Source organism: Pseudomonas sp. UBA4194, assembly GCF_002379585.1.
In the GTDB taxonomy this organism is placed as follows: Bacteria; Pseudomonadota; Gammaproteobacteria; order Pseudomonadales; family Pseudomonadaceae; genus Aquipseudomonas.
In genome coordinates this window covers 105951-162059 of the sequence record NZ_DFUE01000084.1, presented here as the reverse complement: position 1 = coordinate 162059, position 56109 = coordinate 105951, and the positions used below count along the sequence as shown (strand labels likewise).

Genomic DNA, 56109 nt, shown 5'->3' with positions numbered 1-56109 from the left:
TCATCGCCAGCAGTGGCGTCACCACCCTGATCACCGAACACTGGCTGCAACGCTGCCCTCGGCCCACCTGCTTGCCCGCCTACACCGCGCCCTTCGTGCTGCTGGGCTGGGGCGTGTATCAACTGGCCGGCGTGCCGGACGCCGCAATGCCGCAGAACCTGCCCTGGTACCATGCCATCGCCACGGGCATGGGACAGATCTTCGTGCTGGACAACCCAGGCAGCGGCGCACTGATCGTCATCGGCCTATGGCTGTGCAACCCTCGCGCGGCCTTGTTCGCCCTGGCCGGTTGCTGCGCCGGCGTCGCTTTTGCCAGCGCCCAGGGTGCCGGCGTGAGCGGCCTTCACGGCTTCAACCCGGCGCTGGCGGCCCTCGCTTTCAGCCACAAGGCCTGGCAGGCCCTGCTGGCCCTGACCCTGGCAATCATTCTGGAGCCAGGCTTCACCAGCCTGGCATTGCCAGGCCTCACCGCCCCCTTTGTGCTTGCCTGTTGGTTGGTCAAGGCAGGCACTCGGCTGACACACCAGGCCGCTGAAGATTGCGCACCCTTGCGCAACACCGGCCAAAGCTCCTAGGCTGGGCGCCTCTCTGCCAAGTAGACCTCCCATGAACAGCCCCCATCAGGCCTGGCGCGAACGCCTGTACGTCGTCGTGTTCCAGAGTGACACCCCCGCCGGCCGCCGCTTCGACAAGACCTTGCTGCTGATCATCCTGGCCAGCCTGCTGGTGGTGATCATCGACAGCGTGGAAACCGTGCACAGCCAGTACGCCGATCTGTTCGCCTGGATCGAGTGGGGCTTCACCTTCATCTTTGCCGTGGAGTACCTGCTGCGCCTGTACTGCTCGCCCAAACCCCTGCGCTATGCGTTCAGTTTCTACGGGTTGATCGATCTGCTGGCCATCGTGCCGGGCATACTGGCGATCTACTACAGCGATGCCCAGTACCTGATGATCGTGCGGGTGGTGCGCATGCTGCGCATCTTCCGTGTGCTCAAGCTGAGCCATTACCTCAAGCAGGCCAACTACCTGCTGGCGGCATTGCGCGGCAGCAAGCAGAAAATCATCGTGTTTCTGGTCAGCGTCTGCACCCTGGTTACCGTGTTCGGTACCTTGATGTACGTGGTCGAAGGCCCGGAGCATGGTTTCACCAACATCCCCACGGGCATCTACTGGGCCATCGTCACGCTGACCACGGTGGGCTTCGGCGACATTGTGCCGAAAACGCCGATCGGCCAGATTCTGTCGTCGATGGTGATGATCACCGGTTACTCGATCATCGCGGTACCTACCGGGATTTTCACGGCAGAGTTGGCCAACGCCATGCGCAGCGAGCAACTGAACCATGACTGCCCGGTGTGCAGTAAAAAACAGCATGAGCCTAATGCTGCCTACTGCTCGCGCTGCGGCAATGCGCTGTTCGAGAAACGCTCATAAGCACAGCACACAATGGTCTAAGCGCCGTGATAACGCTGCTGGCACGGCCGCTGGCATAATGCCCAAAACTGCTGGAACACACACAAAAGGGAACTTCAGTGAAGAACATCATCGGCGCCTCGCTCCTGGCCGCAGGCTTGACCCTGGGCAGCATCGCCCAGGCCGCTCCTACTCTGCTCAACGTCTCCTACGACGTGATGCGCGACTTCTACAAGGACTACAACAGCGCCTTCCAGAAGCACTGGCAAGCCGAGCACAACGAGGCCATCACTCTGCAGATGTCTTTCGGCGGCTCCAGCAAGCAAGCGCGCTCGGTGATCGACGGCCTGCCCGCCGATGTCATCACCATGAACATGGCCACTGACATCAACGCCCTGGCCGACAATGGCCAGTTGGTGCCCAATGACTGGGTCACCCGTCTGCCGAACAACAGCGCGCCGTTCACCTCGGCCACCGTGTTCATCGTCCGCAAGGGTAACCCCAAGGCGTTGAAAGACTGGCCGGACCTGCTCAAGGAGGGCGTGCAGGTGATCGTGCCCAACCCCAAGACTTCGGGTAATGGCCGCTATACCTATTTGTCGGCGTGGGGCTATGTGCTCAAGAACGGTGGCGACGAAAGCAAGGCCAAGGACTTCGTCGGCAAGCTGTTCAAGCAGGCCCCGGTGCTGGACACCGGCGGTCGCGGCGCCACCACCACGTTCATGACCAACCAGATTGGCGACGTATTGGTGACCTTCGAGAACGAGGCTGAAATGATCGCCCGGGAATTCGGCCGTGATCAGTTCGAAGTGGTCTACCCAAGCGTTTCCGCCGAAGCCGAGCCGCCTGTCAGCGTGGTTGACAAGGTCGTGGACAAGAAAGGCACTCGCGCGGTGGCTGATGAGTACCTGAAGTATCTGTGGTCGCCTGAAGGCCAGGAGATCGCCGCCAATAACTTCCTGCGCCCAAGGGACCCTGCGGTACTGGCCAAGTACACCGATCGCTTCCCGAAGGTCGAGTTTCTCTCGGTAGAGAAAACCTTCGGCGACTGGAGAACCGTGCAAAAGACTCACTTCAACGACGGCGGTATCTTCGACCAGATCTACACCACCAAATAACCCTGTAGCAGCGGCGTAAGCCGCGTCCGCCCGCCCCGCTAATCTACCTCACACACCGCACCGCCCCCGGACCCGGCTTACGCCGGTGCTACACCGACAGCACGCCGGCCCCCCTTACACCGGTGTCACGACCAATCCTGTAGCAGCGGCGTAAGCCGCGTCCACCCACCTCGCCAATCTACCTGACACACCGCACCGCCCCCGACCCGGCTTACGCCGGTGCTACACCGACAGCACGCCGGACCCCACTTACACCGGTGTTACGACCAATCCCGTAGCAGCGGCGTAAGCCGCGTCCGGCCACTCCGCCAATCTACCTGACACACCGCACCACCCCCCGACCCGGCTTACGCCGGTGCTACACCGACAGCACGCCGGACTCGCTTACACCGGTGTTACGAACGATCCTGTAGCAGCGGCGTAAGCCGCGTCCGGCCACTCCGCCGATATACCTGACACACCGCACTGCCCCCGGACCCGGCTTACGCCGGTGCTACACCGACAGCACGCCGGACCCGGCTTACGCCGGTGCTACGCGACGTATGGGGTGGACAGGCTTATGGCCATGATGTAGAAATCTGGCTGCGGCATTCCATGTTTTGTCCCCTCTCCTGTTCTGCACATTCAAACGTCCGGCGGTAGCCTGCCCGGTGGTTTTCCATCGTGCGCGTCCAGCCTGGTCGAATCCCCAGCGTAACCCCATCCGCGAGGCCCTCGGCATGAGTGCGTCCCACGTTCACTATCGTCCGGAAATCGATGGCCTGCGTTCTCTCGCCGTGCTGCCGGTGATCCTCTTCCATGCCGGGTTTCCATTGTTCTCCGGGGGCTTTGTCGGGGTCGATGTGTTTTTCGTGATTTCCGGCTATCTGATCACCTCGATCATCCTGGCGGAAATGGCCAAGGGCGAATTCTCCTTGGTGCGCTTCTACGAACGTCGCGCCCGGCGGATTCTTCCCGCGTTGTTCGTGATGATGCTGGTGTGCCTGCCACTGGCCTGGATGTGGCTTGATCCGTTGGACCTCAAGGCCTTCAGCAAAAGCCTGGCCGCAGTGCCGATGTTTTCCTCGAACGTGCTGTTCTGGCGGGAAAGTGGCTACTTCGACGCAGCCGCAGAGATGAAACCGCTGCTGCACACCTGGACCCTGGCCGTCGAAGAACAGTACTACGTGCTGTTTCCGCTGCTACTGATGGCCACCTGGCGACTGGGCCAGCGCTGGATCGTCACACTGCTGGCCGTGATCGCGCTGGCGAGCCTGGCACTGGCGCAACGAGGCGCCCAGGCAGAGTCTGCAGCGGCCTTCTATCTGTTGCACGCGCGGGCCTGGGAGTTATTGATGGGCTCGTTCATCGCCTTTTATTTTGCCGGGCGACCTCGGATCGCGGCGCCGGCTGCCCTGGCGCAATCAGGCAGCCTGGCGGGCGTGGCGTTGATCGGCTATGGGGTGCTGAGCTTCGATCACGCCACTCCCTTCCCGGGGCTCAATGCCCTGGTGCCGACCGTAGGCGCCGCCTTGGTCATCCTCTACGCCAACCCCACCAACCTGGTGGGCCGACTGCTGGCCAGCCGGCCGCTGGTTGCGGTGGGACTGATCAGCTACAGCGCCTACCTGTGGCATCAACCGCTGTTCGCCTTCGCTCGCAACAACACCTTGCTACCGCCCGCGCCCACCACCATGTTGGGCTTGAGCGCGCTGTCGCTGCTGGTGGCGTGGCTGAGCTGGCGCTTTGTGGAACAGCCTTTCAGGGACCGCCAGGCCTTCACCCGACCGCAGGTGTTTCGCTATGGCGCCCTGGCCTCGGGGCTGTTCGTCGCGCTGGGCACTGCCGGCTTTCTCAACAATGGCTTCAGCCAGCGGTTCAATGTCGACCCGCAGCTGATGAGCGCCTTCAACGACCCACAGATTCGTGATGCCTGCGACGTGAACTATGACGGCAAGGGCTGGGGAATCGATTTCTGCTTTTTCGGCGCCGCGCAACAGCACGGCCGACCGGACGTGGCGGTGTTTGGCGACAGCCACTCCGAGGCCCTGCTGCCGGCTTTCGACGAGGCCGGTAAAAAGCTCGGCAAAAGCATTGCCCATATCGGCATTGGTGGCTGCCCGCCGTTGCTGGGAGTGGACGTGGCCGTGGGCAACTACGAACCCGGTGTTTGCGCAAGCCTGGCCAAGCGTGAGTACGACTACGTGAAGAACAACCAGATCAAGAAGGTGGTGCTGGTATCACGCTGGACCTTGTACACCGACGGCGACTACGACCAGCAACGCATGAGTGGCTACTTCCTGGTGGACCCCGCCAGCCAGGAGCGAAGCCGCGAAGCCTCCAGAGCGGTGTTCAGGACGGCGTTGGACAACACCATCGATGCCTACCGAGCACTGGGCGCCGAGGTGTACATCGTGGCGCAGGTGCCGCAGCAGCGGATCAACCCGAAGACCTTGTATTACCGGCTGGCGCGGGAAGCCGACGAAAGCGAGGCGCAGAAGCAAAAGACCATCGATGAATTATCGGTGTCGTACCGCGAACACCTGCGGCTGCAACAGTACACCCGGGGTGTGTTCGAAACTGACAGTGCCCAGCAGCGGATACGCCTGGTGAGCCTGGACGCGGCGTTTTGCCAAGGGCAGACCTGCCTGATTGGGGATGGTGGGTCCTGGTACAAGGATCAGGACCATTTGAGTGCGCGGGGGGTGGAATTGGTGGTGGGGGAGATTGCGGGGATTGTGGGGAGGTGAATGGGGGATTTGGTTGGGTTGGGTTTGGTGGTGAATGGTCCCCTCACCCCAGCCCTCTCCCTGGGGGAGAGGGGGCCGTACGGTGGTGTTGCGACTATCCGCGATCTGCTTTTAGCTCCCTCTCCCCCAGGGAGAGGGCTGGGGTGAGGGGACCATTCACCGCAGACCTCAAACCACCCACACCCCTCAAGGATGCTTACGCCCCAACCCCGCCGGCACGCCGGTGGTATCCGTCGCTTCCCAGGGCCCCTTCGGACTGGTTGCCCAGCTCCAGCCATCATTCCAGCGATAGTAGGTGCGCTGACGGTAATAGGTATCGGGCTGATCTTCCAGCACATACACCCCCAACCCTGGATCCCAGTGGCTCGCCCCGCCCGGTGGCGGCGCGAAGCTGGCCGAAGTGCGCGGCATGGGCTTGGGTGCCGGTTTTTGTGGCGTGCTCGGCGGTGTGGGTTGGGTCGCAGGCCCCACCGGCGGCAAGGTCTGTACCGGCGGCACGGGGGTCGGTTCCACCGGGCGTTGCACCGCACAGGCACTGAGCCCCATGGCCAAGCCGACAACGGCAATGCGCGCAAAACTGTTCATGTTGCCTCTCTACTGGTCCGGGCTGTCGATGGTCAACTGCTGGAGCGCCGTGGCCTTGCTGGACACCGGCACCCCTCGGGCTACCCATTCGCCTTGAGTGGGCTGGCCCGCCCGGGAAACCCGGGCCATCAGTTGGACTTCGGCGAAGTTCGACAGTTTCAGCTGGGGCATCATGGCATCGGCGTCGGTCAGCTCGACTTCCACCGGCAACTCGGCCACCGTCATGCGCTTGACCGCCAAGGGCATCGGCGGGCCGGAAACGGCGCGAGCGAAAACAAACACGCTATCACCCGGCTGCACCTTGGCCTGAACCTGTGGCGCCAGGCTGACCTTGACCTTCAAGGCGCCAACGGTAACCTTGGCGGCCTCGCTCACCACCGGCGCCGCACCCAAGCGTTCACGGGCTCGATCGATACCGCCTTGCAGCGCGCTCCGCGAGGCATCCTGTTCCGGCAACAGTGCCAACAGGCGCTGCCAGTAGTCGATGGCTTGCTGATAGCGCTGCCCTTCGAACGCGGCAATGCCGAGCAAGCCCAGGCTGGTAGCTTCCTTGGGATCGCCGATCAACGCCTCGTCGGTCAGCGCCTGGATCTGCGCCGACCACTGCTTGTCGTTGGCAAAATACAGCGCCTGAGCCCACTGCCCGAGCAGCTCCGGCTGGCGCCCACTCAGGCCAATGGCGCGTTCGAACAGCTTGGCCGCATCCGCCGGCCGGTTCTGTGCCATGTAGGTACGGCCAAGAAAATACAACCCTTCCACCGAATCCGGCTGCACTTCGACCGCGCGCTCCAGGCGTGCAGTCATCTGCGCCATGGACGTCGGCGGCACGGAGAATTCGCGGGTCAGCTCGACCTTGTCGCTGGCGCCGTAATGCAGATACAGGCCCAGGCCCAGCACCGGTACCAACAATGCCGCCACCAAGGGCAACGCCTTGCCCAGCGGGGAAGCCCTGACGCTGTCTGCGCCATCGGTATCGGCCAGCAGCTCGCGCGCCGCTTCCGCCTGGCCATTCTCCAGCTGCGCCGAGGTCAGTACCCCCTCCTCCTGCTGGGCCTTGAGCTCAGCCACGCGTTCCTGATACAGCGCCACGTTCAACGCCGTGCGGTCCTCTTCAGGTTGGGCGCGGCGAACGCGCAGGACAGGAATCAGCAGAACACTCGACGCCACCAGCAGCAACAGGCCAGCAGCCAACCAGAAATCGATCATGGGTGGTTTTTATCCAACGGTTTTTGGTCGAGCAACGCCGCCAGGCGCGCGCGTTCGGCAGCAGAAAGATCGCGCGGGCTTGAGGCCGGTTGCCGGCGACGACGGCGTACCATCACCCCGATCACCACCAAGCCCCCCAGCAACAGCCCGGCCGGGCCGAACCACAACAGCCAGGTACGCGCCGTGAGCGCCGGCTTGTAGCGCACGAACTCACCATAGCGATCGACCATGAAGTCGATGATCTGGGCATTGTCCTTGCCCTCGCCGAGCATGCGGAAGATTTCCCGTCGCAGGTCGGCAGCGATCGGCGCATTGGAGTCGGCGATGTCCTGATTCTGGCATTTGGGACAGCGCAGCTCCTGAGTCAGCTCGCGAAAGCGCTGACGTTGCGCGTCGTCGGCGAACTGGTAGGTATCGATGGCCGCGTGAACCACGCCACTCAGACCCAAGGCCAGCGCCAGCACAGCGAACCAACGCCTCATGGCCGGGCCTCGTCGACCAGTCCCTGATACAGCGGCGCCAGTTGTTCGCGCCACACGGTGTCATCGATCACCCCTACCCACTTGTGCCGAATGATGCCCTTGGCATCGATCAGGAACGTCTCGGGCGCGCCGTACACACCCAGATCCAGGCCGAGGGTGCCCTCCTTGTCGCTGATGTCCAGGGCGTAGGGGTTGTGATAATCGGCCAGCCATTTCTGCGCAGCGGCGTTGTCATCCTTGTAGTTGATGCCGTAGATCAGCACGCCCTGCCCGGCCAGCTTGTTGAGCACCGGGTGTTCGACCCGGCAGGCGATGCACCAGGTGCCCCAGACGTTGACCAGCGCCGGCTTGCCGAGCAGGTCGGCGCGGCTCAGGGTCTTGTCGCCCTGGGTCGTGGGCAGGGAAAACTCGGGGAACGGCTTGCCGATCAGCGCCGAGGGCAGCTCGGCGGGGTCCAGGTACAGGCCCCGGTAGAGAAACACGGCCACTATCAGGAACGCCGCCAGCGGCACCACTAGAATCCACCGCCTCATGCCGCTGCTCCCATGCCCAATACATCCCGTACGCGCGCCTTGACCTTGACCCGGTAGCGCTTGTCCAGTGCGGCCAGGAATCCGCCCAGGCCGGTGAGCAAGCCACCGAACCAGATCCAGCGCACGAACGGCTTGACGTGGATACGCACCGCCCACGCACCGTTTTCCAGGGGCTCGCCCAACGCCACGTAGATGTCCCGGGTGAAGCCGGCGTCGATACCGGCCTCGGTCATCATCGATTGCTGAACCGTGTACAGCCGTTTCTCCGGATGCAACAGCGTCACCTGCACGCCGTTGCGCAGCACTTGCACGCTGCCCCGGTCGGAGGTGAAGTTCGGCCCCTGATAATGCTGGGCGCCGTTGAAGATGAATTGGTAGCCGGCCAGTTCCATGCTATCGCCCGGTGCCATGCGCAAGTCGCGCTCGGCGCTGTTGTTGCTCGACAGCACCACGCCCAGCGCACACACAGCAATGCCCAGATGCGCCAAATGCATGCCCCAGTAGCTGCGTGGCAGGCTGGCGATGCCCCGGCGCAGCCCTTTGTGGCGAGTCTTGTCATGCAGATCACGCAGACCGGCCAACAGAATCCACGCCGCCAGGGCGAAGGTGGTCAACACCGGCCAATCGAAGTCGCCCAGCAGCCAGGAGGCCACTGGCGCCAGCACCGCGCTGCCGATCAGTACCGGCACCAGCATGCCGCGCAGCCACGCCACCGGCGTACTCTTCCAGCGCACCAGTACGCCCACTGCCATCACCAGCATCAGCAGGCCCATGAGCGGCACGAAGAGCGCATTGAAATACGGCGGCCCCACCGACAGCTTGGCCCCGGTCAGGGCATCGAGCACCAGCGGATACAGGGTGCCGAGCAAGATCATGGACGCGGCGACCACCAGCACCAGGTTGTTGCCCAGCAACAGCGTTTCTCGCGACCACAGGGTGAAGCCGACCTGGCTCTTCACCACCGGCGCGCGCAGGGCGAACAAGGTCAACGAGCCGCCCACCACGAACAACAGGAAGATCAGGATGAACACGCCACGGGTGGGATCGGAGGCAAACGCATGCACTGACGTCAGCACCCCGGAGCGGACCAGGAAAGTCCCCAGCAGGCTCAGTGAAAATGCCGCGATGGCCAGCAGTACGGTCCAGCTTTTGAACACCCCGCGTTTCTCGGTGACCGCCAATGAATGGATCAGCGCCGTGCCCACCAGCCAAGGCATGAATGAGGCGTTCTCTACCGGGTCCCAGAACCACCAGCCACCCCAGCCCAATTCGTAGTAGGCCCACCAGGAGCCCAGGGTGATGCCGATGCCCAGAAAACTCCAGGCAACGATGGTCCAGGGCCGCGACCAGCGCGCCCAGGCGGCGTCCAGCTTGCCCCCCAGCAACGCGGCAATGGCGAAGGCAAACGCCACCGAGAAGCCGACGTAGCCCATGTACAGCATCGGCGGGTGCACGATCAGGCCAATGTCCTGCAACAGTGGGTTGAGATCACGGCCGTTGCCGGGTATCTGCGGCAGCACACGGGTAAACGGGTTGGAGGTGAGGATCAGGAACAGCAGGAAGCCGATGCTGATCATGCCCATGATCGCCAGCACCCGCGCCAGCATGACCTGGGGCAGTTGCCGGGAAAAGATCGACACGGCGAACGTCCAGCCACCCAGGATCAGCGCCCAGAGCAGCAGCGAGCCTTCGTGGGCACCCCACACGGCGCTGAACTTGTAATACCAGGGCAAGGCGCTGTTGGAGTTTTCGGCCACGTAGCGCACCGAGAAATCATCAGCCATGAAGCTGTAGGTCAGGCAGCCGAAGGCAAAGGCCAGAAAGGCGAATTGCCCCCAGGCCGCAGGCTGCGCCAGGCTCATCCACAGGCGGTCGCCGCGCCAGGCGCCCATCAACGGCACGCTGGCCTGCACCACGGCGAAACACAACGCCAGGATCATCGCCAGATGGCCCAGTTCCGGAATCAGCAGCGGCGCGATCATGGTGTGTTCCCCGCCTGACCATTTTCCTTGAGCGCCTTGGTGACCTCCGGCGGCATGTACTTCTCGTCGTGCTTGGCCAGCACCTCATCCGCCACCACCACACCCTCGCCATTGAGCTTGCCCAGGGCGACGATGCCCTGCCCCTCGCGAAACAGGTCCGGAAGGATGCCACGGTAGGTGATGGTCACGTTCCTGTTGAAGTCGGTGACCACGAAGCGCACGTCCAGGGAGTCGGCCGAGCGCTGCAGCGAGCCTTTCTCCACCATGCCGCCGGCACGGATGCGAGTGTCCACGGGGGCTTCACCGTTGGCGATCTGGGTGGGGGTATAGAACAGGTTGATATTCTGTTGCAGCGCGCTGAGGGCCAGGCCCACGGCGGCGCCCACCCCCACCAGCAGGCCGAGGATGATCAACAGACGTTTCTTGCGCTGCGGCTTCACTTGCCCTTCTCCCGGCGCAGACGGCGCGCCTCTTCTTGCAGATAACGACGTCGAGCCAGCAATGGGCCAGCAACGTTGATGGCCAGTACGGCCAGGCAGAGGCCATAGGCCGACCAGACGTACAGGCCATGATGGCCCATGGCTAGAAAATCGCCGAATGAAGCAAAACTCATCGTGCCCCCTCCTGACCGAGGTGCTGCACCAACTGTTCCCTGACCCAGCTGCTGCGCGCTTCGCGCTTGAGCACCTCCAGACGCATGCGGGCCAGCAGCACGGCGCCGAAGAAGCAGTAGAAGCCCAGCGCGGTCAGCAGCAGGGGCAGCCACATCTCGGCCGGCATGGCCGGCTTTTCGGTGAGGGTGAAGGTCGCGCCTTGATGCAGGGTGTTCCACCATTCGACCGAGTACTTGATGATCGGAATGTTGATCACCCCGACGATGGCCAGCACCGCGCAGGCCTTGGCGGCGCTCTCGCGATTGCTGATGGCCTGGCCCAGGGCGATCAGGCCGAAATACAGGAACAGCAGAATCAGCATGGAAGTCAGGCGTGCGTCCCACACCCACCAGCTGCCCCAGGTCGGCTTGCCCCAGATGGCGCCCGTGGCCAGCGCCAGGGCGGTCATCCAGGCGCCGATGGGCGCAGCGCACTGCAGGGCGACGTCGGCGATCTTCATTTTCCACACCAGGCCGACCACACCGGCCACCGCCATCATCACGTAGCAGGACTGGGCCAACATCGCCGCCGGCACGTGGATGTAGATGATCCGAAAGCTGTTGCCCTGCTGGTAATCCGGCGGCGCGAACGCCAACCCCCAGACCACGCCGATGCCGATCAGCAACGCTGCCGCCACGGCAAGCCAGGGCAGCAGCCTGGCGCTGATGCCATAGAACCATTTGGGCGAGCCCAGCTTGTGAAACCATGTCCAGCTCATCACGCTGTTCTTCATCACGGTGTATCCAAAGGCGTTGGCTGGCCGTGCATGCGGCCAGGTCTCATTATTCGCCGACGCTGATCTTCAGGCCAGCGGCGATGGCAAAGGGTGTCAGGGTGACCGCCAGAACGGTCAGGCTGGCCAGCCACAACAGGTAACCGGCCACCGGCATGCCTTGCAGAGCGGCTTGCAGCGCGCCGCTGCCCAGGATCAACACCGGGATGTACAACGGCAGGATCAGCAGCGCCAGCAGCAGGCCGCCGCGCTTGAGACCCACGGTAAGTGCCGCGCCCACCGCACCCAGCAGGCTCAGCACCGGGGTGCCCAGCAGCAGCGACAGCAGCAGAACCGGCAGGCAGGCCGCCGGCAGGCCCAGCATCAGCGCCAGCAGCGGTGACAGCAGCACCAGCGCCAGGCCAGAGAACGTCCAGTGTGCCAGAACCTTGGCCAGCACCAACAGCGGCAGCGGATGAGGCGACAGCACCCACTGCTCCAGCGAGCCGTCTTCGAAGTCGCTGCGAAACAGGCCGTCCAGCGACAACAGCACGGCGAGCAGCGCCGCCACCCACACCAGACCCGGCGACAAGGTTTGCAGCAACTGCATTTGCGGACCTACGGCCAGGGGAAACAGCGCGATGACGATGGCGAAGAATACCAGCGGGTTGGCCAGTTCCGCCGGTCGGCGACACAGCAGGCGGGCTTCGCGCTTGAGCAACAGGCCGAATACGCTCATGGCGCGTACCTGCCCAGGTCCAGTTCGCGGTAGCTGGCCGGCTGGCGTGTCAGGCTGTGGTGAGTGGTCAGCACCACCGTGCCACCGCGCTCGCAGTGGCGTGCCAGGTGTAGTTCCAACTGGACCACCCCCTGTTTGTCGAGCGCGGTGAAGGGCTCGTCGAGAATCCACAATGGCGGGCCCGGCAAATGCAGCCGCGCCAGGGCGACGCGGCGTTGCTGGCCTGCGGACAGGGTATGGCAAGGCACGTCTTCATAACCACGCAAGCCCACCGCCTCCAGCGCAACGCCGATCTGCCGGTGATTGGCGGGGGTATGCAGGGCGCAGAGCCAGGCGAGATTTTCCTCGGCGCTGAGCAGGTCCTTGATCCCCGCGGCATGGCCGATCCACAGCAGATTGTGCCCCGCTTCGCTGCGTTGCTCGGCCAATGGCTTGCCGTTCAGCAGCACCTGGCCGGCAGTGGGCAGCATCAGCCCGGCGAGCAGACGCAACAGGCTGGTTTTGCCGCTGCCATTGGGGCCGCTGACCTGCAGCATGTCGCCAGCGTGCAGGGGCAACTGCAGATGCTCGAAAAGCATCCGCCCGTCGCGCTCGCAGGCAAGGTCGGTAGCATGCAGGTGTGGGATCAAGACTCGGCCTTAACATCGGGTGGAAGCGGGTTGCAATCGCTGCCGGCATTCAAGTTTGCTGGGCGGCTGCCGTTATACTGCCATAGCAGTGTATACAAGGCTTGGGCCAGATTGGCTCGGCATTATACATGCGTCGCCCGGCCACAAGGGCGCAATCGACACAGGTTTCATGCGCATGCCCGACTTGATCAACAACGTCGCCGCCCCCCTTCCCGCCACCGGCACCGCGCGGCCAGGCGCGTCGGCGGCGGAGCTGGTGAAAATCACCCAGCCGCTGAACAGCCTGCTGGCGGTGGGCGAAAGCGTGGACGCCGAAGTGGTCGCCGTGAAGCCCGGCAGCCAGAACTTCGAACTGCTGCTGCGCCTGAGCCTGGCAGGTGGCGGCGTGGCCACCATCACCGCGAGCAGTCAACAGCCGGTGACCCAGGGCACCCAGTTGCTGGTGTCGAACCTGGCGGGCAATGCGCCGCTGGTCACCCTGCAGCAGGCGCAGAGCGCCAACGTGGCCACCCTGACACGGATCGATACACAGAAACTGCCGGTGGGCACCCTGCTGCAAGGCCAGGTCACCAGCAGCCAGTTGTTGCCCCAAGCCGCTGGACAGCCCGCGGTCTATCGGGCCATGGTCACCCTGCTCAATACCGCCCTGGCCGGTAACATCCTGGCTTTGGACAGCCCGCAACCCTTGCGCCAGGGCAGCCTGCTCAGTGCCCAGGTCCAGGGCAGCCAGGCCTTGAACTTCGTGCCACTGAGCGGACGCATGGATCAATTGGCGGTGTCCCAGCAGTTGGCCACCCAGCAGACCCGCCAAGGCTCGCTCGATGGCCTGCTGGCCGCCTTGCAGAACCTGCAGCAGAGCGCGCAGGTGCCACAGCAGGCACGCGACGGCGTCGAACGCCTGTTGGCAACGCTGCCGGATTTCCAGCAGATGACCGACCCGAAAACCGTCGCCCAGGCCATGCTCGGCAGCGGCGCTTTCCTGGAGGCCAACCTGTTGAACGGTCAGCCGGCGCCCGATCTGAAATCGGCGTTGCTGCGCCTGGTGGCACAACTCACCCCTGGGCAAACCGCCACTACCGCTCTCAATCCCATGCTGGCCGCGACGGTACTGACGCAAGCCATGCCCGGTCGTGTGCGCAACGCCTTGAACGCCTGGGGTCAGGTCAGCGAGAAACCGCAAGTGGTGAGTTTCCCCCTGCCCGCGCGCACGACGCCCAAGGGCGAAGGCGATGATGATCTGGAACACCTGCTACGCCTGGCCGGCGCCGCCGTGGCGCGCTTGCAGAGCCATCAGTTGGCGGGGCTGGAGCAAAGCGGACGAAGCGCCGACGGTGGTTTGCAAACCACGTGGCAACTGGAAATCCCGATGCGCCACCTGAATGAATTCATCCCGCTGCAGGTCAAGGTACAGCGCGAGGATGGCAAGGACGAGCAGGCGCCGAACGATGCCAATGAACCGCGCCCCAACAAGGAAAAAATCTGGCGCGTGGACCTCGCCTTCGATCTGGAGCCCTTGGGGCCCCTGCAGGTGCAAGCGCAATTGGCCCATGGCAGCCTGTCGAGCCAGCTCTGGGCCGAACGCCCAGGCACCGCTCAGTTGATCGAGCACCAACTGGACAACCTGCGCGAACGGCTACAGGCCAGCGGCCTGACCGTTGCCGACCTGCAATGCCACCAAGGCACACCTCCACAAGGCCCGCGCACGCGGTTGGAACAACGTTGGGTGGACGAAACCGCATGACCGACAAGACACCCCGCCAGGCCATTGCCCTGCGCTATGACGGGCATCAGGCCCCGACCTTGACGGCCAAGGGTGATGATGACCTGGCCGAGGCGATTCTGGCCATGGCGCGGGAATACGAAGTGCCGATCTATGAGAATGCCGAGCTGGTGAAGATGCTGGCGCGTATGGAGTTGGGGGACAGTATTCCGGAGGAGTTGTATCGCACGATTGCTGAGATCATTGCGTTTGCGTGGCATTTGCAGGGGAAGTTTCCGGCGGGGTTCGTTCGGTCGCCGGTGGAGCGAGATATCACCCCTTAAACGGCGTTTTGATCGCCTTGCTGGCTTTGGGATTTGGGTACATATCCGTTTGCGCGGGGGCGCTGGTTTTGGTTTCGCGCCTTACGCGCGACTTACTTTTTCAGACGCCAAAAAGTAAGCAAAACGCTGCGCCCTCCATACGGCCCTGCGCTGCGCTACGGGTTCCCTCACTCCGGCGATGCTCCGGGGGCCGGCTTTTACGGCCGTCCCTGGCCTAAAAGCCTGACTCGGCTCCTGCCTCGTCTCCCCCTACACATCGCCTGCGTTCGGCCGGGCTGGGACGGGCGTGAGGTCAAGATCACAAGCGAGATCAAAAGCGGATCAAAGGCGGGGGGTTGGTTTGGGTTTGGCTTGGGTTTGGGTTTGGGTTTGGGTTTGGGTTTGGGTTGGCTTAGGTTTGGGTGTGGCTTGGTTTGGTTTGGTTTGGTTTGGCTTGGTTTGGGTTGGTTTACCTTGGCTTGGGTTTGGTTTGGCTTGGCTTCACTTGGCTTGGCTTTGGCTTTAGCTCTTGATCTTGATCTTGATCTTGCTCCAACGCCCCTTTCCAGCCCGGCCGAACGCAGGTGGTGTGTAGGGGGAGACGAGGCAGGAGCCGAGTCAGGCTTTTAGGCCAGGGACGGCCGTAAAAGCCGGCCCCCGGAACGCCACCGGAGTGAGGGGACCCGTAGCGCAGCGAAGGGCCGTATGGGGGGCGTAGCGTTTTGCTTACTTTTAGGCGCTTGTAAAAGTAAGTCGCGCGTAAGGCGCGAAACCAAAAGAAGCGCCCCCACGCAACCGGATATGTACCCCATCCCACCGCCATCGCGGGCAGAGCCCGCTCCCACAGGGGTGCTGCGGCAACCCGAGCGATCAGCCGCGGTGCAGCTTGCTCATCAGTTCAGCCTCCGCCTGCGTCAACCCACACGCCTGCGTCAGCTCATCCACCGATGCCCCCATCCCCACCAGCTTGGCTGCCTGCGCGAACGACAAACTCCCCGGGTCACGCTGCTCGATCTGCGCCAGCTTGTCCGGCAAAGGCCCCACCACCGCCCGCAGCTCGTGCAGCGCATCGCCCATGCGCACATTCAGATTCTGATAATCGTCCAGCCGCTTGGCCAGATCACGCAGCCGCTGATCGCGCACGGCATCGCCCGCGGCCTGTTCGGCAGCCATCAGGCGCTGGCTTTTCTGATAGCTCAGGAACATCGCAACGGTCCCGACCCACAGCACCGCCAGCAGTACGACAGCAACCTCGAAAATCAATCAGATGTTCTCCAGATCGGACCACTCTTCTTCGGACATCATCTTGTCCAGTTCCACCAGGATCAGCAACTCGCCGTTCTTGTTGCAGACACCCTGGATGAACTTGGCGGATTCTTCGTTACCCACGTTCGGCGCGGTTTCCACTTCAGACTGGCGCAGATAGACCACTTCGGCCACGCTGTCGACCAGAATCCCGACCACCTGCTTGTCGGCTTCGATGATCACGATGCGGGTGTTGTCGCTGACATCGGTGGGCGCCAGGCCGAAGCGCTGGCGGGTGTCGATCACCGTCACCACGTTGCCGCGCAGGTTGATGATGCCCAACACATAGCTCGGCGCGCCTGGCACCGGAGCGATCTCGGTGTAGCGCAACACTTCCTGCACCTGCATCACGTTGATGCCGTAGGTTTCATTGTCCAGGCGGAAGGTGACCCACTGCAGGATCGGATCTTCGGAACCTTGTGCGGACGACTTCTTCATACCCCTAACCTCTCAAATACCGTGTCTACGGCGTGTTCGTTCATGGCTTCGGCTTGGCGCTGGCCTTGGCCGGTGATTTGGCGACGTGCATCAGATGTTTGGCGCCGCCGCTGGCGATCAATTCGGCCAGTTCGGCGACATCCAGCAGCGCGCACATGTGTTCGATGACGGTACCGGCCAGCCAGGGCCTTTGGCCGCGCTGGCTGCGCCATTTGATTTCGCTGGGGTCCAGGCGCAACGAGCGGCTGACCTGATGCACTGCCAGCCCCCATTCGTAGCCCTGCACCGAGATCACGTATTGCAGCCCTTGCTGGAAATCGTCGCGGTAGCGGTCGGGCATGACCCAGCGCGCGGTGTCGAGAACTTTCAGGTTCCCGCTGTTGCTGGGCAGAATGCCGAGAAACCAGTTGGGCTGCCCGAACAGCGGGGTGAGTTCCTGACCCGCCAGGGAGTAGATCGACCCCAGGCACACCAGCGGCACCGCCAGGGTCAACCCGGCGACGTCGAACAACAGGCATTCGAACGGTTCTGCTGCCCAGCTGGGGCGGCCATCCTCGAGGGTGGGCGTCTTGGTACCGCCCGGGGCCGGCAAGTGCACGTCCACCACTGGCGCCACCGGCGTCGGCGTGGCCGGCAGCACAGGCGCCACCACCGGCGCCAGGCGAACCGGCTCAAGGGCGACGGGCTGCACGGCGGCCGGCGCGGCTTCGACCACCCGACTGACCCGCGCATCCCGGGCCTGCTCTTCGAGCACCGCAGCCTGGAACTCATCGAGTACGTCCAGGCGGGTCTCGAACTCTTCGAAGGCTTCGGTGGCGTCCTGCAACAGCCCATCCAGATAGGACTGCAGGGCGACTTGCGGACGCTGGGCGATATCGACCGGACGGTTCATCAGGCTACCTGCGTGACGAGCTGCTGCGACAGCAAGTGCTTGAGCAGGGCGCGATAAGCGACCACGCCGCGGCTCTTGCCGTCGAACTGCGAAGGGGTTTGCCCGGCACGACTGGCATCGCGCAGGCGTGTGTCCACGGGAATGTAGCCGGGCCAGATGTTCTGGGTGTAGTCGTCGCGCAACGCGCGCAGCGTGCTCAGCGAAGCCTGGGTACGGCGGTCGAACAAGGTCGGTACGATGCTGAACGGCAGCGGCTGCTTGCGCGAACGGTTGATCATCGCCAGGGTACTGACCATGCGTTCAAGGCCTTTGACCGCCAGGTACTCGGTCTGCACCGGGATCACCAACTGCTGGCTGGCCGCCAGGGCGTTGACCATCAGCACGCCCAGCAGCGGGGGACTGTCGATCAGGGCGTAGTCGAAGTCCTGCCACAGTTGCGCCAGGCTTTTGGCAATGACCAGTCCCAGGCCGCTCTGCCCCGGTTGCTGGCGTTCAAGCGTCGCCAGTGCGGTACTGGAGGGCAACAGGGAGATGTTCGGGTCGCTGGTGGGCAGCAGCAGTTGCCCGGGCAACCCCTGGGGCACGCTGCCCTTGTGCAGGAACAGATCGAAGCAGCTGTGCTCTAGCTCGTCTGGATTGTGGCCAAAATAGCTGGTCATGGAACCATGGGGGTCCAGGTCGACCACGACCACACGCTTGCCGGCCTCGGCCAGCAGGCCAGCCAGGGCGATCGAGGTGGTGGTCTTGCCGACCCCGCCTTTTTGATTGGCTACTGCCCAGACTCTCATCGTGGTGGTTTCTCCTCGGCACCGCTGCCCACTACCGAGATAGTGAAGGTTCTAAGTTATTGGCCTGATGACGGACTTTTGACAGGCGTCGGCGCTGTTACCGGCGACGGTGCAGTTTGTGTGCCAGCCCGGCGTAATGCCGCATCCGGTTTGGCATTGGCCGATCCTGAACTGGTAATGCTGCGCCGCACGTCGAGGTTGCGCGAAATCACCAGCACCACGCGGCGGTTGCGCCCTCGCCCATCGGCACTGTCGTTGCTGGCCACCGGCTGGAATTCGCCATAACCCACCGCCGCCATGCGCCGGGGGTCGATGCCCTCCATGGCCATCATGCGTACGATACTCGCCGCTCGGGCCGTGGACAGCTCCCAGTTCGTCGGATACTGCGCCGTGCGGATCGGCTGGTTGTCGGTGAAGCCTTCCACGTGCACCGGGTTATCGAAGGGTTTGAGAATCTTCGCCACTTTCTCGACGATGGCGAACGCCGTGTCGCTGGGCATCGCATCGCCGCTGCCGAACAACAGGCTGGACTTGAGCTCGATCTCGATCCACAGCTCGTTGCCGCGCACCGTGAGCTGATCGGACTTGATCAAATCGCCAAAGGCATCGCGGACACTGTCGGCGATGGTCTGCAGCGGGTCATTGGCCTGGCCGATGGCCGCTTCGGTCTGCTCGCTTTCACTGACCAGCGGCTCGGCCGGTTTGACCGTCAATGGGCGTTCGTCGCCGATGGGAATGGGCTTGAGGCTGCGCTCGGGGTCGTTGAACACGCCTACCAGCGCCTGGGACAGCACCTTGTACTTGCCTTCGTTGACCGAGGATATCGAGTACATCACCACGAAAAAGGCAAACAGCAAGGTGATGAAGTCGGCATACGACACCAGCCAGCGTTCGTGGTTTTCATGTTCCTCAGGTCGGCGGCGGCGAGCCATGGCGTAGTCCCCTCAATCCATGAAGCCTTGCAGCTTCAGTTCGATGGAGCGCGGATTCTCGCCCTCGGCAATGGACAGAATGCCTTCGAGCAGCATCTCACGGTACGCCGACTGCCGATGCGCAATGGCCTTGAGCTTGTTGGCCACCGGCAGCAGCACCAGGTTGGCACTGGCCACGCCATAGATGGTGGCAACGAAGGCCACGGCAATACCGTTGCCCAGTTGCGACGGATCGGCCAGGTTGCCCATCACGTGGATGAGCCCCATCACCGCGCCGATGATGCCGATGGTCGGCGCATAGCCGCCCATGCATTCGAACACCTTGGCGGCCTGGATATCGCGGGTTTCCTGGGTGTAGAAGTCCACTTCCAGGATGCTGCGAATGGCCTCGGGCTCGGCGCCGTCGACCAGCAACTGCAAGCCTTTGCGGGCGTAGTTGTCTGGCTCCGAATCGGCCACGGTCTCCAGGCCCAGCAGGCCCTCCTTGCGCGCCACCAGGCTCCAGTTGACCACCCGATCGATGCCGCCGGCCATGTCGACCCGCGGTGGAAACAGAATCCAGCGCACGTTCTGCAAGGCGCGCTTGAACGCGCTCATGGGCGACTGGATCAGGGCCGCCGCCAGGGTGCCCCCCACCACGATCAACGCCGCCGGGCCATTGAGCAGCGCCGACAGATGCCCGCCCTCCAGGAAGTTGCCGCCGATGATGGCGATGAACCCCAGAATGATCCCGATCAGGCTCAAGACGTCCATCAGACGCAGGCCTCCACCAGGTGCCGGGCCATGTCGTCCAGGGCATACACGGCATCGGCCAGGTTGGCCTTGACGATGGCCATGGGCATGCCATAGATCACGCAGCTCGCTTCGTCCTGGGCCCACACCTGGCTGCCGCCCTGCTTGAGCAGACGCGCGCCTTCGCGACCGTCGGCGCCCATGCCGGTGAGCACCACGGCCAGTACCTTGTCGCCGTAGGACTTGGCCGCCGAGCCGAAGGTGATGTCCACGCAGGGCTTGTAGTTCAGGCGTTCGTCACCGGGCAGGATCTTCACCGCGCCGCGGCCGTCGACCATCATCTGCTTGCCGCCGGGGGCCAGCAGCGCCAGGCCCGGTCGCAGCACGTCGCCGTCCTCGGCTTCCTTGACGGTAATGCGGCACAGCTTGTCCAGGCGTTCGGCAAAGGCCTTGGTGAAAGCCGCCGGCATGTGCTGGATCAACACGATGGGCGTGGGGAAATGGGCCGGCAACTGAGTCAGCACCCGTTGCAGCGCCACCGGGCCGCCAGTGGAGGTACCGATGGCCAGCGGCTTGTAGGGTTTGCGCTTGGGCGGCGGCGGGGTCGGGGTCGGCGTGGCGGCCGGCGTGCGAGTTGGCAGGGACCTTGTGGCGGCAGGCGCGGCTGCCGGCCGGCTCGGGGCCGGGCTGGCGGCAGTGGTTACCGGCGCGGTGGCCGGAGGACTGTAGCTGCCCATGCGCCGGTTGCTGCGCGAGATGGTGTGAACCTTCTCGCAGAGCATCTGCTTGACCTTCTCGGGGTTGCGCGAGATGTCTTCGAAATTCTTCGGCAGATAGTCCACCGCTCCCGCGTCCAGCGCATCGAGGGTTACCCGAGCGCCTTCGTGGGTGAGCGAGGAGAACATCAATACCGGGGTCGGACAGCGCTGCATGATATGACGTACGGCGGTGATGCCATCCATCATCGGCATCTCGTAGTCCATGGTGATCACGTCAGGCTTGAGCGCCAGGGCCTGATCGATTGCCTCCCGGCCATTGGTCGCAGTCCCCACCACCTGGATGGTCGGGTCCGACGAAAGAATTTCCGAGACGCGGCGGCGGAAAAAACCAGAATCATCCACCACCAGGACCTTGACTGCCATAAACACTCCATTAGACGGCGCACGAGACGCCGTCGACATCAGATACGCCGCGCGGCGTAGCGCTTGAGCATGCTCGGTACATCGAGAATCAGCGCGATGCGCCCGTCCCCGGTGATGGTCGCGCCGGACATGCCCGGGGTGCCCTGGAGCATCTTGCCCAATGGCTTGATCACCACTTCTTCCTGGCCCACCAGTTGATCGACCACGAAGCCGATACGCTGGGTGCCCACGGAGAGGATCACCACATGGCCTTCGCGCTGCTCCTCATGGGCGGCCGAACTGACCAGCCAGCGCTTGAGGTAGAACAATGGCAGCGCCTTGTCGCGCACGATGACCACCTCTTGACCGTCGACCACGTTGGTGCGCGACAGGTCCAGGTGGAAGATCTCGTTGACGTTGACCAGCGGGAAGGCGAACGCCTGGTTGCCCAGCATCACCATCAGGGTCGGCATGATTGCCAAGGTCAACGGCACCTTGATGACAATCTTCGACCCCTGGCCCTTGGCGGAGTAGATATTGATCGAGCCGTTGAGCTGCGCGATCTTGGTCTTGACCACGTCCATGCCGACGCCGCGGCCGGACACATCGGAGATCTCGGTCTTGGTGGAAAAGCCTGGGGCGAAGATCAGGTTGTAGCAGTCCGATTCGCTCAGGCGATCGGCGGCGTCCTTGTCCATCAGGCCCTTTTCCACGGCCTTGGCGCGCAGGACGTTGGGGTCCATGCCCTTGCCGTCATCGCTGATCGACAAGAGGATATGGTCACCTTCCTGCTCGGCCGACAACACCACGCGACCACCGCGGGACTTGCCCGAGGCTTCACGTTCTTCCGGGGTCTCGATGCCGTGGTCAACCGCGTTGCGCACCAAGTGCACCAGCGGGTCGGCGAGGGCCTCGACCAGGTTCTTGTCCAGATCGGTCTCTTCGCCCACCAACTCCAGGTTGATCTCTTTCTTCAACTGCCGCGCCAGGTCGCGGACCAGGCGTGGGAAGCGGCCGAAGACTTTCTTGATCGGCTGCATGCGGGTCTTCATCACCGCGGTCTGCAGATCGGCGGTCACCACATCCAGGTTGGACACGGCCTTGGACATGGCTTCGTCGCCACTGTTGGCACCCAGGCGCACCAGGCGGTTACGCACCAGCACCAGTTCGCCGACCATGTTCATGATCTCGTCCAACCGCGCGGTGTCGACGCGCACGGTGGTCTCGGCCTCGGTAGCCGCAGGCTTGTCGGCGGCCGGGGCGCGTGCCGGAGCCGGCTCGGGCTTGCGCACAGGTGCAGGTGTCGCGGCAGGCGCAGCGGCCTTGGCGGCCGCAGGCGCCGGCGCGACGACGACTGCCGCCTCGCTGGCGACTTCGGAGAACTTGCCCTTGCCGTGCAGTTCATCGAGCAGGGATTCGAATTCGTCGTCGGTGATCAGGTCGCTGGCACCTGCGGCCGGCGTGGTGGGTACGGCCACCGCTGGCGTTTCGGCTTTCACCGCATCGGCGGTAAACGTGCCTTTGCCGTGCAACTGATCGAGCAATGCCTCGAACTCGTCGTCGGTGATCTCGTCGCTCGGCGCAGTGCTGTCAGTGACCGGGGGCTTGGCCACCGGGCTGACGGCGTCGGCGGCGAACTGGCCTTTGCCATGCAGCTGGTCGAGCAGGGATTCGAATTCGGCGTCGGTGATCTCGTCGCTGGCGGGCGCCACCGCTTCGCTCGGTGCCACCGGCGCATTGGCCTGGGCCTTGACCGCGTTCAGGGAATCCAGCAGCGCTTCGAACTCGCTGTCGGTGATGTCGTCGTCGGACGCCGCTTCAGGCGCCTGCACCACCGGTGCAGCAGGCGCCACCGCCGGCGCGGGAGCCTCGGCCGAAGCCGGCTCGGCCAGGCGCGCCAGGGCTTCCAGCAATTGTGGACTGGCAGGCGTAACGTCAGTGCGCTCGCGCACTTCGGCGAACATGCCATTGACTGCATCCAGCGCTTCGAGGACCACGTCCATCAGCTCGGAATCGACCCGACGCTCGCCTTTGCGCAAGATGTCGAAGACGTTTTCGGCGATGTGGCAGCATTCCACCAGCTCGTTGAGCTGGAGGAAGCCGGCGCCCCCTTTTACAGTGTGAAAACCGCGAAAAATTGCATTGAGCAGGTCGGCATCATCGGGTCGGCTTTCCAGCTCGACCAGTTGTTCGGACAGTTGCTCGAGAATTTCGCCGGCCTCTACCAGGAAATCCTGAAGGATTTCTTCGTCGGCGCCGAAGCTCATGTGGATGCTCCCTGGAGTACGTTGTTAACGGTCAACACAGTCAGGCGTGGCGCGTTGGCCTAGAAGCCCAGACTGGACAGCAGATCGTCGACATCGTCCTGACCGGATACGACGTCTTCCCGTTTATCGGCATGAATCTGCGGACCTTCACCCCGAGTCGGATGTTTTTCTTGATCTTTTTCCGCACGCAGCTTGTTGTGGTCATGTTCGATGCCGGCAAAGCGGTCTACCTGGCTGGCCATGAGCACCAGTTTGAGCAGGTTGCTTTCCACTTCGGTCACCAGCGCAGTGACGCGCTTGATGACCTGACCGGTCAGGTCCTGGTAATCCTGAGCCAGCAGAATGTCGTTCATGTGTGCGGACACCTCGCGGTTGCCCTGCTCGCTGCGGGTCAGGAAGGTATCGACCCGACGCGCCAGTTCGCGGAACTCGTCTGCGGCAATTTCGCGACGCATGAAGCGCTGCCAGTCCACGCTCAAGGCCTGGGCTTCGCTGCTCAGCTCGTTGAGTACCGGGGTGCTCTGCTCCACCAGGTCCATGGTGCGGTTGGCCGCATTCTCGGTCAGGCGCACCACATAGGAGAGTCGCTCGGTGGCGTCGGTAATCTGCGACACCTCCTCGGCCTGCGGCATGTGCGGGTCGATCTGGAAGCTGACGATGGCGCTGTGCAGTTCGCGGGTCAGTTTGCCCACTTCCTGGTACAGCCCGCGGTCACGGGTCTGGTTCAGCTCATGGATCAGCTGCACCGCCTCGCCGAACTTGCCTTTTTCGAGGCTGTCGACCAACTCCACGGCGTGTTTCTTCAGGGTCGACTCAAAGTCGCCCAAGGAGTTTTGTTGATGGTCCATTGCGCCCCCGTGGCGAAGATCAGCTATTGACGCGCTCGAAAATCTTCTCGATCTTTTCTTTCAGTACTTGCGCAGTGAAAGGCTTGACCACATAGCCATTAACGCCGGCCTGGGCGGCTTCGATGATCTGCTCGCGCTTGGCTTCGGCGGTCACCATCAGCACCGGCAGGTGCTTGAGGCGGTCGTCGGCACGCACCTGGCGCAGCAGGTCGATCCCGGACATGCCGGGCATGTTCCAGTCGGTGACCAGGAAGTCGAAGTTGCCGCTGTGCAGCATCGGCAGCGCAGTGTTGCCATCATCGGCTTCAGCCGTGTTGGTGAAACCCAGATCGCGCAGCAGGTTCTTGATGATCCGCCGCATCGTCGAGAAGTCGTCGACGATGAGGATTTTCATGTTCTTGTCCAATTAGTAGACCTCCAGCAGTCTTGAACACGCCCAGCCCCTGGGCGTGCATAACAATCAAATTCGGTTGGCTCACTTGCTACTGCAGATCGGATTCGTGCTTTGTCAGGACCGGCGCTATCGCGGGCAGAGCCCACTCCCACCGAGGCATGACTCACACCCCCTGTGGGAGCGGGCGCTGCCCGCGATAGCGCCAGCCCCGACAACGCCAATCAACGCGCCCGCCACTCCCCCAGGCGACCGCGCAAGCGCGCCGCGCATTGGCTGTGCAACTGGCTCACGCGTGACTCGCTGACCCCCAGAACCTCACCAATTTCCTTGAGGTTCAACTCTTCGTCGTAATACAGCGACAGCACCAGTTTCTCGCGATCCGGCAGATTGGCGATGGCCTCGGCCAGCGCCGCCTGAAAACGCTCGTCTTCCAGGTCCCGCGAGGGTTCCAGCGAACCGCTGGCGCCGTCTTCGTGCAGCCCTTCGTGCTCGCCGTCCTGCAAAAGGTCGTCGAAACTGAACAAGCGGCTGCCCAGGGTATCGTTCAAGATCCCGTAGTAATCATCGAGACTCAACTTGAGTTCGGCCGCAATCTCGTGATCTTTAGCGTCGCGACCGGTTTTTGACTCAATCGAGCGAATCGCGTCGCTGACCATGCGCGTATTGCGATGCACCGAACGCGGTGCCCAGTCACCTTTGCGCACTTCATCGAGCATGGCGCCGCGGATACGGATACCGGCATAGGTCTCGAAACTGGCACCCTTGCTCGAGTCGTACTTGGTCGACACTTCGAGCAGGCCGATCATGCCGGCCTGGATCAGGTCTTCGACCTGCACACTGGCGGGCAGACGCGCCAGCAAGTGGTAGGCAATGCGCTTGACCAGCGGCGCGTACTGCTCGATGAGCTGGTACTGCTGCGAGTCACGCGAGGCCTTGCTGTACATACGATATCCGCTGGCGCTCATGATACGGGCCCTGCACTGGTTTGCTGAACCAACCGCTCGACGAAGAACTCCAGGTGGCCACGCGGATTGGCGGGCAGCGGCCAGGTGTCGACCTTCTGTGCAATGGCCTTGAAGGCCAGGGAGCACTTGGAGCGAGGAAAGGCTTCGTACACGGCGCGCTGCTTCTGCACGGCCTTGCGCACGGATTCGTCGTACGGCACGGCACCCACGTATTGCAGGGCGACGTCGAGGAAACGGTCGGTGACCTTGGTCAGCTTGGCGAACAGGTTGCGTCCTTCCTGCGGGCTCTGAGCCATGTTGGCCAGCACGCGGAACCTGTTCATGCCGTAGTCGCGGTTGAGCAGCTTGATCAAGGCGTAGGCGTCGGTGATCGAGGTCGGCTCGTCGCACACCACCAGCAACACTTCCTGGGCGGCGCGCACGAAGCTGACCACCGAATCGCCGATACCGGCGGCGGTATCGATGATCAGCACGTCGAGGTTGTCACCCACGTCGCTGAAGGCCTGGATCAAGCCTGCGTGCTGCGCCGGCGAGAGGTGCACCATGCTCTGGGTGCCCGAGGCTGCCGGCACGATGCGCACGCCGCCAGGGCCTTGCAACATCACGTCGCGCAGCTCGCAGCGGCCTTCGATGACGTCGGCCAGGGTGCGCTTGGGCGTAAGCCCCAGCAAAACGTCGACGTTGGCCAGACCCAGGTCGGCGTCCAGCAGCATGACCCTGCGGCCAAGCTCGGCCAACGCCAGAGACAAGTTCACTGACACATTAGTCTTGCCGACGCCACCCTTGCCGCCGGTCACCGCGATCACCTGTACGGGATGCATGCTGCCCATGTTCGTTCTTTACCTTGTCTAGACCGAGGCTACATCGATGGCTGCCAGTTCGCGCAAGCGAACATTCCCTGGCAGACACGCAACGCAGGAAGTTTGTGATTGCATAACGTTCCTCACCTCAGCCAACTCTTTTGTTAGGGCTGTGGTAGAGATCAGCGAACATATCGGCCATGGCCTCTTCGCTGGGCTCCTCCTGCATTTGCACGCTGACGGCACGACTTACCAGTTGGTGTCGGCGTGGCAAATGTAAATCGTCAGGAATGCGCGGCCCATCGGTGAGATAGGCAATCGGCAATTCGTGACTGATGGCCAGGCTCAGCACTTCGCCGAGACAAGCCGTTTCATCGAGTTTGGTCAAAATGCACCCTGCCAGTCCGCAGCGCTTGTAGCTGTGGTAGGCGGCAGTGAGCACCTGTTTCTGGCTGGTTGTGGCCAGGACCAGATAGTTGCGCGCATTGATGCCGCGCCCTGCCAGGCTTTCCAGTTGCATGCGCAAGGCCGGATCGCTGGCTTGCAGGCCAGCCGTGTCGATCAGCACGACGCGCTTGCGCAGCAGGGGTTCGAGGGCCTGCACCAGCGACTGGCCAGGATCGACCTGAGTCACGGAGACATTGAGGATACGCCCCAGGGTCTTGAGTTGCTCCTGAGCACCGATACGGAAGCTGTCCATGCTCACCAGCGCTACGCTCTGCGAGCCGTACTTCAACACGTACCGCGCTGCCAGCTTGGCCAGCGTGGTGGTCTTGCCCATGCCGGCAGGGCCGACCATGGCAATCACACCGCCTTCTTCGAGCGGCTCGACTTCCGGGGTTTTGATCATCCGCGCCAGGTGAGCCAGCAGCATGCGCCACGCCTGACGAGGTTCGCGAATCTCCCGGGTCAGCGCCAGCAGTTCATGGGCGATCGGGCCGGACAGGCCGATGCGTTGCAGGCGGCGCCACAGGTTGGCCTGGGCCGGTTGGCTGCCTTGCAGCTGCGTCCAGGCCAGGGAGCCGAGTTGCACTTCCAGCAGTTCGCGCAGGCCATTGAGTTCGGCACGCATCGAATCGAACAGACGCTGATCGACCGCAGGCGCGGCCACTGGTGCCGGTTGCGGGCGTGCAGGTTCTTCGTGGCGCGGCTCGGCCAACGGCTCGGCGGCGGTCAACGGCAGGCCGGCGAACAGTTGGCGATTGGTGGTCGCATCGGCGTCGCTGCGAGTGCTCAGCTCGGCCTGGGCGGAAACGATGCGCGACTGGGTCTTGCGCAGTTCGTCTTCCAGCTCGACGTTGGGCACGCGTGGCGCCAGAGCCGACAATTTGTAGTCCAGCGCAGCAGTCAGCTCGACACCGCCAGCAATCCGGCGGTTGCCAATGATAGCGGCATCGGCGCCCAGCTCATCGCGGACCAGCTTCATGGCCTGACGCATATCGGCGGCGAAAAAACGCTTAACTTGCATAACCCACTACCTCAGCCGTTGGGCCCTACTGTCGCAACGATAGTAACTTGTTTGTTATCAGGTATTTCCTGATACGCCAGCACATGCAGATTGGGAACCGCCAAACGCCCGAACCGCGAGAGCATCGCCCGAACCGGCCCGGCCACCAGCAGGATCACTGGCTGGCCTTGCATTTCCTGGCGCTGGGCAGCGTCGATCAACGAACGCTGCAACTTCTCGGCCATGCTCGGCTCCAGCAAAACGCCTTCTTCTTGGCCCATTCCTGCCTTCTGCAGACTATTGAGCAATATCTGTTCCAACCTTGGCTCCAGCGTGATAACTGGCAGCTCGGACTCAACGCCTACAATGCTTTGCACGATGGCGCGGGACAAACCGACACGTACGGCCTGGACCAGCGCGGCGGTATCTTGACTCTTGTGTGCGTTGTTGGCGATGGCCTCGGCAATGCTGCGAATGTCCCGCACCGGCACCTGTTCGGCCAGTAGCGCCTGCAGCACTTTGAGCAGCGAGGACAACGACAGGATACCGGGAACTAGCTCTTCCGCCAGCTTTGGTGAGCCTTTTGCCAGTACTTGCAGCAATTGCTGCACTTCTTCATGACCAATGAGCTCGTGGGCATGCTTTTGCAGAATCTGATTCAAGTGGGTGGCGACTACGGTACTGGCGTCCACCACGGTGTAACCCAGGGACTGCGCCTGGCTGCGCGTGTTGACGTCGATCCACACCGCCTCCAGGCCAAAAGCCGGATCCTTGGCGGTAATGCCGTTGAGCGTGCCGAATACCTGGCCGGGGTTGATCGCCAGTTCGCGGTCCGGGTAGATCTCGGCTTCGGCCAGAATCACGCCCATCAGCGTCAGACGATAGGCACTCGGGGCCAGATCGAGGTTGTCGCGAATGTGCACGGTCGGCATCAGAAAGCCCAGGTCCTGGGACAGCTTCTTGCGCACACCCTTGATCCGCGCCAGCAGCTGACCACCCTGGTTGCGATCCACCAGGGGAATCAAACGATAGCCCACTTCCAGGCCGATCATGTCGATGGGCGTGACGTCGTCCCAGCCCAGCTCCTTGGTTTCCTGGCTGCGGGCCGGCGACGGCAGCATTTCCTGCTGCCGCTGGACCTCGGCCAGGGCCTGGACCTGTACCTGATTCTGCTTCTTCCACAACAGGTAGGCCGCGCCGCCTGCCACGGCACCCAGGGTGATGAAGGCAATGTGCGGCATGCCGGGCACCATGCCCATGATCACCATCAGCGCACCGGAAACCGCCAGGGCCTTGGGCGAAGCGAACATCTGACGCTGGATCTGCTTGCCCATTTCCTCGGAGCCGGAGGCGCGGGTCACCATGATCGCCGCCGCAGTGGACAGCAGCAGCGAGGGCAACTGTGCCACCAGGCCGTCACCGATGGTCAGCAGCGCGTAGACCTTGCCCGCTTCGGCGAACGGCATGCCGTGCTGCAGCATGCCCACGAGCATCCCGCCGATGAGGTTGATGAACAGGATCAGCAAACCGGCTATGGCGTCGCCGCGCACGAACTTGCTGGCACCGTCCATGGAGCCGTAGAACTCGGCTTCCGCCGCCACTTCGCTGCGGCGCGCCTTGGCCTGGGCCTGGTCGATGAGGCCGGCGTTGAGGTCGGCATCGATAGCCATTTGTTTGCCGGGCATGGCGTCGAGGGTAAAGCGCGCGCTCACTTCGGAAATACGCCCTGCACCCTTGGTCACCACCACGAAGTTGATGATCATGAGGATGGCGAACACCACCATACCGACGATGTAGTTACCACCGATCACTACTTCACCGAACGCTTGCACGACCTTGCCCGCGGCGGCGTGGCCTTCCTGGCCGTGGAGCATGATCACACGGGTGGACGCCACGTTGAGCGCCAGGCGCAGCAAGGTAGCCACGAGCAGAATGGTCGGGAACACGGCGAAGTCCAACGGACGCATGGCGTATACGCACACCAGCAGCACGACGATGGACAGGGCGATGTTGAAGGTGAAGAACACGTCCAGGAGCAAAGCCGGGATCGGCAGCATCATCATGGCCAGCATCACCAGCAGCAACAACGGCACCCCGAGGTTGCCGCGGCCCAGGCCGACGATGTTGCTGCGAGCGGTGTTGATTAATTGCGAGCGATCCACCGACATTCCCCACTTCCCCAAGCAAACTTTTGACGCCTTCGGGCGCCTTGCAGGGGATATTGCAAGAAGGGGTCCAACTTTTGCGGGGTGGGGTTAAAGATTGGTCGATGGCTGCCGAGGGGTGGGTTTTTCCTGGGGTTATGGGGTGGATGGTCCCCTCACCCTAGCCCTCTCCCTGAGGGAGAGGGGGCTAAAAGCGGATCGCCGATAGCCGCAACACCACCGTACGGCTCCCTCTCCCTCAGGGAGAGGGCTGGGGTGAGGGGACCATTCACCACAAGTCTCAACCCTCAACCCTCAACCCTCAACTATCACGCTGCAAATCCGGCGGAATCGGCAAGTCCTTCAACGGATCAGGCCGTTTGCCCCGGCCCGCCTGATACTGGCGAATCTGGTACACATAGGCCAACACCTGGGCCACCGCCAGGTACAGACCGGCCGGGATCTGATGCTCCAGCTCCGTGGAATAGAAGATCGACCGTGCGAGGGCCGGCGATTCCAGGATCTGGATCTGATGCTGGTTGCCGATCTCGCGGATCTTCAGCGCCACGAAGTCCGAGCCCTTGGCCAGCAGCACTGGCGCACTGCCCTTCTCCGGGTCGTACTTGAGCGCCACGGCGTAGTGGGTCGGGTTGGTGATGATCACGTCGGCTTCAGGGATGGCCGTCATCATGCGGCGCTGGGACATCTCGCGCTGCAACTGACGAATGCGCCCCTTGACCTCCGGCCGACCCTCGGAATCCTTGTGCTCGTCCTTGACCTCCTGCTTGGTCATCATCAGCTTCTGCTTGCTGCTGTAAAGCTGGAACGGCACATCCACTGCCGCAATCAAGGCCAACCCGCAAGACATCCACAACGCGCTCCAGCCCACCAGTTGCACGCTGTGGATGATGGCCATCTCCATGGGCTCATGGGCGATGGCCAGCAGGTCGGCGCGATCCTTGGCCAGCACCACGATCGCCACGATAAGAATGATGGCGAACTTGGCCAAGGCCTTGAGCAGCTCGGTCAAGGCGTGCGCAGAGAACATGCGCTTGAGCCCCGCGGCGGGGTTCATGCGGCTGAACTTGGGCGCCATGGAGCCGGCGGCAAACAGCCAGCCACCGAGGGCGATGGGCCCCACCAAGGCGGCGACGAGCATGGTCACCAGAATCGGCTGGGTGGCCAGGATCGCCAATTTGCCCGACTGCAGCAGGAAGATGCCCATGTAGCGCTCGTCCAGCAACACCTCGCGGCTCAGGGTGAAGTTGCTGCGCATCAGTTGCAGCAGGGTTTCGGCCAGGTGCCCGCCGAAGGCGATCAAGGCGCCACAGCCGGCGACCATCACCGCCAGGGTGTTGAGCTCCTTGGAGCGCGCAATTTCACCTTTTTCCCTGGAGTCCTTCTTGCGTTTCTCCGTGGGGTCTTCCGACTTGTCGGCACCGCTTTCGCTTTCGGCCATGGCCTACTCCGCTCGCGCCAGTTCACGCAGCCATTGCAAGGCATCGGTGGCCAGCGGCTGATAGAGGTTGAGGATATCGCCCAGGGTCAGCCAGAGGATGAACATGCCCAGCACCAGGGTCAGGGGAAAGCCGATGGAGAAGATGTTCAGCTGCGGCGCGGCGCGGGTCATCACGCCGAAGGCGATGTTCACCACCAGCAAGGCGGCAATGGCCGGCAGTACCAACAGCACGCCGGCGGCGAGCACCCAGCCCATGCGCAGGGCAATGTCCCAGAAGTGCGCGGTCAGCAGGCCGGAACCGATGGGCAAGGTGGTGAAGCTTTCGGTGAGCACTTCGAGGATGACCAGATGCCCGTTCATGGCCAGGAACACCAGGGTCACCAGCATGGTGAAGAACTGCCCGATCACTGCCACCGACACGCCGTTGGTGGGGTCGACCATGGAAGCGAAACCCATGCCCATCTGGATAGCAAGGATCTGCCCGGCCACGGTGAAGGCCTGGAACAGGAACTGCAGCGAGAAGCCGAACAAGGCGCCGATGAGGATCTGCTCGGCCACCAGCAACAAGGCTTGCACGCTGATGGCATCGACCGTGGGCGCCGGCGGCAGGCCGGGCACGATGACCACGGTGATGGCCACCGCCAGGTACAAGCGCACGCGCTGAGGCAGCATCTTGGTGCCGAAGATCGGCATGGTCATCAGCATCGACGCGATGCGAAACAACGGCAGGATGAAACTGGCCACCCAGCCGCCGATCTGTGCATCGGTCAGTTGCAGCAGCGGCTGCATCAGCCGATGACCTGGGGAATGTTGGTGTACAGGGTGGTGATGTATTCCATGAAGGTCCGCACCATCCATGGACCGATCACGATCAGGGTGACCAGCATGATCAGCAGCCGCGGCAGGAAGCTGAGGGTCTGTTCGTTGATCTGGGTGGCGGCCTGGAACATGGCGATGACCAGGCCTACCAGCAAGCTGGGCAGCACCAGGATGGCGACCATCACCGTGGTCAGCCACAGCGCTTCGCGGAACAGGTCGACGGCGACTTCTGGGGTCATGGAAGTGTGCTCCGGTGTTCGGCCAGGGTGACATGTTCGCGGCTGCACGCCGCTCCTGCAAAGGCTGTGGGGCGGCGACGAGCCACCCTGTGGCAGCGGGCTCTGCCCGCAATCGGGCTCGCATCTTCAGCACAGGGCCTGACGCTAAACACCGCCGAAACTCCCTGCCAGGGTGCCGATGATCAACGCCCAGCCATCCACCAGCACGAACAGCATGATCTTGAACGGCAGGGAAATGATCAGCGGCGAGAGCATCATCATACCCATGGCCATCAACACACTGGCCACCACCAGGTCGATGATCAGGAACGGGATGAAGATCATGAAACCGATCTGGAAGGCGGTTTTCAGCTCCGAGGTGACGAACGCCGGCACCAGGATGGTCAGCGGGGCCTGATCGGCGCTGGGGATGTCGGTGCGCTTGGACAGGCGCATGAACAGCTCCAGGTCACTCTGCCGGGTCTGCGCCAGCATGAAGTCCTTGATCGGCCCCTCGGCCCGGCTGACCGCATCCTGGGCGCTGAGGGATTCGTTCAGATAGGGCTGCAAGGCCTGCTGGTTCACCTTGTCGAACACCGGCGCCATGATGAACATGGTCAGGAACAGCGCCATGCCGGTCAGCAACTGGTTCGACGGTGTCTGCTGCAAGCCCAGGGCCTGACGCAGGATCGAGAAGACGATGATGATGCGCGTGAAGCTGGTCATCAGCATGACGAACGCCGGAATGAAGCTCAGCGCCGTCATGATCAGCAGGATCTGCAGATTGACCGAGTATTCCTGCTGGCCATTGGCGCCGCTGGTCATGGTCAATGCCGGAATCTGCAACGGATCGGCGGCCCAGGCCAGCGGGGCTGCGGCCACCAGCAACAGCGTCAGGACAATGCGCAACGCGCCCATCACTTCTTATCCTTCTGATCCTTGCCCAGCAGTTCCATCAGGCGCTGAGCGAATTCGGGCGTGGTCTGTTCCGGCTTGCTCGGAGCGTTCACCGGCTTGTTCATCACGTGCAGCGGGGTGATGCGGCCCGGACTGATGCCAATCAGTATCTGCTCCTCGCCTACCTGCACCAGCACCAGTCGATCCCGCGGGCCAAGCGCCTTGGCGCCGACCACGTCGATGACCTGGCCGCCGCGCGGTGCGGCCTGCTGCACACGGCGCATGAGCCAGGCCAGCACGAAGATCAGCCCCACCACCGCCAGCAGGCCGAGCACCATCTGCGTCAACTGCCCGGCCAGGCCGCTGCCCCCAGTGGCCGCCGTAGTGGCGACAGCGGGTGCCGCCTCGGGGGCGGCAACGGCTACCAAAGGCAACATCAGCAGCGCCATCAGAAGCCGGCTCATCAGCGCAGCTTCTTGATGCGTTCGCTGGGGCTGATCACGTCGGTCAGGCGGATGCCGAACTTCTCGTTGACCACCACCACCTCGCCATGGGCAATCAGGGTGCCGTTGACCAGCACGTCAAGTGCCTCGCCGGCCAGGCGATCCAGCTCGATCACCGAGCCCTGGTTGAGCTGCAGCAGGTTGCGGATGCTGATGTCGGTAGCGCCGACTTCCATGGAGATGGTCACCGGGATATCCAGGATCACGTCCAGGTTGGGACCGTCCAGGGTCACCGGGCCGTTGCCCGGTTTTGGCGAGCTGCCGAACTCTTCCATCGGCAGCCGCGTGGAGCTCGGCGACTGCTTGCTGTCGGCCGCCAAAAGGGCGTCGATATCGTCCTGCCCGGCATCACCGGATTCGCCCAGTGCTGCCGCCCACTCGTCGGCCAGGGCCTGGTCTTCGGCAGAAATTGTTTCGCGTTCGTCAGCCATCAGTTGTCCTCGACGGGCATCTCTATCATCAGGTAAAGCCGATCAGCGTCGCTCGATCGGCTCGATCACTTGCAAAGCCAGGTTGCCTTTGTGCGAACCCAGCTTGGCCTTGAAGGACGGCACGCCATTGGCGCGCAGTATCAGTTCGTCCGGCAGCTCGATGGGAATCACATCGCCGGGCTGCATGTGGAGAATATCCCGCAGCTTGAGCTGGCGACGGGCCACCGTTGCCCCCAGCGGCACGCTCACATCCAGCACATCCTCACGCAATGCCTTGCTCCAGCGCTCGTCCTGGTCGTCCAGGTCGGACTGGAAACCGGCATCGAGCATCTCGCGCACAGGTTCGATCATCGAGTAGGGCATGGTCACGTGCAGATCCCCGCCGCCACCATCGAGTTCGATGTGGAAGGTCGACACCACCACGGCCTCGCTGGGCCCGACGATGTTGGCCATGGCCGGGTTGACCTCCGAGTTGATGTACTCGAAGTTCATCTCCATGATCGCCTGCCAGGCCTCCTTCATGTCGATGAAGGCCTGGTCGAGTACCATGCGCACCACGCGCAACTCGGTGGGGGTGAATTCGCGGCCCTCGATCTTGGCGTGGCGGCCGTCGCCGCCAAAGAAGTTGTCCACCAGCTTGAACACCAGCTTGGCGTCGAGAATGAACAGGCCAGTGCCGCGCAGCGGCTTGATCTTCACCAGGTTGAGGCTGGTGGGCACGTACAGCGAATGTACGTACTCGCCGAATTTCATCACCTGTACACCGCCCACCGCCACGTCCGCCGAACGGCGCAGCAGGTTGAACATGCTGATGCGGGTGTAGCGGGCAAAGCGTTCGTTGATCATTTCCAGGGTCGGCATGCGCCCCCGCACGATGCGGTCCTGGCTGGTCAGGTCGTAACTTTTGACACTGCCGGGCTCGCCGGCGCTGTCGGTTTGTACCAGGCCGTCATCGACGCCGTGCAGCAGCGCGTCGATCTCGTCCTGGGACAGCAGGTCCTGCACGGCCATGTCGTGTTCCTACTGCAATACGAAGTTAGTGAAGAGCACCTGGTCGATGACCGGCTTGCCCACTTCTTTCTGCGCCACTTCCTGCACGCTGGCCGTTGCCTTCTGGCGCAGCATCTCCTGGCCGATCGGCGTGGCCAGGGTGTCAAAGGTCTGCCCGGAGAACAACATCACCAGGTTATTGCGGATCACCGGCATATGCACCTTCAGCGCTTCCATGTCGGCCTTGTCCCGCGCCTGCAGAACGATACTGACCTGCATGTAGCGATCACGGGTGTTCTGTTTGAAGTTGACCACAAAAGCCGGGGCAAGTGGCTCATAGATTGCCGGCGCCTTCACATTGCCGGCGGCGGCAGGGGTTTCTTCAGCAGGCTTGCTCGCCGACTTGTTCATGAAGTACCAGGTTGCGCCCACGGACAAGCCGATGGCCAACAGCAAGCCGACGACGATCAGGATGATCATCTTCAATTTGCCTTTGCCTGCTGTGGTTGCGGGGTCTTTTACTTCTTCAGTCTTCGCCATGCCAATAATCCGTCACCATAGGAGGGTATACCTGTCTCTGGTGAGGATTGAGCAAGGGTTGTGCCAGAAGTGTGTCGCGGGAGGCTGCGTTGCAGTCTTGGGTCAGGCGTAGTAATCCACCGCGCTGCTGCCCAGCACCACACTCGGTGCCACCGGCTGTACCGCAGCGGCGGCTACCGGATCGGCGTCATCGCTACTCGAATCTCCCCGTCGCCCACTGCTGGCCGTCTGCCGCGCTTGCTGGGCCTGCTGCTCGGCCTGCTGACGCGACTGGTCGGACACGTTGACATCGAGCTGCCCCATGCCCTGCTGGGTGAACATCTCCTTGAGCCTGCTCTGTTGGCTTTCCAGGGCTTCACGGACGCCGATATGGGCGCTGCTGAAGGTCACCTGGGTCTGCTGGTCCGGGGTCATGTCCACGCGGATGTCCAGACGACCCAACTCGGCCGGGTTCAACTGGATGTCGGCCGACTTCAGGTTCTGGCTGGACAGGTACATGACCCGATTGACCAAGCCCTCGGTCCAGCCCGACTGCTGCATGGACAACGGCTGGTTCAGCGGCGTAGCCACCGGCACTGCGTTGGCGGTCTTGGCTGTGGCAGCCTGGGTCAGATGTTGCAGGCGGTTGGCGAAGTCATCGACGCGCGTATCGCTGGACGCACCCTTGAGGTCCTGAAGACCGTCATCTATCAACCCGGCAAACGCCTGATCACCGCCCTCCCCCGAAGTCCCGGCCTTGTCCTTCTCCAGCGTCGCCGCCAAGCCGTTGACCAGGTTGGCGTCGGTGCCCATGTCGGTTGCCGCCTGAGCCTGGCCGTCAGGCGTTTTGCTGGCGTGTGCCGACGTCGTACCGTTGGCCTTGGCGCTGTGCTCCAGGGCCAGGCGCACGGCCGGCAGATCAGCGAGTACATCCTTGCTGGGATCGAAGTCGCCGGTCGGCGCTTCTTCGGTCGCAGGAGCAGGCGCAGGCGTTGCAACCATCGCGGCGAGCGGGGGCTCGACCAGTGGCTGCCCCGCCAACGGGTCGACGCCGGCAGTAATCGCAGGATCGGCAACAGGCGTAACGGCCAACGTATCGTCGCCCTGCCCATTCGCTTCGGCCACGCTGGTATCGTCGTCGCTGTCGGTGCTGTCAGCCTTGGCCGCCTTGTCGGCTTTATCGGCCTTGTCGACTGGCAATTTCTTGCCGCTATCGGCAACGGCCGACTTGGCAGGTGCCTCTTTCTTGTCGCCGGCCACTACCTTGTCGTTCGCAACCGGGACCTTGTCCTTGCTCGACTTGATTACCGTATCGGCTTTGACCGGCACGTCGGCACCCTGCCTGGCGTACACGTTGGCAAAGCTGGAAGACGTGTCATTGCTGGGCTGCGGCGCCTTGGTCAAGGCGCTGGCAGTGGCAGACTGCGCCTTGGCGGCAGTGCCCAGTTGCAATAAGGGATTTGTAGCGACAGCCATGAAAGTGCTCCCCGACGCGGTGGCGTAAACGCTGATGTCAGGGAGAAAGCAAGGAACGGGCCAGCTTCAGCCGGTGAAGCGTTGGCGCTCGTCGCTGTAGAGTTTGTACACGGTGGCGAACTCGCGATCGATGCGGCTGATCAGGTCTTCGACACCGGCGAGCGCGGACTGGCGAGCGCGCTCTTCAAGCTCGCGGCACAGTTCTGCCAGCTGCACTGCGCCCATGTTGCTGCTGCTGCCTTTGAAACTGTGGGCCGCATGACCCAACGCCAGCGGGTCGCGGGCTTCGTGCAGTTCGCTGAGGCGCGCCTGTGAGTCGCTGAGAAAGGTATCCAGCAGCAGGGGGTATTCGTCCTCCATGACCTCTTGCAAGGCATCGAGTACGTTGGGGTCCACGTGAGGTTTGTCCAGTTGTTCGGTAGCCACTTGTTCACTCCTTGATCAAGCCAATTATGCTTGAGCCTCCCAGGTAAATTCCACCTGGGCACGACGACCGTCGTCGGACCAGCTGGCGCAATGGCTCAGTTGCTGAATCAGGCTGAGGCCGCGGCCGGCCAGACCCCGCTCTGCCGGTGGCCGGTCCAGCACGCGTCTGGCATCGAAACCCTTGCCGCTGTCTTCGACACTGATCGTCAGCCGGCCACCACCGCCCTCCGGGGTTACCTGCAAGTGTAGCCGCACATAACCATCCGCCAAGGCCAGCAGTCGACTGTTGCGTTGCTCATAGTAGCTGGCGAAGCCCAAGGCGTCGCGCTTGAGTGCCGAATCCAGGCCCAGTACCCCATGTTCCAGGGCATTGGAGTAGAGCTCGGCCAGCACGCTGTACAGCTGACCGCTCTGTGCGCGCAGGCCGTGGATCTCCTGAAGCAGTTGCAGCAGATAGGGCAGCGGATTGAAGCGTTTGAGGGTGTCGGCGCGAAATTCGAAGCTGGCCGACCAGTCCAGCGGACTGGATTGACCGCTGTCGGAGTAGATCAGGTGGGCCGGCCCAAGCAGTTCAGGCTCGACCATGGCCAATTGCACCATGCTGACGTCGTCGCGCGACTCGCCGCGAAAATCCTGCAGGGCCTGGAGCATTTCCTCGAACAGGCTGGCGGCGTCGCGGTTGCGCTCGAACACGCCTTCCAGGCGTTCCACGCCAAAGAACTGCTCCTCGGCGTTGCTGGTTTCGATCACCCCGTCGGACAACAGCAGCACTCGATCGCCCAGCGCCATCGGCCAGACTTCCGTGTCGTCGCGAAACTGCGCGGCCGGCAATACCCCCAGCGGCAGGTGCCGGGACACCAGCGCCACGCGCTCGCCGCTGCCCTGACGATTGACGTAACCGTCCGGCATGCCGCCGTTCCACACCTCCACGGTACGGCGCTGAAAGCTCAGGCACAGCATGGTCGCGCAGCAGAACATGTCCACCGGCAGGATGCGTTTGAGCTTGGCGTTCATCTCACGGAGGATTTCCGTCAGGCCGTAGCCCTTGGCGGTCATGCCGTAGAACACTTCGGCCAGGGGCATGGCCCCCACTGCCGCAGGCAAGCCGTGCCCGGTAAAATCCCCCAGCAGCACGTGCATGTCGCCGGACGGCGTGTAGGCCGCCAGCAACAGGTCGCCATTGAACAGCGCGTAGGGCGATTGCAGGTAGCGAATGTTCGCCGCGTCGAGGCAGCCGGAGTGGGCAATCTGGTCGAACACGGCCTTGGCCACCCGCTGCTCGTTGAGCAGGTAGCCATGGTGTCGGGCGATCTGGTCGCGCTGCTCCAGCACAGTGGCCTGCAGGCGACGCAGGCGATCCATGGCCTTGATCTTGGCGGCCAGAATCACCTGGTTGTAGGGCTTGGCGAGGAAATCGTCACCCCCCGCATCCAGGCAGCGCACCAGCGCCTGCTCCTCGGTCAGGGAGGTGAGAAAGATCACCGGGACCAATGCCTCGCCCGCCAGTTGCTTGATCTGGCGGGCGGCCTCGAAACCGTCCATCACCGGCATCATGGCGTCGAGCAGCACCAGTTGCGGGCGCTGCTGACGAAAGACTTCGACAGCTTCCTGGCCATTGCCGGCGGTCAGCACCGAATGCCCCTGACGACGCACGATGCTGGAGAGCAGCATGCGATCGGTCATGTTGTCGTCGGCGATCAATACCGTCAGCGGTTCGTCCACCGGTTGATTCATTCGATGGTGAACAGTTTGTCGAAGTTGGAGATCGCCAGGATCTTGCGCACGTCGGGGTTGGCGTTTTTCAGCGTGATACGGGCGTTGTCGCCACCGGCATGATCACGCAGCAGCAAGAGCATGCCCAGCGCGGAGCTGTCCATGTAGGTCGCGTCCTTGAGGTTGATCACGTAGGCGCTCGACTTCGGCTCGGCGACGCCCTCGTACGCGTTGCGAAAATCCTGATGCGAAGCGAAATCGAAACGGCCGGAGATATCTACGGTGAGGGTTTTGTGTTCAGCGGAAAACGCTTTGGTTACAGCCATGTAGAAAGGCTCCATGAATGAGGCAGTGCACGCAAGGTTTAGCATTGCCGCGCGGAGGGGGCAACAGGTTGCTGACAAAAATCTGACGAGGGTGGGGTTTGGGGGTGGCAGTGCGGGCCTCTTCGCGGCTTTACGCCGCTCCTACAGGCTACAGATCATGCCGCGGCAAGCGTTGCGACAACTCGTCGAGCAGGCGCTGTTCGCGCTTATCTTCCAACTGCCGGGCTTCAAGCATGTAGCGCTGCACCAGCTTGCGCAGGCCCTCCACCCGCGCATAGGCCTGCTGCCATACGCCACGGGCATTGTTTAGGTTGTTCTGGTGCCAGGTGAGGCTCTGACGCTGCTGCCCCACCGCGGTCTCCAATTGATTGAGAAACCGCTGGTAGTTCATCAGCCATTGCCCGGAAACGCCGCGGCTGCCGTTGTTGATCCACTGCTGCTGGTAGTCGTTGCGAAAGCGTTCCAGTTCCGCCAGCTTGGCTTCGGCCAGGTTCACCTGCCCCTGAAAATGCCCCAGGCGCTGGGCAGCCTTGCGCTCTGTGCTTTCGGCCATTTCCACTACGGGCGCCAGGCGCGCCGCTCGACTCATGGCCATGGGCGGTTACCCCGGCGCCACAGGCGTGAACACCGCCGCCAGGCGCTCGGCACTGGCCTGCAGGCTTTCGTTGTCGTTCAGGCCCTGGCGCAGGTAACGCACCAGTTGCGGCTGCAAGGCGATGGCCAGGTCGGTTTCCCGGTCGCCACCGGCCACGTAGGCGCCCACGCTGATCAGGTCGCGACTCTGTTGATAGCGCGACCACAACTGCTTGAATTGCTGGGCCTGGCCCAAATGCTGCGGGCTGACCACGCTGGGCATGACCCGGCTGATGGACGCCTCGATGTCGATGGCCGGGTAATGCCCCTCCTCCGCCAATCGCCGCGACAGCACGATATGGCCGTCGAGGACGCCTCGCGCGGAGTCGGCAATCGGGTCCTGCTGGTCATCACCTTCGGACAGCACCGTGTAGAACGCAGTGATGGAGCCGCCACCGGCCTCGGCGTTACCGGCCCGTTCCACCAGCTTGGGCAGCTTGGCGAACACCGAAGGCGGATAGCCCTTGGTCGCCGGCGGTTCACCGATGGCCAGGGCGATTTCCCGCTGGGCCTGGGCGAATCGGGTCAGGGAGTCCATCAGCAACAGGACATTCTTGCCCTTGTCGCGAAAGTATTCGGCAATGCGGGTGCAGTACATGGCCGCGCGCAGGCGCATCAATGGCGCCTCGTCGGCTGGGGATGCCACCACCACCGAACGACGCAGGCCTTCTTCACCCAGGGTGTGCTCGATGAACTCTTTCACCTCGCGGCCCCGTTCGCCGATCAGGCCCACCACAATGATGTCGGCCTCGGTAAAGCGGGTCATCATGCCCAGCAGCACACTCTTGCCCACCCCGGTACCGGCGAACAGGCCCAGGCGCTGGCCACGGCCAACCGTGAGCAGACCGTTGATGCTGCGAATGCCCACGTCCAGCGGCTGGCTGATGGGGTCGCGCTTGAGCGGGTTGATGGTGGGACCGTCCATGGGCACCCAGTCCTCGGCCTTCATGCCGCCCTTGCCATCCAGGGCACGGCCGGCGCCGTCGAGAATGCGGCCCAGCATGCTCATGCCCATGGGCAAGCGACCGGTGTCGGCCAGGGGCACCACCCGGGCGCCCGGGGCAATACCGCTGACGCTGCCCACCGGCATGAGGTAGATCTTGCTGCCGGAGAAGCCCATCACCTCGGCTTCCACCTGCACGGGCTGATCGCTGTCGTCATTGATCACCACGCAGCGGCTGCCCATGGCGGCGCGCAAGCCTTCGGCTTCCAGGGTCAGGCCGACCATGCGCAGCAGGCGTCCCTCGACGATCGGCTGGCGCGGCAGGTCGATCGCCGGCACATAAGTACCCAGGCGCTTGACGAAGCTGGTGCGCTCAAGCTTCATCGGGCTGGCTCAGGTCGACCTTGACGTCCGCCTCGGCCGGGTGCAGGCCCTGCTCGTGCAGTTGGTCGAACAGTTGCGCGATGGCCTGGGTGATACGGGTTTCCATGCTGGCATCGATGCGGCTGTGTTCGGTCTCGATGCGGCAGCCACCCGGCTGCAAGGCATCGTCTTCCTGAATACGCCAGTTTTCTTCATGCTTCTCGCGTAGGGATTTGATCTGCTCGAAATCCTGCGGATTGATGAAGATACGAATGTTGTTGGCCCCCATGGGCAGCAGCTTCAGGGCTTCGCGCAGGACTTTCTCGATCTGGCTCGAATCGGTGACCAGTTCGCGGCGGATGACCTGCCGGGCAATATGACCAACCAGCTCCACCAGGGATTTCTCGATCTGGTTATCCTGCTCGGCAATCGGCACCAGCAGATGGCCCATCAGCCGGTCCAGCTGCGCGACCTGCGCGGCCAACGCCGTCTCGGCCTCCTGACGGACCTTGAGCTGGGTGCTGTGGAAGCCTTCCTTCTCGCCGGTAGCGAAGCCTTCGTTGTAGGCTTCCTGGCGGATCGCTTCGAGTTCTTCCAGGGTCAGCGGCTGGACTTCGTCCAGCGGCACCTCCTCGACTTCCTCGACGGGCTCGGGCTCGGGTTCCGGCTCCGGCACGTAGGGGTCGAAGCTGGGCAACGCCCAGCGGTCGGCGCTACGTGCGTCGTTGCCACGGATCAGTTCGCTGGCGGGCTCTTGTGAGGGGCGGGACATTGAAGGGGGTTCCTGTGAGCCTGGGGAGTGTGGTGTGGGTGCCCGCGCAGGGGCAGTCGACACCACTATAGACCGCAAAAACGGGCGATTAGATCATCTCCTCGCCACCCTTGCCACCCAGCACGATCTCTCCGGCCTCGGCCATGCGCCGAGCGATGGTGAGGATTTCCTTCTGCGCCGTTTCCACGTCGCTGACCCGCACCGGGCCTTTGGCCTCGAGGTCGTCGCGCAGCAGTTCGGCGGCACGCTTGGACATGTTCTTGAAGATCTTCTCGCGCACGCCCTCATCGGCACCCTTGAGCGCCACCACCAGCACGTCCGAAGACACCTCGCGCAGCAGCGCCTGAATGCCACGGTCGTCGACATCCTTGAGGTTGTTGAACACGAACATCAAGTCTTCGATCTGACCGGACAGGTCTTCGTCCACTTCGCGGATCGAATCCATCAGCTGACCCTCGGCCGAGCTGTCGAGGAAGTTCATGATGTCGGCGGCGCGCTTGACACCGCCCAAGGTGGTTCGGGCCGTGGTGGAGTTGCCGGCGAACTGTTTCTCCAGGATGGTGTTCAGCTCTTTCAACGCCGCCGGCTGCACGGTGTTGAGCGAGGACACGCGCAGGATGATATCGAGCCGTGCCTTGTGCTCGAAATGCCCAAGCACCTCGCCGGCCTGGTCCGGGTCCAGGTAAGCCACTACGATGGACTGGATCTGCGGGTGTTCGTAGCGGATGACGTCCGCCACGGCGCGCGGCTCCATCCACTTGAGACTGTCCAGGCCGCTGGTGTTGCCGCCCATCAGAATTCGGTCGATCAAGCCATTGGCCTTGTCTTCGCCCAGCGCCGAGGTCAGCATCTTGCGAATATAGGTATCGGAACCCACGCCCAGGCTGGTCTGGTCACCCACCACGGCGACGAACTCGCTCATCACCTGTTCGACCTGCTCGCGGTGCACGTTGCGCATCTGCGCCATGGCCACACCCACACGCTGGACTTCTTTGGGGCCCATGTGCCGCAGCACCTGGGCGGCGTCGGTTTCGCCCAGGGACAGCAGCAGAATCGCGGCCTTGTCGACCTTGGACAGCTTCGGCGCCATTGCTTGTGAACTACTCATCGGCGTTGATCCACTCTTTCACGACCTGCGCGACACGGCCCGGGTCTTCGGCCACCAAACTCTTGATTGCATTCAACTGGGCGTCATAGCCCTCGGTAGGGCTGGGCAGCAGGATGCTCTGCGGCCCACCCAGGCTGACACGATCATTGGCCAGCTCGCCATCCATGCCCAGCGCGGCCATACCGCCCATGCCCGCAGCACCTCCCAACTCGGCGTCCGACAGGCCCTTGTGCTTGCCGCCACCGGTGATGTTGTTCAGCACCGGACGCAGGACGCCGAACACCAGCACCAGGATGAACAGCACACCCAGCACCTGCTTCATGATGTCCCAGAACCAAGGTTCCTTGTAGAACGCCGGCTCCGCGATCACTTCAGCCGAATCCGGGGCGAACGGCACGTTGATCACCGTCACGCTGTCGCCACGGCTGGCATCGAAGCCCACCGCATCCTGTACCAGACGGGTGAAACGCGCCAATTCGTCAGCGCCCCACGGCGTATGGGTCACGGTGCCGTCGGCTGGGTTGAGCTTGGCCTGATCGTCTACCACCACCGCCACCGACAGACGGGTCAGGCGACCCTGCTGTTGCTTGGTGTGGCTGATGGAACGGTCCAGCTCGAAATTCTTGGTCGACTGTTGACGCTTGTCGGCCGGGTACGGTGCAAGCATCGGCTGGCCTGTGGCCGGGTCCATGATCTGCTGGCCGTTGGCATCGAGCAGCGGTTGCCCAGGGGCAATCGCACCGGCCGCACCCGCCGCGCCAGCTGCAGCATTCTGCGGGGCGGTAGCGGGCGCCGGCGGCTGATTGCTCAGCGCTCCCGGAACACCCGAGGGGCCCGAGCTGCTGGAGCGTTGCTCAGTGGTCGACTGCTCGCTGCGCAGCGCCGGTTGGTCGGGGTTGAACTGCTCGGAGGTGGATTCCACCGCGCTGAAGTCCAGGTCCGCCGAGACTTCGGCTTTGAAGCGATCGTTGCCCACCACCGGCTGCAGAATGTTGTGTACACGCTGGGTCAGCATGCTTTCCATGCGGCGGCTGTAGTCGTACTGCTTGCCGGCCATGGTCAGTTCGTTGTTTTCCAACTGGGCGGACAGCAGGTTGCCCTTCTGGTCCACCACCGACACGCCCGACTTGTTCAGTTCCGGCACGCTGGTAGCCACCAGGTTGACGATGGCCGCCACCTGGCCGGCGTCCAGGTTACGCCCTGGGTACATCTCCACCAGCACCGACGCGGTCGGCTTGCGTTCGTCACGCACGAAGACCGAGCTCTTCGGAATGGCCAGGTGAACCCGAGCGGCCTTGATGTTGTTCAGGCTGGAGATGGTGCGGGCCAGCTCGCCTTCGAGGCTGCGGCGGTAGCGTGCGGTCTCCATGAACTGACTGGTGCCCAGGCCCTGGTCCTTGTCCAGCGACTCGTAGCCGACGTTACCGTCGGAGGGCGCCACGCCGGCCGAGGCCAGGGAAATACGCGCACGGGACAGGTCTTCGGCCTTGACCAGCAACGCGCCCGAGTTGGGCTCCACGGTGTAGGGAATATTGGCGGTGGTCAGGGTGTCGATCACCTGCTTGGTGTCCATGCCGGCCAGGCTGCCGTACAGCGGCCGGTAGTCCGGTTGTTGCGACCACAGCACCACGGCAAAACCGATGGCGACACTGGCCGCCAGGCCGACCAGAAGGCCGACCTGACGCAGCATGGTCATCTGCGACAGGTTTTGCAGGACAGACAGGCCCATCAATGGCGACTTGCCCCCAGGGGCAGCGCCATTCTTGGCCGGTACGTTATCGGTAGCTGCTTCAGCCATGACTCAATTCGCCCTCAAACCGGCATTTGCATGATGTCTTGGTAAGCCTGAACCAGTTTGTTGCGCACCTGGGTCAAGGCCTGGAACGACACGCTGGCTTTCTGCGACGCGATCATCACGTCGGTCAGGTCCACGCCACTCTTGCCGATCTCGAATGCGGTGGCCAACTGGCTCGAAGCCGACTGCACGTCAGCCACTTTGTTGATGGCACCGCCGAGCATGTCGGCGAAGCTGCTGGAACCGACTTCCGGGGCGGCCGCCACCTTCGGCTGGGCCATGGCGTCCGCCTGCATGGCGCGCATGTCCAGCATCAAGCGGTTGAATTCGATACCTTGGCTCATTGGTGTCCCCTGTACGACGCCGTATGTTTTTTGACACTGCTGCATTCACTGCAGAGGTATTTGCAAGGAGGGTGCCAGTTGTGTGGGGGAGTTCACAAATCGGGGTCGGGGGCGGGCAGGGGCAAGCCCGGCGTGGCTATCGCGGGTAGCACTCGCTCGCACAGGAGGATAGGCAATCCCCAGCCGCTGCCAGGTGGGAACGGGTTCTACCCGCGATGGCGGCACCAGGGCCTACGAGGCAAACAGACTGGCCTCCACATCCATCCCCGCGTCACGCATCTGCGCCAGCTTGTAGCGCAATGTACGCGGGCTGATACCCAGACGCTCGGCCGCCTCCTTGCGCCGGCCGCGCTCGGTGCGAAGCGTGTCGATGATCATCTCGAATTCGCGCCGGCGCAGGTCGTCTTCCAGCGCGCCGCTCGGCAAGCCCTCAGGCGCCTGAGCCTCCAGCGGCGTGACGGGCGCCCGGGCCTGCACCACCAGGCTCAGCGGCGGCAACGGCGCACCGAGCGGTCCCACCAGACAGAAATCCGCAGCCTGGATCAGGCCACCCTGTTGCAGAATCAGGGCGCGCTGAATGGCGTTGTCCAACTCCCGCACATTGCCCGGCCAGGCATAGCCCACCAGACACTCGCGAGCCTGGGGCGACAGCCGCACCGGTGCGTGCTTCATTTTATTGACGTGTTTGGCCAGCAATCGCTCGGCCAGCGGCAGAATATCGGCGCGCCGCTCGCGCAGCGGCTTCCAGGCCAGGGGAAAGACCGACAGCCGATAGTACAAGTCCTCACGGAACCGCCCCGCCGCCACTTCACCGGCCAGGTCACGGTTGGTGGTGGCGACCACCCGAATATCCAGCGCGATCGGCTTGCGTCCCCCTACCCGCTCTACCTCGCGTTCCTGCAGCACCCGCAGCAGCTTGGCCTGCAAGCCCAGTGGCATTTCGGAAATCTCGTCGAGCAACAAGGTGCCGCCATCGGCCTGTTCGAACTTGCCCGCCTGAGCAGCGATGGCGCCGGTGAAAGACCCCTTCTCATGGCCGAACAGCGTAGCCTCCAGCATATTGTCCGGAATGGCCGCGCAATTGATCGCCACGAATGGCTGTTGCGCTCGCCGCGACTGGTCGTGGATGAAGCGCGCCAACACCTCTTTACCCGTACCGGACTCGCCCGAAATCAACACCGTGGAGTCGCTGCGCGCGACCCGCGTGGCCAGGTCCAGGAGCGCCACGCTGGCTGGTTCCAGCGCCACCGGGCCTTTGTCATCGACCGCCGCACCCATGCCCCGGCCGTGCCGGGTCACCAGGTCGAGCAAGGCCCGCGGCTCGAACGGTTTGACCAGATAATCCGCTGCGCCTTGGCGCATGGCTTCCACCGCGCGGTCCACTGCCGCGTGAGCGGTCATCAGCAGCACCGGCAGCTGCGGCTGGCGCGCGCGCAGCAGCTCGAGCAATTGATGGCCATCGATGCCGGGCATGTTCACATCACTGACCACCATGCCGAACGGCTCGCGCGCCACTGCCAACAAGGCATCTTCGGCGCAGGCGACGGCGGTGAATTCAAAACCACCCAGCTCCAGGGTATCGCCCAGGGCTTCGCGCAAGGCGCGATCATCCTCGACCAACAGCACCTTGACGCTCATCAGGCTATCCCTCGCAGGTTCAGCAACGGCAGCGTGACCGTGGCGCAAGTGCCGCGGCCCTGGGTCGAGCGCCAGTGCAACTCACCCTGGTGGGCGCGGGCCACCGCCTTGACGACCGCGACGCCTAGGCCGGTGCCGTTGGTTTTGGTGGTGAAGAACGGCTCACCCAGACGCGCCAGTACGGCGGGCGCCATACCCGGCCCGTCGTCGCTGACGCACAGGCGCAAGGTCTGCCCCCGGCCATACAGATGGACTTTGAGCCGTGCCGGGCCAGCGCTGGCCTGCACAGCGTTTTCGATCAGGTTCATCAGCGCCCCTACCAAGGTGTCGCGGTTGCACAGCAACTCACCCTCGTGGGCGTCGCATTGCCAGCGCACGTGATGCCCCTGCAATTTGGTCTGGGCGGCACTCTGCCAGGCACGCATCAATTCGGTCGGCGCCAGGCGCTCGGTCAACGGCAATTCGCCGCGGGCAAACACCAGCATGTCACGCACCTGATGCTCCAGTTCATGCAGCCGATCCTTCAACCGTCCGGCAAAGCGCTGCTGGGTTTCCACCGGCAAGGCCTGCTCGGTCAGATGGCTGGCGTAGAGCAGCGCTGCCGAGAGCGGCGTGCGGATCTGGTGGGCCAGTGAGGCGACCATGCGCCCCAGGGACGACAGGCGTTCGTTGCGCGCTACCTCGCTCTGCAGCCGCCGGGTTTCGGTGAGGTCGGTCAGCAGCACCAACTGGCCGGGCTCGGCATCCAGAGACCGTGTCGAGATCGACACGCGACGTCCGTCTTTCAGGGAAATCTCATGGCCGTCGTCGCGGCGCGGCGCAAAGCAACGCGCGATGACCTCGCGCCACAACTCACCCTCCAGCGGCTGCCCGAGCAGATCGGCCGCCGCCGGGTTGGCCTCGCGCACACGGCCCTGGGCGTCGATGACGATCACGCCGCCAGGCAGCAGATCCAACAGGTTCTGCAGGCGGTTGGCCAAGCGTTCCTTCTCGGCCAGTTCCGCCATGCGTTGTGCGCTGACCACCGCCAACTCGCCCTTGAGCTCCGCCACCCGCGCTTCGAGCATGCTGTAGGAGTCGGTGAGCTGGGTCGACATCTGGCTGAACAAGGCAAACGCATGCTCGAGGCCCTGGCGGCTTTCCTGCTCGACGCTCGATGACGCCAACTCCACCGGAAGCTGAGGGACGTGGGGCTGGGTAGCGGCCTGGGGCATGGGGATCTCTCGCTGGGCTCACCGTCAAAAACGGTATCGTTGGAGAGACAAAAGCAATAGGCGTGCCGGATGAAAGCGCGATGGCTGTCAGGACGCGTGGAGAAAGGTATCGAGCTGCAAAAGAGGCGCCGAAAGCGCTTTACATCAAGGACTTGCGCAGCGCATGGGGACGGCTGCTTCGAACGACGAGCCGAGCTGGCGCGTATCCCGCGCCAGCTCGGCGACACTCAGGCGTCAATCATCCGCCTGATCGTCACCCTCGCCTTCACGACGGCTCATGCCGTACTTGCGCATCTTCTCCACCAGCGTGGTACGACGAATGCGCAGGCGTTCCGCGGCGCGGGCGACGATGCCGTTGGCATCGTCCAGCGCCTGCTGAATCAAGCCCTGCTCAAGCCCGCCGAGGTAGTCCTTGAGGTCAAGACCTTCGGGCGGCAGCATCGCGCTGGAAGCGAAGTCCGGCGTATGGCCGTTGATCGCCACGCGCTCTTCCAGATCGCTGCGCAGGCTGTCGACCAACTGCTCGTCTTCGTCGTCCACGTAGCGGAATTTCTTCGGCAACTCGACCACGCCGATCACCCCGTACGGATGCATGATCGCCATGCGCTCCACCAGGTTGGCCAGCTCGCGAACGTTGCCCGGCCACCCATGCCGACACAGCGACATGATCGCCGCCGAGTTGAAGCGGATAGAGCCACGCTTCTCGTGCTCCATGCGCGAGATCAGCTCGTTCATCAGCAACGGGATGTCTTCCACGCGCTCGCGCAGCGGGGCCATCTCGATGGGGAATACGTTCAGGCGGTAATAGAGGTCTTCACGGAACGTGCCGATCTCGATCATGCTTTCCAGATTCTTGTGCGTGGCAGCGATGATGCGCACGTCGATGCTCTGGGTCTTGTTGCTGCCCACACGCTCGAAGGTACGTTCCTGCAGCACGCGCAGCAGCTTGACCTGCATGGGCAGCGGCATGTCGCCGATTTCATCGAGGAACAGCGTGCCGCCGTTGGCCAGTTCGAAACGCCCTGCCCGGCTGGTGATGGCGCCGGTGAAAGCACCCTTCTCATGGCCGAACAATTCGCTTTCCAGCAACTCGGCCGGAATGGCGCCACAGTTGACCGGCACGAACGGCGCGTCGCGGCGCTTGGAATGGTAATGCAGGTTGCGCGCAACCACTTCCTTGCCGGTACCCGACTCGCCCAGGATCAGCACGCTGGCATCGGTATCCGCCACCTGCTGCATCATCTGGCGCACGTGCTGAATGGCACGGCTGGTACCCACCAGGCTGCGGAACAGATTGGGCTCGCGCTGACGACCACGCTCGCGGGCCTGATCGTACATTTCGCGGTACACCTGGGCACGGTGCAGGGAATCGAGCAGCTTGCTGTAGCTGGGTGGCATCTCCAGGTTGGAGAGCACGCGGCGACGCAGGTCGTCGGGCAGGTCGACGGCCGAAGGATCACCGAGCAGCAGCACCGGCAGGAATTCATCCCAGCCAGCGAGCGTTTTCAGCAAACCCTGCAGGTTGCCCGAAGATACCTCCCCCACCAACACGCACAGCACTTCACGACTAGAGGACAACGCATCGACGACTTGCTGCCAGTCACTGCTGGAGCAGGCTAAATTTTCTTCCCCAAGAAAATTCAGAATCACCGCCAGGTCACGGCGGCGAACGCTATCGTCATCAATCAGCAGAATTTTGGTTTCACGCCACATGCAATAGCAACTTCCCTAGTCAACTCGATGCCCAGCTGCGGGCGCACTCGACGTTTTCGGCCTTTGTTTCAGCCAGATAGACGCCAGAAAGATGGTAACAGCCACTAGTAAAGTCAAAAAAACGTTTGCAGTCAAATTTATGGCGCAATTGGGCTGTCAGCGGAACAGATGGTAAACCTTTGCCGCGTTCTGTGCTTGGGTGATCTGGGTCATTTCGTCGACTACTGCCTGGCGTGCGCCACGGGTTACATTGAGCAATTGACGGTACACATCCAGCAGATCTTCGAGGTGGCCGCGCAACTGCACTGGGTCCTCAGGCACTTCCTGCAATACACTGTCCACGCACGCGCGGCACTCGATGTCCAACTCGCCGATTGCTTCCCAGTCACCGGCCTGCATCGCATCGACCAGGGCGTGACGGGTTTGCTGGATTCTTTGTAGTGCACTCATGACAAACTCCTGAGGCCCGAGGCCCGGTTACTCGTTGGACGCGATCGCATCCCAGCCGCTCTTGACGGTGATCATGAGCTTGGCCACTTCGTCGATGATCAGTGGGTCGTTCTTGATGTTGGCCTGGGTCAGGCGCGTCGCCATGTAGGCGTACAGGCTGTCCAGGTCGCGGATCGCGTCCGGGTTTTCAGCCTTCTCGGCATCCAGACCTTCACGCAGACCGCCGATGATATCCACTGCCTTGCCCAGCACCACACCCTTGGTGGCGACGTCGCCACGGCTCAACGCACCCTTGGCCTGCGCCATGCGATCCAGGCTGCCCTGCATCAGCATCTGCACCAGACGATGCGGGCTGGCCTCGGATGTCTGAGCATGGGAGTTGACCTTCTGGTAAGCGTTGAGCGCTCTCATGGGATGCATTGCAGTGGCCTCGTGACTCGAATTGGAAAGTTGTACCGCTTGAATACTGTGTCGACTTTCACCGCCAAAACTTTAACCGAAACAACAAGATTTACCGCCTCCGAGCCCTCGTCGCACCAGCAACCTTGTGGGAGCGGGCTCTGCCCGCGATGGCGCCCGCCCAGCCACCCCGCCAACCCTGTGGGAGCGGGCTCTGCCCGCGATGGCGCCCGCCCAGCCACCCCACCAACCCTGTGGGAGCGGGCTCTGCCCGCGATGGCGCCCGTCCAAACAGCCATATACACCTGACGGACCGACCTGAACCGCCGCGCCGCCGAAATGCCTTCAGCCGAACACCACCTCAACCTTCCCGGTCTTGCGCGATCGAGGCGCCGCCTTCACTACAATCTGCACATCCCGACCCAAGCGCGAAAGGCAGTCGATCATTTTCGACTCGCTGATACCTCGGAACTTGCCACGCAGCATTTCCGACACTTTCGGCTGTGGCATACCCAAGATTTCAGCTGCCTGAACCTGAGTAAGATGCCGAGCCTTGATGATGGCACCGATCTTCGACGCCAGCTGAGCCTTGACCAGCATTTCGCTGGCGTCTGGCAGACCGAGGTCGGCATAGACGTTGCCGCTGCCTTGTTCTATCTCAATCATTTGATCTTCCCCTTTGCATGGTCTTCAGCATCCCTGAGTCGGGATCTGATGAGCTCGACATCGTGCTTCGTTGTCTCGATACCCTTCGTGGATTTCTTTTGAAAGCAGTGCAACGCATAGACCGCCGAACCCAAACGCACCGTATAGACAGCCCTATATGCGTCTCCATCGAAGTCCTCGACGATTTCAAGAACGCCTGCGCCAGAAAACCCTCTCAGCGGCTTGGCTTGCGGATGCTTCCCCCCTTCTTGGGCCACATGGAGCGCGAAACCAAACACAGCCTGCACATCCTCGGGCATATCGAGGAGATCACGCTTGCTGCTGCCCACCCATAGCAATGACTTCACGACCTATCAACTCCCTGTAAACAGAAGGCCAATATATACCCATATTGGTATAAGTCCAATGGACGGCACATACAGAAAAGCCCGGGGGTTGCCCGGGCTTTTCGCGTTACAACGCCATCAATCGTTGTCGCTGTTATTCAACGCATTCAGCGTGGTCATGATACTGGAGCTGGTAGCGTTGAGCTGGGCTACGAGGGTGTCCATCGCTGTGTATTTGGCGGTAAGGGTGGTGGTGAGGCTTGCGGTACGCCGGGTCAGGGCCTCCTGAGACTCGGTCAATTGGCTGAGCTTGTCGTTCAGACTGGTCACCCGCGAAGAAAGGATACCGTCAGTACCTACATAGGCTGCGGTGGCCGACGTCATGCGCGCGACCAGGCCATCCTTGTCAGTGAACACCTTGGCAATATCTGCCGCGTTGGACGCCACTGCCTTGTCCCACTTGGTATCGTCCAGCGCCAGCAAACCTGTGGTTTGAACGGTGTTGATGCCCATCTGAGAAAGCATCGACATCGGACCATTGCCCGAGCTGCTCACCAGCTCGTTGCGCACCGCAGACACCAACTGACGCATGGTCGAGTCGCCTGTCAGCGTTGCGGCGGTTACAGAGTCGCCAGTGGTTGTCGTCTTGGTCTGGCCATTGATGGCCGTCATCAGCGCGTTGTAGGCACTGATGAAGGAGTTGACCGAAGACTTGAGCGTGTCCGCGCTGGTGGACACTGTCAGCGTCGACGGCTTGTCGGCTTCGGTAGTGCCCGTCAATTTGAGCGTCACGCCACTGATCGCGGAAGTCACCGTATTGCTGGTGGACTCCATGGCAATGCCATCGATGCTGTACTTGGCATTCTGCGGCGTCGTCACGGCCGTGAAACCGGAAGACAATGCCGAGTCGCCGCTGATGGTCAGGTCAGTATCGACACCGGTCTTTGAGGAACTCAACACCAGACGCGATCCGCTGGAGTCAGTCAGGATGTTGGCGCTGATGCCTTGAGATTTCAGCTGCGAGTTGATGCTGTCACGCACCTGCTGCAAAGTCGCCCCAGCCGCTACCGATACGTTGTAATCGGAGTCGGACTGGGAAATGGTCAACGTGGTAGCTTCAGTGCCGCTGTTCACCACCGAGGTAGTACCATCGGCGAAAACACTGGAACTCACTTTCGATGACGTCGCGAGCTGAGAAACTTCCAGGCTATAGGTACCGCTTGACGCAGCAGTGTCCACCGTGACCGTGGCCGCCGTTGTGATCGACGAAGTGCCGGTCAGGCCATTGAACGATGACTCCGAGCTCAGTTTGCCAATCGCCGTGCGATAGGTCTCCAGAGCACTCTTGATAGTGCCCACTGCCGACAACTGGGTAGTGGTCGTCGTCTGCTGGGCGGTGATCTGCGACTTCTTGGGTGCGGTTTCCGCATTCACCAGAGCCGTCACGATCGACGCGGTATCGATACCGGAACCCACACCGCTGGTGCTGATGGCACCGCTGGTACTTGTGGAAATGGTAGAAGCCATCGTTATTCTCCTTGTGCGACGCCCGTTGCTTTATTGACGGCGAACGCCCTTTGAGCAACACGCATCATGAATCATGCCAACCTCAGACGTTCTCATCGAACAGCAGGCTGTTGACGTCGTTGAGGCTCTGCGCGAGTTTCAGCGCGGCCTCGGTAGGGAGTTGGCGAATCACTTCACCGGTATCGGTCGCAATGACCTTGACCACGACCTGATGGGTCGAGTCATCGATGGAGAAGTCCAGGTTGCGGTGTGAGGTCTTCACATAGTCCTGAATCTTCTGCACCGCTTGTTGCAATTCTTCCCGCTGAGGGGGTTTGACCTGCCCGGCATCTACGCTGGTGGGCGCCGCGGCCATGGCAGTCGAGGCTGCACTACCCTGTGCGGGTTTGGCCGATAAAGACGGGTTGAAGCTGATGCTCATGTCCATGTCCATCACCTCTGAAACCGAAAAAACGGAAGGGCACCGGGGCGCCCTTCCGTTGTTCAACTACTCACGATATTACTGAAGCAGCTTCAGTACAGCGGAAGGCAGCTGGTTGGCCTGGGACAGGATCGCGGTGGATGCCTGTTGCAGGGTTTGTTGCTTGGTCAGTTCAGCAGTTTCCGAAGCGAAGTCGGCGTCCTGTACACGGCTGCGGGCAGCAGTGGAGTTTTCCGAGATGCTGTTCAGGTTGGAAACAGTGCTGTCGAAGCGGTTCTGTACGGCACCGAGCTGGGCGCGCTGGCTGTCAACCTGTTGGATGGCAGCGTCCAGAGCCTGGATCGCTACTTGCGAGTCGGCGGCGCTGGTGATGCTCAGGTTAGACACAGTGGTTTCCATGGTCACTGCGGTAGCACCAGTTTTATCCTCGAGACCCAACGCAGCCAAACCAGTACCTGCGCTACCATCAGCAACGGTGATGTCTTTGTCAGAGAACAACGAAAGTTTGCCATCAGTCAAGCTGGCGGTGACACCTGTGCTAGCGCTGTTGATGGACGAGACTATGTCTTGCGCCGTCGAGCCAGACGCGAACTTAACTTCTACTCCATTCAAGGTAATGGAAGTGTCAGCTGTTGTCTTAGCCTGACTAGTGCCAGCGGTAAGCCCCAACTGCGCCAAAGATCCGCTGGACGCATTGCTCAGCTTGATGTCCTCACCGTTTTCAGAGGTGATTTTGATACGGCCATCAGTGATAGTGGCATCTTTGATTCCGTCCAGACCTTTGATATCACCAAGAACAGAGTCGATGTCTACGCCAGTACCAGCCGTCCAAGAGACACTTTTGCCATTGACCGTGATCGATCCATCGGAGGCCATCAAGGTTGAGCCAGACTGAGGAGCAGCATTGCTTACAGCGGTAGTGCCGGCAGTCAAGCCAGCTTTCGCAGCATCAGCACCACCTACGGTAATAGCGGAGTTAGAGGTTAGTTTCAAACCCGCAGTTTCGGACCAGGTAGCTGTAACAGTTGGATCAGCAGTGGTGATTGCTGTGGCAAGTGCTGCGCCTTTCATACCGGCTGTGATAGCAACGTCTTTACCGTTGATCGTCAGCTTATCAGCAACTACCAGATCAGAAGTGCCACCTGTAGTGAGTTCAGCACGCGCAGTACCAGTAGTGGTTGCGGTGCCAAGAATTGAACCGGTACTGGTAGCACTCAGACCACCGAGAGCGTCGCCGGCGATATTGGCTTCGCTGTAAGAACCTTTCAGGCCAGTAGCGCTGATGTCGCTCATGCCGAACGAGATGGTTTCGTTGGCGCTGGCGCCGATCTGGAAGCTGGTGTTGGTGAACGAGCCGTCCAGCAGGTTACGACCACCGAAGGTGGTGGTGCTGGCGATACGGGTCAGTTCGCCCGACAGCGCGGTGAATTCCTGCTGCAGGGAAGTACGGTCGTCATCGCTGTTCGAGCCGTTGGCCGATTGCAGGGCCAGTTCACGCATACGTTGCAGGATGTTGGTGGATTCCTGCATCGCGCCTTCAGCGGTCTGGGCGATGGAGATACCGTCGTTGGCGTTCTTGACGGCAACGGACAGACCTTTGATCTGGCTGGTCAGACGGTTGGCGATCTGCAGGCCGGCGGCATCGTCTTTGGCGCTGTTGATTTTCAGGCCCGAGGACAGACGCGACATCGAGGTGGACAGAGCGTCGGAAGCCTTGGTGAGGTTCTTTTGGACGCCAAGGGAAGTGATGTTGGTGTTTACGGTCAACGACATGATCAAAATTCCTCGTGGGTTGTTAACTGCGGCTTCCGGCCCTGGCGAGAGCCGGGAGTGGCCTAGAGAACCTTCGTACTAGTTATCGTCGGATTCGCAGGTTGCTTGAGGGCGATTTCGAAATTTTTTGCCATCACGCTGCCACTGCCGGAAAAAGCAAGCCGTTTGCTTGATCTCTCTTGCTTATTGTTTCGGGCGCGATACAGGGAACTTGAGGGGTGGGGGTGAAAAAAAAGCGGGGAAATTGGCGTCAAGGGATCAGCGGTAGGGGTTGGGTGACTGGGGTGACGTCATCGCGGGCAGAGCCCGCTCCCACAGGGGATTGCGGGGGACCGATGCAGCGGGGGTGTCTGGGCTGGCGTCATCGCGGG

Annotated in this window: 58 protein-coding genes (1 of these 58 cut by a window edge); 6 read left to right on the top strand and 52 right to left on the bottom strand. The window is 62.6% G+C overall.

Annotation, left to right across the window (positions count from 1 at the left end):
• The 4 genes from B3397_RS20630 to B3397_RS20615 form a co-directional block, all read left to right on the top strand.
• On the top strand, positions 1 to 575 hold the 3' portion of the coding sequence (locus B3397_RS20630) for an urea transporter (RefSeq protein WP_296253618.1). It extends 295 nt beyond the left edge of the window; only the last 575 of its 870 coding nucleotides appear in the window; its start codon lies beyond the left edge, outside the window; it ends in the stop codon at positions 573 to 575.
• 31 nt (positions 576 to 606) lie between these two features.
• Positions 607 to 1434: an ion transporter gene (locus B3397_RS20625; RefSeq protein WP_296253617.1), complete on the top strand. Its 828-nt coding sequence runs from the start codon at positions 607 to 609 to the stop codon at positions 1432 to 1434.
• A gap of 98 nt (positions 1435 to 1532) precedes the next feature.
• Complete coding sequence (locus B3397_RS20620) at positions 1533 to 2531, top strand: sulfate ABC transporter substrate-binding protein (RefSeq protein WP_296253616.1); 999 nt, start codon at positions 1533 to 1535, stop codon at positions 2529 to 2531.
• Between the two features lie 719 nt (positions 2532 to 3250).
• The gene (locus B3397_RS20615) at positions 3251 to 5260 is read left to right on the top strand and encodes an acyltransferase family protein (RefSeq protein WP_296253615.1); all 2010 of its coding nucleotides are present in this window, start codon (positions 3251 to 3253) and stop codon (positions 5258 to 5260) included.
• Between the two features lie 186 nt (positions 5261 to 5446).
• Here B3397_RS20615 and B3397_RS20610 read toward each other — a convergent pair whose 3' ends face one another.
• The 10 genes from B3397_RS20610 to ccmA all read right to left on the bottom strand — a co-directional run bounded on the left by B3397_RS20610 (position 5447) and on the right by ccmA (position 12781).
• On the bottom strand, positions 5447 to 5845 hold the full coding sequence (locus tag B3397_RS20610; protein ID WP_296253614.1) for a hypothetical protein: 399 nt from the start codon (positions 5843 to 5845) through the stop codon (positions 5447 to 5449).
• Between the two features lie 9 nt (positions 5846 to 5854).
• Entirely contained in the window at positions 5855 to 7051 is a 1197-nt protein-coding gene (gene ccmI, locus B3397_RS20605; protein ID WP_296253613.1) for a c-type cytochrome biogenesis protein CcmI, read from the bottom strand.
• Entirely contained in the window at positions 7048 to 7533 is a 486-nt protein-coding gene (locus B3397_RS20600; RefSeq protein ID WP_296253612.1) for a cytochrome c-type biogenesis protein, read from the bottom strand. Before B3397_RS20600 ends, ccmI begins: the two co-directional genes overlap by 4 nt.
• Positions 7530 to 8066 (bottom strand): DsbE family thiol:disulfide interchange protein, encoded by a 537-nt coding sequence (locus B3397_RS20595; protein ID WP_296253611.1) that lies wholly within the window; start codon positions 8064 to 8066, stop codon positions 7530 to 7532. The genes B3397_RS20600 and B3397_RS20595 overlap by 4 nt, the downstream gene beginning before the upstream one ends.
• Positions 8063 to 10033, bottom strand: a complete 1971-nt coding sequence (locus B3397_RS20590) for a heme lyase CcmF/NrfE family subunit (protein WP_296253630.1) — start codon at positions 10031 to 10033, stop codon at positions 8063 to 8065. Before B3397_RS20590 ends, B3397_RS20595 begins: the two co-directional genes overlap by 4 nt.
• An 11-nt stretch (positions 10034 to 10044) precedes the next feature.
• Positions 10045 to 10488, bottom strand: a complete 444-nt coding sequence (gene ccmE, locus B3397_RS20585; protein ID WP_296253610.1) for a cytochrome c maturation protein CcmE — start codon at positions 10486 to 10488, stop codon at positions 10045 to 10047.
• Complete coding sequence (ccmD, locus tag B3397_RS20580) at positions 10485 to 10661, bottom strand: heme exporter protein CcmD (RefSeq protein ID WP_296253608.1); 177 nt, start codon at positions 10659 to 10661, stop codon at positions 10485 to 10487. Before ccmD ends, ccmE begins: the two co-directional genes overlap by 4 nt.
• On the bottom strand, positions 10658 to 11422 hold the full coding sequence (locus B3397_RS20575; RefSeq protein WP_296253629.1) for a heme ABC transporter permease: 765 nt from the start codon (positions 11420 to 11422) through the stop codon (positions 10658 to 10660). Before B3397_RS20575 ends, ccmD begins: the two co-directional genes overlap by 4 nt.
• A gap of 61 nt (positions 11423 to 11483) precedes the next feature.
• Positions 11484 to 12152 (bottom strand): heme exporter protein CcmB, encoded by a 669-nt coding sequence (ccmB, locus tag B3397_RS20570; RefSeq protein ID WP_296253606.1) that lies wholly within the window; start codon positions 12150 to 12152, stop codon positions 11484 to 11486.
• Positions 12149 to 12781: a cytochrome c biogenesis heme-transporting ATPase CcmA gene (ccmA, locus tag B3397_RS20565; protein WP_296253603.1), complete on the bottom strand. Its 633-nt coding sequence runs from the start codon at positions 12779 to 12781 to the stop codon at positions 12149 to 12151. Before ccmA ends, ccmB begins: the two co-directional genes overlap by 4 nt.
• A 175-nt stretch (positions 12782 to 12956) precedes the next feature.
• On the opposite strand from ccmA, the gene B3397_RS20560 reads away from it, so the two are divergent.
• Together B3397_RS20560 and B3397_RS20555 are read left to right on the top strand one after the other, a co-directional pair.
• Positions 12957 to 14522 carry a flagellar hook-length control protein FliK gene (locus B3397_RS20560; protein ID WP_296253601.1) on the top strand — a complete coding sequence of 522 codons (1566 nt, stop codon included), beginning with the start codon at positions 12957 to 12959 and terminating at the stop codon, positions 14520 to 14522.
• Positions 14519 to 14824: an EscU/YscU/HrcU family type III secretion system export apparatus switch protein gene (locus B3397_RS20555; protein ID WP_296253599.1), complete on the top strand. Its 306-nt coding sequence runs from the start codon at positions 14519 to 14521 to the stop codon at positions 14822 to 14824. Before B3397_RS20560 ends, B3397_RS20555 begins: the two co-directional genes overlap by 4 nt.
• 849 nt (positions 14825 to 15673) lie before the next feature.
• On the opposite strand, the gene B3397_RS20550 is transcribed toward B3397_RS20555, so the two are convergent.
• From B3397_RS20550 to B3397_RS20345, 42 genes are all read right to left on the bottom strand, one after another.
• Positions 15674 to 16066 (bottom strand): DUF2802 domain-containing protein, encoded by a 393-nt coding sequence (locus B3397_RS20550; protein ID WP_296253598.1) that lies wholly within the window; start codon positions 16064 to 16066, stop codon positions 15674 to 15676.
• Positions 16067 to 16546, bottom strand: coding sequence for a chemotaxis protein CheW (locus B3397_RS20545; RefSeq protein ID WP_296253596.1), 480 nt, complete (start codon positions 16544 to 16546; stop codon positions 16067 to 16069).
• A 40-nt stretch (positions 16547 to 16586) separates the two neighbouring features.
• The gene (locus B3397_RS20540) at positions 16587 to 17438 is read right to left on the bottom strand and encodes a CheW domain-containing protein (protein ID WP_296253594.1); all 852 of its coding nucleotides are present in this window, start codon (positions 17436 to 17438) and stop codon (positions 16587 to 16589) included.
• On the bottom strand, positions 17438 to 18226 hold the full coding sequence (locus B3397_RS20535; protein WP_296253592.1) for a ParA family protein: 789 nt from the start codon (positions 18224 to 18226) through the stop codon (positions 17438 to 17440). Before B3397_RS20535 ends, B3397_RS20540 begins: the two co-directional genes overlap by 1 nt.
• Before the next feature lie 56 nt (positions 18227 to 18282).
• Positions 18283 to 19158, bottom strand: coding sequence for a flagellar motor protein MotD (gene motD / locus B3397_RS20530; protein ID WP_296253589.1), 876 nt, complete (start codon positions 19156 to 19158; stop codon positions 18283 to 18285).
• A gap of 12 nt (positions 19159 to 19170) precedes the next feature.
• A complete protein-coding gene (locus tag B3397_RS20525; RefSeq protein ID WP_296253588.1) occupies positions 19171 to 19911 on the bottom strand; it encodes a flagellar motor protein in 741 nt (246 codons plus the stop codon).
• Positions 19911 to 21032 (bottom strand): protein-glutamate methylesterase/protein-glutamine glutaminase, encoded by a 1122-nt coding sequence (locus B3397_RS20520; protein WP_296253586.1) that lies wholly within the window; start codon positions 21030 to 21032, stop codon positions 19911 to 19913. Before B3397_RS20520 ends, B3397_RS20525 begins: the two co-directional genes overlap by 1 nt.
• 38 nt (positions 21033 to 21070) lie before the next feature.
• Positions 21071 to 23278, bottom strand: a complete 2208-nt coding sequence (locus tag B3397_RS20515) for a chemotaxis protein CheA (protein WP_296253584.1) — start codon at positions 23276 to 23278, stop codon at positions 21071 to 21073.
• Positions 23279 to 23337: 59 nt separating this feature from the next.
• Positions 23338 to 24126 (bottom strand): protein phosphatase CheZ, encoded by a 789-nt coding sequence (locus B3397_RS20510; protein ID WP_296253582.1) that lies wholly within the window; start codon positions 24124 to 24126, stop codon positions 23338 to 23340.
• A gap of 19 nt (positions 24127 to 24145) precedes the next feature.
• The gene (locus B3397_RS20505) at positions 24146 to 24520 is read right to left on the bottom strand and encodes a chemotaxis response regulator CheY (protein WP_090362272.1); all 375 of its coding nucleotides are present in this window, start codon (positions 24518 to 24520) and stop codon (positions 24146 to 24148) included.
• Positions 24521 to 24741: 221 nt separating this feature from the next.
• Positions 24742 to 25488 carry an RNA polymerase sigma factor FliA gene (fliA, locus tag B3397_RS20500; RefSeq protein ID WP_296253628.1) on the bottom strand — a complete coding sequence of 249 codons (747 nt, stop codon included), beginning with the start codon at positions 25486 to 25488 and terminating at the stop codon, positions 24742 to 24744.
• Positions 25482 to 26315 carry a flagellar synthesis regulator FleN gene (gene fleN / locus B3397_RS20495; protein WP_296253580.1) on the bottom strand — a complete coding sequence of 278 codons (834 nt, stop codon included), beginning with the start codon at positions 26313 to 26315 and terminating at the stop codon, positions 25482 to 25484. Before fleN ends, fliA begins: the two co-directional genes overlap by 7 nt.
• A gap of 118 nt (positions 26316 to 26433) precedes the next feature.
• A complete protein-coding gene (flhF, locus tag B3397_RS20490) occupies positions 26434 to 27753 on the bottom strand; it encodes a flagellar biosynthesis protein FlhF (protein WP_296253578.1) in 1320 nt (439 codons plus the stop codon).
• Between the two features lie 11 nt (positions 27754 to 27764).
• Positions 27765 to 29894 carry a flagellar biosynthesis protein FlhA gene (flhA, locus tag B3397_RS20485; RefSeq protein ID WP_296253626.1) on the bottom strand — a complete coding sequence of 710 codons (2130 nt, stop codon included), beginning with the start codon at positions 29892 to 29894 and terminating at the stop codon, positions 27765 to 27767.
• Between the two features lie 304 nt (positions 29895 to 30198).
• Positions 30199 to 31335 (bottom strand): flagellar biosynthesis protein FlhB, encoded by a 1137-nt coding sequence (gene flhB / locus B3397_RS20480; protein WP_296253576.1) that lies wholly within the window; start codon positions 31333 to 31335, stop codon positions 30199 to 30201.
• Positions 31336 to 31338: 3 nt separating this feature from the next.
• The gene (gene fliR / locus B3397_RS20475) at positions 31339 to 32124 is read right to left on the bottom strand and encodes a flagellar biosynthetic protein FliR (protein WP_296253573.1); all 786 of its coding nucleotides are present in this window, start codon (positions 32122 to 32124) and stop codon (positions 31339 to 31341) included.
• Positions 32124 to 32393 (bottom strand): flagellar biosynthesis protein FliQ, encoded by a 270-nt coding sequence (gene fliQ, locus B3397_RS20470; RefSeq protein WP_296253571.1) that lies wholly within the window; start codon positions 32391 to 32393, stop codon positions 32124 to 32126. The genes fliR and fliQ overlap by 1 nt, the downstream gene beginning before the upstream one ends.
• 144 nt (positions 32394 to 32537) lie before the next feature.
• Positions 32538 to 33290: a flagellar type III secretion system pore protein FliP gene (gene fliP / locus B3397_RS20465; protein ID WP_296253569.1), complete on the bottom strand. Its 753-nt coding sequence runs from the start codon at positions 33288 to 33290 to the stop codon at positions 32538 to 32540.
• The gene (fliO, locus tag B3397_RS20460) at positions 33290 to 33733 is read right to left on the bottom strand and encodes a flagellar biosynthetic protein FliO (protein WP_296253567.1); all 444 of its coding nucleotides are present in this window, start codon (positions 33731 to 33733) and stop codon (positions 33290 to 33292) included. The genes fliP and fliO overlap by 1 nt, the downstream gene beginning before the upstream one ends.
• A complete protein-coding gene (fliN, locus tag B3397_RS20455) occupies positions 33733 to 34203 on the bottom strand; it encodes a flagellar motor switch protein FliN (protein ID WP_296253565.1) in 471 nt (156 codons plus the stop codon). Before fliN ends, fliO begins: the two co-directional genes overlap by 1 nt.
• 42 nt (positions 34204 to 34245) lie before the next feature.
• The gene (gene fliM / locus B3397_RS20450; RefSeq protein WP_296253564.1) at positions 34246 to 35214 is read right to left on the bottom strand and encodes a flagellar motor switch protein FliM; all 969 of its coding nucleotides are present in this window, start codon (positions 35212 to 35214) and stop codon (positions 34246 to 34248) included.
• Between the two features lie 9 nt (positions 35215 to 35223).
• The gene (gene fliL / locus B3397_RS20445; protein ID WP_296253562.1) at positions 35224 to 35733 is read right to left on the bottom strand and encodes a flagellar basal body-associated protein FliL; all 510 of its coding nucleotides are present in this window, start codon (positions 35731 to 35733) and stop codon (positions 35224 to 35226) included.
• 102 nt (positions 35734 to 35835) lie between these two features.
• Positions 35836 to 37188, bottom strand: coding sequence for a flagellar hook-length control protein FliK (locus B3397_RS20440; protein WP_296253560.1), 1353 nt, complete (start codon positions 37186 to 37188; stop codon positions 35836 to 35838).
• 66 nt (positions 37189 to 37254) lie between these two features.
• The gene (locus B3397_RS20435) at positions 37255 to 37599 is read right to left on the bottom strand and encodes an Hpt domain-containing protein (RefSeq protein WP_296253625.1); all 345 of its coding nucleotides are present in this window, start codon (positions 37597 to 37599) and stop codon (positions 37255 to 37257) included.
• A 39-nt stretch (positions 37600 to 37638) separates the two neighbouring features.
• The gene (locus B3397_RS20430) at positions 37639 to 39348 is read right to left on the bottom strand and encodes an ATP-binding SpoIIE family protein phosphatase (protein ID WP_296253558.1); all 1710 of its coding nucleotides are present in this window, start codon (positions 39346 to 39348) and stop codon (positions 37639 to 37641) included.
• Entirely contained in the window at positions 39345 to 39653 is a 309-nt protein-coding gene (locus tag B3397_RS20425; protein ID WP_296253556.1) for an STAS domain-containing protein, read from the bottom strand. Before B3397_RS20425 ends, B3397_RS20430 begins: the two co-directional genes overlap by 4 nt.
• Positions 39654 to 39801: 148 nt before the next feature.
• Positions 39802 to 40248, bottom strand: a complete 447-nt coding sequence (fliJ, locus tag B3397_RS20420; protein WP_296253555.1) for a flagellar export protein FliJ — start codon at positions 40246 to 40248, stop codon at positions 39802 to 39804.
• Between the two features lie 6 nt (positions 40249 to 40254).
• Positions 40255 to 41613: a flagellar protein export ATPase FliI gene (gene fliI / locus B3397_RS20415; RefSeq protein ID WP_296253554.1), complete on the bottom strand. Its 1359-nt coding sequence runs from the start codon at positions 41611 to 41613 to the stop codon at positions 40255 to 40257.
• Positions 41603 to 42364: a flagellar assembly protein FliH gene (gene fliH / locus B3397_RS20410; RefSeq protein ID WP_296253552.1), complete on the bottom strand. Its 762-nt coding sequence runs from the start codon at positions 42362 to 42364 to the stop codon at positions 41603 to 41605. The genes fliI and fliH overlap by 11 nt, the downstream gene beginning before the upstream one ends.
• A gap of 88 nt (positions 42365 to 42452) precedes the next feature.
• Positions 42453 to 43472 carry a flagellar motor switch protein FliG gene (gene fliG, locus B3397_RS20405; RefSeq protein ID WP_296253550.1) on the bottom strand — a complete coding sequence of 340 codons (1020 nt, stop codon included), beginning with the start codon at positions 43470 to 43472 and terminating at the stop codon, positions 42453 to 42455.
• Positions 43465 to 45270, bottom strand: a complete 1806-nt coding sequence (fliF, locus tag B3397_RS20400) for a flagellar basal-body MS-ring/collar protein FliF (protein ID WP_296253548.1) — start codon at positions 45268 to 45270, stop codon at positions 43465 to 43467. Before fliF ends, fliG begins: the two co-directional genes overlap by 8 nt.
• A 14-nt stretch (positions 45271 to 45284) precedes the next feature.
• Complete coding sequence (gene fliE / locus B3397_RS20395) at positions 45285 to 45611, bottom strand: flagellar hook-basal body complex protein FliE (protein ID WP_296253546.1); 327 nt, start codon at positions 45609 to 45611, stop codon at positions 45285 to 45287.
• A gap of 231 nt (positions 45612 to 45842) precedes the next feature.
• The gene (locus B3397_RS20390) at positions 45843 to 47249 is read right to left on the bottom strand and encodes a sigma-54-dependent transcriptional regulator (protein WP_296253545.1); all 1407 of its coding nucleotides are present in this window, start codon (positions 47247 to 47249) and stop codon (positions 45843 to 45845) included.
• Positions 47249 to 48463: a sensor histidine kinase gene (locus B3397_RS20385; RefSeq protein ID WP_296253543.1), complete on the bottom strand. Its 1215-nt coding sequence runs from the start codon at positions 48461 to 48463 to the stop codon at positions 47249 to 47251. The genes B3397_RS20390 and B3397_RS20385 overlap by 1 nt, the downstream gene beginning before the upstream one ends.
• A 234-nt stretch (positions 48464 to 48697) precedes the next feature.
• A complete protein-coding gene (locus B3397_RS20380; protein ID WP_296253541.1) occupies positions 48698 to 50176 on the bottom strand; it encodes a sigma-54 dependent transcriptional regulator in 1479 nt (492 codons plus the stop codon).
• A 156-nt stretch (positions 50177 to 50332) separates the two neighbouring features.
• The gene (locus B3397_RS20375; RefSeq protein WP_296253539.1) at positions 50333 to 50626 is read right to left on the bottom strand and encodes a flagellar protein FliT; all 294 of its coding nucleotides are present in this window, start codon (positions 50624 to 50626) and stop codon (positions 50333 to 50335) included.
• A 27-nt stretch (positions 50627 to 50653) separates the two neighbouring features.
• Positions 50654 to 51046 carry a flagellar export chaperone FliS gene (gene fliS / locus B3397_RS20370; protein WP_296253537.1) on the bottom strand — a complete coding sequence of 131 codons (393 nt, stop codon included), beginning with the start codon at positions 51044 to 51046 and terminating at the stop codon, positions 50654 to 50656.
• Positions 51047 to 51370: 324 nt separating this feature from the next.
• Positions 51371 to 51691: a helix-turn-helix domain-containing protein gene (locus B3397_RS20365; RefSeq protein ID WP_296253535.1), complete on the bottom strand. Its 321-nt coding sequence runs from the start codon at positions 51689 to 51691 to the stop codon at positions 51371 to 51373.
• Complete coding sequence (locus B3397_RS20360) at positions 51688 to 51990, bottom strand: type II toxin-antitoxin system RelE/ParE family toxin (RefSeq protein WP_296253624.1); 303 nt, start codon at positions 51988 to 51990, stop codon at positions 51688 to 51690. Before B3397_RS20360 ends, B3397_RS20365 begins: the two co-directional genes overlap by 4 nt.
• 165 nt (positions 51991 to 52155) lie before the next feature.
• Positions 52156 to 53544 (bottom strand): flagellar filament capping protein FliD, encoded by a 1389-nt coding sequence (gene fliD, locus B3397_RS20355; protein ID WP_296253533.1) that lies wholly within the window; start codon positions 53542 to 53544, stop codon positions 52156 to 52158.
• A gap of 82 nt (positions 53545 to 53626) precedes the next feature.
• Complete coding sequence (locus tag B3397_RS20350; RefSeq protein ID WP_296253532.1) at positions 53627 to 53971, bottom strand: flagellar protein FlaG; 345 nt, start codon at positions 53969 to 53971, stop codon at positions 53627 to 53629.
• A 72-nt stretch (positions 53972 to 54043) separates the two neighbouring features.
• Entirely contained in the window at positions 54044 to 55738 is a 1695-nt protein-coding gene (locus B3397_RS20345) for a flagellin (protein WP_296253530.1), read from the bottom strand.
• Between the last annotated feature and the right edge of the window lie 371 nt (positions 55739 to 56109).

What these genes read in the sequence shown, in the direction of transcription:
- fliG (WP_296253550.1), bottom strand. Translation starts at nt 43,472, where the DNA reads ATGAGTAGTTCACAAGCAATGGCGCCGAAGCTGTCCAAGGTCGACAAG.
- fliD (WP_296253533.1), bottom strand. Translation starts at nt 53,544, where the DNA reads ATGGCTTCTACCATTTCCACAAGTACCAGCGGTGCCATCAGCACCAGC.
- B3397_RS20595 (WP_296253611.1), bottom strand. Translation starts at nt 8,066, where the DNA reads ATGAGGCGGTGGATTCTAGTGGTGCCGCTGGCGGCGTTCCTGATAGTG.
- B3397_RS20625 (WP_296253617.1), top strand. Translation starts at nt 607, where the DNA reads ATGAACAGCCCCCATCAGGCCTGGCGCGAACGCCTGTACGTCGTCGTG.
- fliJ (WP_296253555.1), bottom strand. Translation starts at nt 40,248, where the DNA reads ATGGCCATGAGTCGAGCGGCGCGCCTGGCGCCCGTAGTGGAAATGGCC.
- B3397_RS20440 (WP_296253560.1), bottom strand. Translation starts at nt 37,188, where the DNA reads ATGGCTGTCGCTACAAATCCCTTATTGCAACTGGGCACTGCCGCCAAG.
- B3397_RS20520 (WP_296253586.1), bottom strand. Translation starts at nt 21,032, where the DNA reads ATGGCAGTCAAGGTCCTGGTGGTGGATGATTCTGGTTTTTTCCGCCGC.
- fleN (WP_296253580.1), bottom strand. Translation starts at nt 26,315, where the DNA reads ATGGGCAGCATGCATCCCGTACAGGTGATCGCGGTGACCGGCGGCAAG.
- B3397_RS20610 (WP_296253614.1), bottom strand. Translation starts at nt 5,845, where the DNA reads ATGAACAGTTTTGCGCGCATTGCCGTTGTCGGCTTGGCCATGGGGCTC.
- B3397_RS20600 (WP_296253612.1), bottom strand. Translation starts at nt 7,533, where the DNA reads ATGAGGCGTTGGTTCGCTGTGCTGGCGCTGGCCTTGGGTCTGAGTGGC.
- B3397_RS20350 (WP_296253532.1), bottom strand. Translation starts at nt 53,971, where the DNA reads ATGGACATGAGCATCAGCTTCAACCCGTCTTTATCGGCCAAACCCGCA.
- ccmD (WP_296253608.1), bottom strand. Translation starts at nt 10,661, where the DNA reads ATGAGTTTTGCTTCATTCGGCGATTTTCTAGCCATGGGCCATCATGGC.
- fliF (WP_296253548.1), bottom strand. Translation starts at nt 45,270, where the DNA reads ATGGCTGAAGCAGCTACCGATAACGTACCGGCCAAGAATGGCGCTGCC.
- flhB (WP_296253576.1), bottom strand. Translation starts at nt 31,335, where the DNA reads ATGGCCGAAAGCGAAAGCGGTGCCGACAAGTCGGAAGACCCCACGGAG.
- fliQ (WP_296253571.1), bottom strand. Translation starts at nt 32,393, where the DNA reads ATGACCCCAGAAGTCGCCGTCGACCTGTTCCGCGAAGCGCTGTGGCTG.
- B3397_RS20555 (WP_296253599.1), top strand. Translation starts at nt 14,519, where the DNA reads ATGACCGACAAGACACCCCGCCAGGCCATTGCCCTGCGCTATGACGGG.
- B3397_RS20345 (WP_296253530.1), bottom strand. Translation starts at nt 55,738, where the DNA reads ATGTCGTTGACCGTAAACACCAACATCACTTCCCTTGGCGTCCAAAAG.
- fliM (WP_296253564.1), bottom strand. Translation starts at nt 35,214, where the DNA reads ATGGCCGTGCAGGACCTGCTGTCCCAGGACGAGATCGACGCGCTGCTG.
- B3397_RS20545 (WP_296253596.1), bottom strand. Translation starts at nt 16,546, where the DNA reads ATGAAGAAGTCGTCCGCACAAGGTTCCGAAGATCCGATCCTGCAGTGG.
- B3397_RS20365 (WP_296253535.1), bottom strand. Translation starts at nt 51,691, where the DNA reads ATGATTGAGATAGAACAAGGCAGCGGCAACGTCTATGCCGACCTCGGT.
- flhF (WP_296253578.1), bottom strand. Translation starts at nt 27,753, where the DNA reads ATGCAAGTTAAGCGTTTTTTCGCCGCCGATATGCGTCAGGCCATGAAG.
- motD (WP_296253589.1), bottom strand. Translation starts at nt 19,158, where the DNA reads ATGGCTCGCCGCCGCCGACCTGAGGAACATGAAAACCACGAACGCTGG.
- ccmI (WP_296253613.1), bottom strand. Translation starts at nt 7,051, where the DNA reads ATGATCGATTTCTGGTTGGCTGCTGGCCTGTTGCTGCTGGTGGCGTCG.
- B3397_RS20515 (WP_296253584.1), bottom strand. Translation starts at nt 23,278, where the DNA reads ATGAGCTTCGGCGCCGACGAAGAAATCCTTCAGGATTTCCTGGTAGAG.
- B3397_RS20540 (WP_296253594.1), bottom strand. Translation starts at nt 17,438, where the DNA reads ATGAACCGTCCGGTCGATATCGCCCAGCGTCCGCAAGTCGCCCTGCAG.
- B3397_RS20560 (WP_296253601.1), top strand. Translation starts at nt 12,957, where the DNA reads ATGCCCGACTTGATCAACAACGTCGCCGCCCCCCTTCCCGCCACCGGC.
- B3397_RS20525 (WP_296253588.1), bottom strand. Translation starts at nt 19,911, where the DNA reads ATGGACGTCTTGAGCCTGATCGGGATCATTCTGGGGTTCATCGCCATC.
- fliE (WP_296253546.1), bottom strand. Translation starts at nt 45,611, where the DNA reads ATGAGCCAAGGTATCGAATTCAACCGCTTGATGCTGGACATGCGCGCC.
- fliS (WP_296253537.1), bottom strand. Translation starts at nt 51,046, where the DNA reads ATGCATCCCATGAGAGCGCTCAACGCTTACCAGAAGGTCAACTCCCAT.
- ccmB (WP_296253606.1), bottom strand. Translation starts at nt 12,152, where the DNA reads ATGAGCGTATTCGGCCTGTTGCTCAAGCGCGAAGCCCGCCTGCTGTGT.
- B3397_RS20425 (WP_296253556.1), bottom strand. Translation starts at nt 39,653, where the DNA reads ATGGCTGTAACCAAAGCGTTTTCCGCTGAACACAAAACCCTCACCGTA.
- B3397_RS20510 (WP_296253582.1), bottom strand. Translation starts at nt 24,126, where the DNA reads ATGGACCATCAACAAAACTCCTTGGGCGACTTTGAGTCGACCCTGAAG.
- B3397_RS20375 (WP_296253539.1), bottom strand. Translation starts at nt 50,626, where the DNA reads ATGAGTGCACTACAAAGAATCCAGCAAACCCGTCACGCCCTGGTCGAT.
- B3397_RS20385 (WP_296253543.1), bottom strand. Translation starts at nt 48,463, where the DNA reads ATGCCCCAGGCCGCTACCCAGCCCCACGTCCCTCAGCTTCCGGTGGAG.
- fliO (WP_296253567.1), bottom strand. Translation starts at nt 33,733, where the DNA reads ATGAGCCGGCTTCTGATGGCGCTGCTGATGTTGCCTTTGGTAGCCGTT.
- B3397_RS20505 (WP_090362272.1), bottom strand. Translation starts at nt 24,520, where the DNA reads ATGAAAATCCTCATCGTCGACGACTTCTCGACGATGCGGCGGATCATC.
- B3397_RS20430 (WP_296253558.1), bottom strand. Translation starts at nt 39,348, where the DNA reads ATGAATCAACCGGTGGACGAACCGCTGACGGTATTGATCGCCGACGAC.
- fliH (WP_296253552.1), bottom strand. Translation starts at nt 42,364, where the DNA reads ATGTCCCGCCCCTCACAAGAGCCCGCCAGCGAACTGATCCGTGGCAAC.
- B3397_RS20380 (WP_296253541.1), bottom strand. Translation starts at nt 50,176, where the DNA reads ATGTGGCGTGAAACCAAAATTCTGCTGATTGATGACGATAGCGTTCGC.
- fliI (WP_296253554.1), bottom strand. Translation starts at nt 41,613, where the DNA reads ATGAAGCTTGAGCGCACCAGCTTCGTCAAGCGCCTGGGTACTTATGTG.
- fliR (WP_296253573.1), bottom strand. Translation starts at nt 32,124, where the DNA reads ATGCAGCCGCTGCTGCAACTGACCGATGCACAGATCGGCGGCTGGGTG.
- fliP (WP_296253569.1), bottom strand. Translation starts at nt 33,290, where the DNA reads ATGGGCGCGTTGCGCATTGTCCTGACGCTGTTGCTGGTGGCCGCAGCC.
- fliN (WP_296253565.1), bottom strand. Translation starts at nt 34,203, where the DNA reads ATGGCTGACGAACGCGAAACAATTTCTGCCGAAGACCAGGCCCTGGCC.
- B3397_RS20535 (WP_296253592.1), bottom strand. Translation starts at nt 18,226, where the DNA reads ATGAGAGTCTGGGCAGTAGCCAATCAAAAAGGCGGGGTCGGCAAGACC.
- B3397_RS20360 (WP_296253624.1), bottom strand. Translation starts at nt 51,990, where the DNA reads ATGCCCGAGGATGTGCAGGCTGTGTTTGGTTTCGCGCTCCATGTGGCC.
- B3397_RS20615 (WP_296253615.1), top strand. Translation starts at nt 3,251, where the DNA reads ATGAGTGCGTCCCACGTTCACTATCGTCCGGAAATCGATGGCCTGCGT.
- fliL (WP_296253562.1), bottom strand. Translation starts at nt 35,733, where the DNA reads ATGGCGAAGACTGAAGAAGTAAAAGACCCCGCAACCACAGCAGGCAAA.
- B3397_RS20390 (WP_296253545.1), bottom strand. Translation starts at nt 47,249, where the DNA reads ATGAGCGTCAAGGTGCTGTTGGTCGAGGATGATCGCGCCTTGCGCGAA.